This is a genomic window from Conexibacter sp. DBS9H8 (assembly GCF_023330685.1).
Taxonomy (GTDB): domain Bacteria; phylum Actinomycetota; class Thermoleophilia; order Solirubrobacterales; family Solirubrobacteraceae; genus Palsa-465.
Genome location: NZ_CP097128.1, coordinates 3,556,163 through 3,613,833, shown reverse-complemented (window position 1 = coordinate 3,613,833; position 57,671 = coordinate 3,556,163). Strand labels below are relative to the sequence as shown.

Below are 57,671 nucleotides of genomic sequence, written 5' to 3'. Positions count from 1 at the left end.
CTCTGAGCACGGCGATCGTCGCCGCCGCACCCTGACGTGCGGGGCCGATCATCAGAGAACAGGTCCTTCCTGGAGAGGAGTCGATCCGTACCGGTAGGTCGGCGGCGGGCTTGAGCCGCCGGAGACCAGCGGGGTGCGTGCCGGCCCGGTGGCCGGCACGCACCCCAGGCGAGCCTCAGGGCGTCGACAGCGTGTGGGCGTCCGCGTCGGCGGCGACGTGGGACTCGTAGGCGTCCCGGCGGCCTGGGTCGGTCTCGGTGAGGACCTTGTCGGCGCCGAGCAGCTTGATCACGCGGTCGTTGACCGCCCGGGGGAGGACATGCTGGACGCGCAGGACCAGCCCGATCCAGCTGGGGACGTAGACGTCGACGCGGTTGTGTTCGATCGCCTCGACGATCGCCGTCGCGACATCTGACGGTTCGAGGACCTTCAGCGGTCCGTGACCGGACAGCCCAGACCCGAGGTCGGTGTTGACGACGAGGGGCATCACGATGCTCACGCCGATCCCGGTGCCGGCCACCTCCTGGCGGATCGCCTCCGACAGGCCGACGACGGCGTGCTTGGTCGCCGCATAGGTTGCCCCGCCCGGCGCGCCGTACTTGCCCGCCGTCGAGGCGATGTTGACGAGGTGGCCCTCGCCACGGGCCTGGAACCGGCGCAGGGCGAGCTTGGAGCCGAGGATCACCCCGTTGAGGTTGATGTCGATCATCCGCTCGGCGGTCGCCTCGGTCTCCTCGACAAAGGCGCCGAGGGGCATGATCCCGGCGTTGTTGATCAGCACGTCGAGGGGACCGAGCTCCCGTTCGGTCTGCTCGAGGAACACCTCGAAGGAGGCGACGTCGGTGACGTCGAGAAAGCAGCCGATGCTGCCGTGTCCGAGCTCTTCGGCGACCGTCTGGGCGAGCGCCCCGTCGATGTCCCCGATGGCGACCCGTGCGCCCCGGGTGATGAGGGTCTCCGCCGTCGCGCGGCCGATTCCCCGTGCGCCGCCCGTGACGGCGACGACCTTACCTGCCAGAGACTTCGTCATCCGCTGAAGCCTACATCGCTGTGACCAAGGCGGTCGGCCGCCGGGGCGCGCGGGCGGTCAGAGGGCCGTGGGCGGGCGGTCGGAGGGCCGTGAGCGGGCGGGTCCCGGGCGCGAGCGTGTACTAGCGTCAGAGGAATGCGACGCTGGGGACCGGTGATGGAGGTACAGGCGTTCCGGCGCTGGTTCGCCGCCACCCTCGCGATGAGCGTCGCCCTGCAGATGCTCGAGGTGATCATCGGCTGGTCGGTCTACTCCCATCAGCGCAGCGCACTCGATCTCGGCTGGATCGGGCTCGCCGAGTTCCTGCCCCTGTTCGTGCTCGCCCTGCCCGCCGGCCACCTCGCCGACCGGTTCCCGCGCCGTTACGTGCTCGCGGCCGCCAACCTGCTCGGGGTCGTGATCGGGGTCACGCTCGCGCTGATCACCGCCGCCGGCGTGCACGCCGCCGCGCCGTACCTCGCCTGCGCCGTCGGCGCCGGGGTGACGATGGCGATCGGACAGCCCGCCGCGCGGGCGATGCCGCCGACGCTCGTCGGTCGGGCGCTGATTCCGAGCGCGATGACCCTGCGCGCGTTCGCCGCCCAGGGGGCCGGCATCATCGGTCCCGCCCTCGGCGGGCTCGTCTACGGGTTCTCGCCCGCCGCCGTCTACCTGCTCGCGGCCGGCTCCTGCCTGCTGGCCAGCCTCGCCGCTCTCCGCATCGGCCCGGGCCAGGCGCCCGTCGGCGCGGACGCGCGAGCCGGGGGCGGCGATCGTGACTCGGCTCCCGCCGGTGCCACGGCCACCCCGACGGCCGCGGCGGACCTCGGTTCGGTGCTGGAGGGGCTGCGGTTCGTCCGGGCGACCCCGATGATCCTCGGGGCGATCCTGCTCGATCTCCTGGCCGTGCTGTTCGGCGGCGCCGTCGCGCTGCTGCCGATCTTCGCGGCCCACATCCTCCATGTCGGTGTGGTCGGACTCGGGGTCCTTCGCGCCGGACCGGCGATCGGGGCCGTGATCGCCGCCGTCTGGCTCACCCGTCGCCCGATCCTGCGCCGGGCGGGACGGCGGCTGCTCGTCGTCGTCGCCGCCTTCGGCGCCTGCATGGTCGTCTTCGGTCTCTCCCGCAACGTCGAGCTCTCCTTCCTCGCCCTCGCCGTCAGCGGGTTCGTCGACTTCTTCTCGATGAACATCCGTGGCACGACCGTCGCCCTCGCCACGCCCGATCTGCTCCGAGGCCGCGTCGGGGCGGTCGAGACGGTGTTCGTCTCGGCTTCCAACCAGCTCGGCGCCTTCGAGTCCGGCCTGTCGGCGTCGCTGGTCGGAACGGTGCCCGCGGTCGTCGGTGGCGGCTGCGTGACAGTGCTGATCGCCCTCGGATGGATCCGCCTGTTTCCCGCGCTGCACCGGGTCGACGCGATGAATGAGATCGAACCGGTCCCGGTACGTGGCCTTCCGACGGCGGACGACGTCGTCCCGGCGGCGGGGGAGCGGGTCCCTGCGGGCGGCGGCGTGATCACGTCGCCCGGGCCGACCGTGCCCTGAGACAGGGCTCGGGCTGATCCCGTCACGGCCAGTGGCGTGAGCGCACCCCTCGGGGTGGCGCCGCCGCGGACGGAGAGAGGGGGATTCGAACCCCCGAACGAGTTTCCCCGTTACACGATTTCCAGTCGTGCCCGTTCAGCCGCTCCGGCACCTCTCCAGCTGTTGTCCGGCCGCTCGCGGCGGCCGCCCGGGGAAGGGTAGCGGCCCGCTGACCCAACCTCGCCCGGTGGGACCCGACCCCGTAGCATCCGCCCGTGCCCAACTTCGGTGACTTCCAACTTGAGATCTATCTGGCCGGGCTGAGCGGCATCCGGCCGTCGCTGCCGATGAGCTACTCCGAGCTCGCCGCCCGGGCGGAGGCGGCGCTGGCCCCGGACATCTACTCCTACGTCGCCGGCGGGGCCGGGAACGAGTTCACCCAGGACGAGAACGTCCGGGCCTTTGACCGGTACGGTCTGATGCCGCGGATGCTCGCCGGGGCGGCCGAGCGTGACCTCGGAATCGACCTCCTCGGCCACCGGCTCCCCAGCCCACTGCTGCTCGCTCCCGTCGGCGTGATCGGCCTGTGTGCCCGGGACGGCCACGGCGACATCGCCACCGCTCAGGCGGCGGCCCGCACCGGCGTCCCGATGATCGCCTCAACCCTGTCGGCAGATCCGCTCGAGGAGGTCGCCCAGCACCTCGGTGACACCCCCGGGTTCTTTCAGCTCTACACCCCGGCGGACCGGGAACTCGCGGCGAGCTTCGTCGCGCGAGCGGAGGCGGCGGGGTTCTCCGCGCTCATCGTCACCCTCGACACTCAGATCCTCGGCTGGCGTCCCCGCGACCTCGGCCTCGCCTCGTTCCCCCAGCTCCAGGGCAAGTGTCTGGCCAACTACTTCAGTGATCCGGTGTTCTGCGCCAAGCTCGCCGCACCGCCGGAGGAGGACCCGCGGGCCGCGGCGCTCGCGTGGGCGCTCGGGTTCTCGGACCCGGCGCTCAGCTGGGACGACCTCGCCTGGCTGCGTTCGCTCACGACGCTGCCGCTGTTGCTCAAGGGCCTCTGCCATCCCGAGGACGTGCGCCGGGCGATCGACAGCGGCGTCGACGGGATCTACTGCTCCAACCACGGCGGCCGCCAGGCCAACGGGGGACTGGCGGCGATCGACCTGCTCGAGCCCGTCGTCGAGGCGGCCGACGGGCGGGTCCCCGTCATCTTCGACTCAGGGGTTCGCGGGGGTGAACACGTCGTCAAGGCGGTCGCCCTCGGGGCGACCGCTGTCGGGGTCGGCCGCCCCTACGCGTGGGGGCTCGCCCTCGGTGGCGTCGACGGCATCGTCCACGTCCTCCGCAGCCTGCTCGCCGAAGCCGACCTGCTGATGGCCGTCGACGGCTACCCGACGCTCGCCCACCTCGCCGCGCCGGGCAGCCTGCTCCGCCGCTGAGCTCGCGGCTGCGCGCGGACCTGCGACGGCGACGCCTCAACCACCGCGCGCCCCTCAGACGACGGCGCGTCGGTCCCGTCCGACCGTGTCCGGGGCGGCTCAGCCGCGACCGGCGGTGTGGCCGACGGTGGTGGTCGCCGACGCCGTCGTCGACGTCGAGCCGGTCGGGAATCCTGAGCGCGTGTTCGCCTTCAGATAGACGGCGAAGAAGTCGCGGTCGTCGGGGGTGAGGTACCGGTTGGCCGGCCGGACCATGTCCGGCAACAGCTTGATCGGGTTGGCGGCGTTCGGACCGGTGTAGTAGTTGAAGCTCGGCCAGTAGGCGTTGATGTCGAGCTGCATCGCCCGGACCGCGCCGGCGTGGATCAGGATCGCCGCCAGCGACTGGGCGGTCTGGTTGTTCGCCGCCGCGTAGATGAGGTCGCCGCGGGCGGTGATTCCCAAGCCCGAGCGCCAGACGCGGATCGAGTTGCCGAGCGTCGCTCCCCACAGGGCGCCGTTGGCGAGCTGCGGGTTGGGGGCGCCGTTGCTGACGATGAGCGGCAGGTTCTGGCGGGCGAAGTCGATGTTCGGGCCGATTTTCGGCCCGCCGGTCCAGTCGACGATGTTGTAGGTCCCGTTCGTGTAGCCGACGAAGGTCGCCTGCCCCTTGACGAGCGGGGCATACGTCTGGCCGTTGTCAGCCCAGCCGCCGTGGGCATCCTCGAGCTTGAAGCCGCTGTTGAAGGTCGCCAGCAGCTTCGCGCGCTGGTTGACCGGAACCATCTCCGGTCCGCGGTTGGCCATCGGCACGTCCGGCTCGAGGTTGCCCGCATACAGCTGGATCGAGGTGCGGCGCGGATCGATCCAGGCGACGCCGGCGACCATCTGCGGATAGAGCGGGTCAGAGCGGAACTGGGTGATCTGCACCGGCGAACTCTGCAGGGTCCACGATTCGGTCGGCTGCCAGACCCCCTCACCGGGAAGGGCGGGGTGGAGGATCGGCGTGATGTTGGGCGGGTGGCGGATCGACTGCTGGTGGAGCTTGAGTGCGAGGCGCTTGAGCCCCGGGCCTCCGGTCGCCGGGGCGTTGAGCGAGTAGTAGATGCGCTCGATGAAGGACGCGATCCCGGCTCCTCCGTTGGACCGCAGCCACTCGATCGTGTTGATCGTCAGCGCCGTGTTGGCCGACGCCGTCATCGCCGACAGCCACGAGACGCCGATCGGAAGCGCGCAGACCGCGAGCGCGATCAGCGCAACCCGCCGCAGGCGCTGGCGCGGCGAGAGCCGGGGCGGAAGGGGGCGGGCGGGACGAGGAGGGAGCGTGGAGGTGGTCATCGACGCCGGAAAGCTCATGCGCACGGATTCAACACCGCCTGAGAAGATCCTCTCGGCCCGGGTGCGGGCCGACGACGGAGTTGCTCAGGCGCCGCACCTCACTCTACCCTGCAGGAGGATGAGAGGCTTCTCAAGCAGTTCTGGGCCGGGCCTTAGGTCGTGGCGGCAGGTTCTTCGACGTGTCCTGGAGTGAACGACCGCGGTCCGACCGTGCCGCCGCACGCTCGGACCGTCACAATCCACCGCCGCGCCCGGTCCGCCCGCGGGCGGTGACGCGTCCGCCGGGGCTCCTCGAAGATTCCGGCAGCGAGCGTCGCCGCCGGGCCGAGCGGTTCCGTGCTCGCCGGCGCGACCTCAGCGCCGACGTCGCCGGAGGATTCGTGCTCGCCCTGTTCGCCCTCCTGCTGGGACCCGGCCTGGGGATGCTCACCCTGCTCGGGGTCCCGCTGCTGCTCATCCTCGTGTTCGGGCCGCCGATCGTCCGCGTCGTCCGCCGGCGCCGAGCCGGCAGGGCCGGTGCCGGCTCGGGACGTCGCTGGGCGGAGGCGCCACGCGCCACCGCCGGGCGGGCCGGAGCGGGCAGGGCACTGATGGACGGCGTCAGCAGCTCGGGCGCACGGCTTCGGCGCGCGCTCGGTGATGACCGCGGCGTTCAGCCGCGACGTCGCCCGCGGCTCTGAGCCCCGGGGGAGAGCGCCGACCGCGTCGGCGCGACCCGGCGGCGGCGCCGCCGCCGCGCGATCCGCCCCGGAACGAGTGTCACCAGCGCGATCAGCGCGAGGAGGATCCCGACGACTCCGGCGGTCGCGGTTCCGCTGACGAGGATGAGGACGAAGACGGCGATGAGGACGCCCGTCAGTGCGTCGATGAGCAACGGCACACCCGGGCGTGAGCGGGGACGGCGCACGGGGGGCTTCAGATCCCCATCCGCCGCCACAGCGGGCGGGGAAGGCAGCGGAGGACGAGGAGGACCCAGCGCAGGGCGGGCGGTGCCCAGACCGTGTGGGCGCCTCGCTCGATCGCGCGAACGGCGACCTCGGCGACCGCCTCCGGTGTCGTCGCAAGCGGGGCGGGACGAAGACCGGCGGTCATCCGCGTGTGCACGAAGCCGGGCCGGACGACGAGGGTCCGCACGCCGTCGGCCCGGGCGGCGTCCCCGAGTGCCTGGGCGAGTGCGTCGAGGCCGGCCTTCGCAGCGCCGTAATAGGCGAGGCTCGCCCGCGGGCGCTCGGCCGCGGCGCTCGACAGCACGACCATCGTCCCGCCGCCCCGGGAACGGAGCTGCTGCAGGGATGCCTCCAGCAGCGAGCCGCAGCCGAGGACGTTCGTGCGCAGCAGCGCGAGCGCCTCCTCCCGTGGGGTCGCCAGGGCGGCCTGGCCGCCGAGGGTCCCGACGGCGAGGACGACGGTGTCGAACCCTCCCGAGCCGAACAGCTCGCCGAGCAGCGCGGGGTGGGTGTCGAGCGCGTCGGCGTCGCCGACGGCGACAGAAACCGAGACACAACCGGCGTTCACCAGCGCGGCCGCGGCTTTCTCGAGGGCGTCGGCGTCCCGACCGACGATCACCGCGGTGCTGCCGGGGTGGCGGCGGGCGAGGGCAGCGACGATGGCACCGCCGATCTCTGAGGTGCCGCCGAGGAGGAGCACGCGCCGGCTCACCGGTCGCTCACCAGCCCCGTGCGGATCGCGAGGTCCGAGCGCCAGAGGCCGGCGGGGTCGGCGTCGTCGCGGATCGTCTGCCACTCGCTGAGGCGTGGATACATCGCCGACAGGGTGGCAGGTCTGACGTGACTGTCCTTGCTGAGGTAGATCCGGCCCCCGGCCTCGACGACGAGCTCGTCACAGCGATCGAGCGCGGCAGGAAGGGCGGGGCAGCGGCGGGGCAGGTCGAGCGCAAGGGTCCACCCCTCGATCGGGAAGGAGAGCGGGGCGGCGTTGGCGGGACCGAAGTCCTTGAGGACGGCGAGGTAGACGGGGGCGTCCGCGGCGGCCAGTACCTCGAGGATCGCTTCGAGGACACGCTCGGCGCCGGGCGGCACGGCGACCTGGTACTGGAGAAACCCGCTGGGCCCGTACATCCGCGGCCAGGCGGCGAGGCCGTCGAGCGGGAACATGTGGGGTCCGAAGCCGATCAGCGCGTCGCGTTCGTGCCGGGGCGAGCGCCAGAAGCGAGCCGCGTTGGCGGCTCGGATCACCGCCGGGGTGAGCGCGCCCGATGGGATGACGGGGGGAACGGCAAGCCGGACCGGGGTTGTCGCCGCTGCGGCCGGCATCGGGCCGCCGCCGTCGGCGGCGGAGCTGACCATGCGGGCCCGGGTGACGACCCCGCGCGGGCCGCGGCGCGACAGGAGATCGAGCCAGGCGACCCGGTGCGGGCCACCGTCGGCCCGGAGGGCGCTGAACGCGTCATCGAGGCTGTCGACCCGGTCGGTGTCGACGGCGAGCAGCGGCGCGGGCGCGGGGGCGAGCGCGATCTGCGCCGACACGATCACACCGGTGAGGCCCATGCCGCCGATCGTGGCGGAAAACAGCGGGTCTGCCGGGGTGAGGTCGCGGAGTTCGCCGTCGGCGGTGAGCAGGCCGAGAGTGCGGACGTGGGCGCCGAAGGTGCCGGCGCTGCCGTGGTTCTTGCCGTGGATGTCGGAGGCGATCGCCCCTCCGACGGTGATGAACTGGGTGCCGGGGACGACGGGGACGATCCAGCCCTGCGCGGCGGCGGCCCGGAGGAGTTCGGTGAGGAGGACGCCGGCACCGACGCGCGCGATGCCGGCGACCGGGTCGAGGGTCAGTTCTCGCAACCCCGCGCTGCTGACGGCGAGGCCACCCCACCGTTGCGCAGCGTCTCCGTAGCTGCGCCCCATCCCGCGCGCGATGACGCCGCGCGCCAGCCGTCGGTCACGGCTGGCGAGGCCGGCCGCGAGGGCCGCCGGATCCGGGGGACGCCACACCCATGAGCGGACACGGTCACCTCCGCCCCACCCGTGCAGGGTTCGCACCCGCACCGGCCCGCGCAGCGCGCGGGCCGGTGCCCGGTCTGCGTCAGGCACCGGCGTTGACCCCGAGCCCGAAGGAGATCAGCCACAGGCCGGCGGCGCACAGCATCGGCCAGTCGCGCAGGAGCAGCTCGTCCGGGGCCTCGGTCTGGCCGCGGCGGACGAGCTGCAGGTAGCGCAGGAGCGCGACGCTGAAGGGGACGGCGGTAATCAGACGCCAGGGGAACGTCACGCCGGCACGCTGCTCGAGGGCCCACGCGACGTAGGCGAGGATCGCGCCGCAGAGGGCGGCGATCAGCACCCATCCGAGCGTGCGGTGGGTATAGAGGCGCAGGACGAGCCGGCGGTTGCCGAGATCGCCACGGGCGCGGGAGAGCTCGGAGTCGCGCTTGCCGGCGGCGATCATGATCGCCGCGAAGGTCACCACGAGCAGAAAGGACGTGGAGAGGGGAACGCCGATCGCCGCGCCTCCGGCGACGGCGCGGAGCACGAACCCGGCGGCGATCGCGAGGATGTCCATCACGACGACGTGGCGCCAGATGAGCGTGTAGCTGAGCGTGACGATCACGTACCCCTCTGCGGTGAGCGTGAGCACCGGCGAGTCGAGGCTGCTGAGCAGCAGGCCCGCGACGATCCAGGCGGCGCCGGCGAGCCCGGCCAGTCGCGGCGACACCGCGCCGGAGGCAACGGGCCGGCGGCATTTGGTCGGGTGCTCCCGATCCTCGTGCCGGTCCCGGACGTCGTTGAGCGCGTAGATCCCCGAGGCGAGCAGGCAGAAGCTGAGGAACGCGACCCCCACCTTGACCCAGGCGTCGTTATGCCCGAGGGCGCCGGCGGCGAACGCCGCGCCGACGACGAGCAGATTCTTGATCCACTGCTTGGGCCGGGCGAGGCGAATGAGCGCCGGGAGGGGGGTGGCGGCCTTCACCATCGGTTGAGAACCTAGTTTCGCCGCTTCAAGTGAGTCTCCGTGTTTCATGAGCGGACTCTCAGGTTCGGTTGAGGTGGCCCTGTCGTGGGCCTGGGAAGCTATGTCTCGACATGTCGGTTCAGCGCACCTCATTCCACCCCGCGCCGCTCGTGATCGAGCGTCCCAGCCCGGCCGCCCGTCTGCGACGCGTCATCGGTGTCGCGGCGATGGTACTCGTCGGGGTGGCCGCCATCTCCTGGGGCGTGGCGATGGCCGGGCCCTCCAACTCCGCGCTGACCATTCGTTCCGTCGAGTGGCTCCGCGACAACGGTCTGCGCAGCCTCGTCACGACGGTGGAGAACATCTACTACACCTGGCAGGCCCCGGCCAAGGGGGGACCCGGTCTCAAGCGGCTTCCCGGCCAGTCCGGCCACGAGCTGGCCGCCGGAAACGCGACGACGAACCGGCTCGCGACGGCCGGAGGCGTGCACGCCGCGGCCCCCTACCGACCCCCGAACATCACTCCGGTGATCTCTCCCGCCCTCCCCGGGGAGGGCGTGTGGCGGTCCACGTTCCCGGTCCCGCGCGGGACGCCGCCCCCGGTGCTCATCACCAGCTACCGGCCCCAGCCTGCCTACCCGCAGATCGTCGTCGGCGTCGCTTGGATCAACCACCTCGACACCTCGCTGATGCTCTATCCGGGGCTTCAGGAACCGAGCGTGGCGATGCCCAACCGTGGGCCCGAGGAGGTGCCACCCGCGCTCCGTGACAAGCTCGTGGCGACGTTCAACAGCGCCTTCAAGCTCGTCGATTCGGGCGGCGGTTTCGTCTATGGCGGCCACACCTACGCGCCGATGCGACACGGCTTCGCCAGCGTCGTCCAGTACACGAACGGTCAGATGAACGTGATCAGCTGGCCCTACGGTCCGACCGCCCCGGCCAACATCCGCTTCGCCCGTCAGAACCTACCGCTGATCGTCGATCACGGTCAGCTCAACCCGAACCTCTCCAACGGCCCCGAGTGGGGGGCCACCCTCGGCAACACCGTCCAGGTGTGGCGGTCGGCGCTCGGAATCGACGCGCACGGCAACCTCATCTACGCCGCCGGCAACTACCAGACGGTCGGCTCGCTCGCGGCGGTGATGCGCCACGTCGGCGCGGTCCGCGCGATGCAGCTCGACATCAACTCGTACTGGCCGAGCTTCATCACCTACGCGGGGCCGGGCGCCAAGGACCCGGCGAACCTGCTCTCGAGCATGGTCCGCTCACCCTACCGTTACCTCACCCCCGACGACCGCGACTTCTTCGCCGTCTATCTCCGCTGACCCCGGGCCTAGACCGCGAACTGCCAGCGTCCGTCGCGCAGCAGCGGAAGCTGACCTCCGTCGGCGGTGAGGCCGGTGACGGAAATCTCGGGGGAGCCGATCATGAAGTCGATATGGATCGAGCTCTCGTTGATCTGCGCACGGCTCCCCGCGTCGGAGACCGTGTCCGGGTAGGCGGCCCCGAGGGCGATGTGGCTGGCGGCGTTCTCGTCGAGGAGCGTCTCGGAGAACACGGTCCCGAGGCGTCCGATCCGGCTCTCGGCGTCGACGAGGGCGACCTCCCCGAGCCGCGCGGCACCCGGGTCGGTGGCGATCATCGCCTCGACGAGCCCCGCCCCCTGCCGCGCACTGACCTCGACCGCCCGTCCCTCGAGGAAGTGGACCTCGAGGTCGACGACGGTGCCGCCGCCGACCGTGAGTGGGCGCGTCGCCCGCACGTGCCCGTCGACCCGGACCGGGTCGGGCGCGGTGAACACCTCCTCGGTCGGGAGATTCGCGGTGAACGGAATGCCCCCCGCTGTCTCATCCCCGGCGGACTGCCACAGCGATCCGGGCAGCAGGCCGACGCGCAGGTCCGTCCCGGGGCCCTGGAAGTGGAGGGCGTCGAGCTTCAGGGCGGTGAGCCGCCGGGCGACCGCGTCAAGCTGGGCAAAGCGCTCCCGCCACGCTGCGGCGGGGTCGGGCTCGCCCAGCCGCATGATGTCGGCGATCTCCTCCCACAGGCGATCGAGGGCCGCCGCCTCTGTGAGATCGGGGTAGAGGCGGGCCGCCCAGCCCGCGCACGGGCCGGGTGTGACGATCCAGTTCCACTGGCGCGCGTGGGTCACCTCGAGGGTCTCGGGGAGGCGCGGCATCATGTCGATCCCGAGCCGCTCGGGAGCGATGTCCTCCATCAACCCGAGGGCGGGCTCCCCGGCGAGGCGGATCTGGGCCCCGGCGAGCGCGCCGAGGGAGCGGTAGCGCTCACCCCACCACGGCGGACGGTAGGCGAGGGAGTGAAGCGGCGCGTGGGTGAGGCGGGAGTGTTTGACGTGGCCGTCGAACACCCACAGGTCGACGTAGCTCGCGCCGCGGCGGTAGGCTGCCTCGGCAACCGCGCGCCAGACCGCCTCCATCCCCGGCGCGGCGGTGATCCCGACGATCTGCCCAGCCTGGACGTTGACTCCGACGTCGGAGACGATCAGGTCCGAGAGGCTGGAAACGAGCTCGACCCGTCCGCCGCCGTTCCTGCTCTCGCTCACGGCTCGCTGTGCCAGTGCGGGACCCCGAGGATGACGAGCCGCAGCTGCTTGTCGGCCACCTCGGCGACCCGGACCTGGGCGACGTGGTTGTCCGGCGGTGTCTCGAGGATGGCTTCGACGGTCGAGATCATGGCGTTGACGATCAGGGTGGCGACCATGTTGAGGTCGTCGGTGCTCCAGTCTCGCAGGTAGGGAAACCGGGCGAGGTCGGTCGCCAACTCGCTCGCGATCAGGCGGATCTCCGCGAGCACGGCCAACCGCAGCCGGCTCGAGGCGCTCCCGCGAGCCCTCGCGATGAAGGCGAAGTGGTCGCGATGGTCGTTGACGTAGCCGGTGAGGACCTGCACGGAGGTTGGAATCGCCTCCGTCCATTCACCGCGCCGGGCCTCGCGCAACATCGCCCGCAGGGTGCCGAAGGACTCGTCCATCAACGCGAGCCCGAGGTCGTCCAGGCTGTCGAAGTGCCGGTAGAAGGCGGCCGGCACGACCCCGGCCGCCTTGGTGATGCTGCGCAGGGACAGCGAGTCGAAGTTCTCTCCCGCCTGGATCCGCAGCAGCGCGGCCTCCATCAGCGCCTGACGGGTCGCCTGGCGCCGCTCCGCCTGAGTCCTGGGTGTACGAGTGTTCACGATTGTGTGGTTTGGCTCACATGTCCTGCGATTAGGACTTGACGGTAGCGGGAAGCTGAGCGATCATGGCCTTAGTGAACATGCGTACACTAAATCTCATGCGTTCAACCCTCGTCGGCGACTCCGCCGAGGCCGCCGGGGGGCTCTCCGCTCCCCGCCGCGGCGCCGTCCGCCGTCTTCTCGCCGGCCCGATCGTCGATCTGATGGTCGGGCCCCACGGTATCGATCGCTACCTCGAGCTGATCTCACCGACCCTCACCCTGCACGAGCCGCGGGCGCAGGTGCTCGCCGTCACGCGTCAGACCGCGCGCACGGTCACCCTCACCGTCGATCCCAACCGTGCCTTCACCGGTTTTCGAGCCGGACAGTTCGTTCGGGTCGGCGTCGAGATCGACGGGCGACGCTACACCCGCACGTACTCACCGACGATCTCCGAACATGACCTCAGATCGTGGAGGCGCCCGCCCGTTTGGCCACGTCGGCCCGAGGACCACCCTCCCCTCCTCGAGTTCACCGTCACCGTCCGTGAGGGCGGCGTCGTCGGCGCCTACCTTCGCGAGCACGCGGCGCCGGGCATGCTGCTGCACCTCTCCGACGCCGCCGGGGCGTTCATCCTCCCTGAGTGTCGGCCCGATCACGTCGCGCTGATCAGCGGCGGCAGCGGGATCACCCCGACGATCGCGATGCTGCGCACCCTGATCGCCGAGGGCCACCGCGGCCAGATCGACTTCCTCCACTACGGCCGCGGCGCGGCCGACTGGCTCTACCGCCCTCAGGTCGAGGCGATCGCCGCCGCGCACCCGAACGTGGACGCGCGGTTCATCGCCACCCGTGAGGGCGGCGAGCGGTTCTGCGCCGGGACCGTCGCCGCCGACGCTCACGTGCTCGTCTGCGGTCCACCGAGCCTGATCGACGCCGTCCGGGCCGCCCACCCCGAGGCGAGCGCGGAGACCTTCACCCCCCCGACGCTCGCCCTCGGCGCGGGTGCCGGCGCCGCGACGGGCACGGTTTCCTTTCTCGCCTCTGGTCACAGCGCGCCGATCAGCCCCGGCACGCTGCTTGAGCAGGCCGAGGCGGCAGGGCTGACCCCGCAGTACGGCTGCCGCATGGGCATCTGCCACGGCTGCAGCTGCACCAAGGTGGCCGGCACCGTCCAGAACATCCTCACCGGCGAACTCTCGACCGAGGAGGACCAGGAGATCCAGATCTGCATCTCCGTCCCGGTCTCCGATGTCGCCCTCGCCCTCTAGCCGCGGCGACGACGCCGCCCGTTCCCCAACCCAGGAGGAGAATTCCGATGCCCATCACCTACGGTGACCTCACCCCCGAGCAGGTGCAGACCCTCGGTCACGAACTCGATGCGATCCGCAACCGCGTCCGGGCCGAGCTTGGACAGGCCGACCTCGACTACATCCGCACCGTCATCAAGGCCCAGCGCGGCCTCGAGGTGTCCGGCCGGGCGATGCTCGAGCTCGGCTGGTTGGCGCCGCTGTGGCTCGGTGGCACCGCCGCCCTCGCCCTCTCCAAGATCCTCGACAACATGGAGATCGGGCACAACGTGATGCACGGCCAGTACGACTGGACCAACGACCCGGCGCTCAACTCCCAGACCTTTGAGTGGGACACCGCCTGTCCGGCGGAGCAGTGGCGCCACAGCCACAACTACATGCACCACACCTTCACGAACATCCTCGACATGGACCGGGACATCGGCTACGGGATCCTGCGGATGTCCGAGGAGCAGCGCTGGAGCCCGTACTTCGTCGGCAACCTGCTGTATGCGACGCTGCTGATGCTCCTGTTCGAGTGGGGAGTGGCCGTCCACGACCTCGAGGTCGAGGAGCTCTTCTCCGGGTCCAAGTCGATCGCCGACAAGCGCGACATGCTCAAGGCGATCTGGCGCAAGGGCGGCCGCCAGGCGCTCAAGGACTACGTCATCTTCCCGGCCCTCGCCGGCCCCGGCGCCCCGCTCACCCTCGCCGGTAACGCGACGGCGAACATCATCCGCAACATCTGGGCCTTCAGCATCATCTTCTGCGGCCACTTCCCCGACGGGGTGCAGGAGTTCTCCAAGGCGGAGGCCGCGAATGAGACCAAGGGCGAGTGGTACCTGCGCCAGATGCTCGGCTCGGCCAACATCACCGGCGGCCGGCTCTTCCACATCCTCTCGGGCAACCTCTCCTTCCAGATCGAGCATCACCTCTTCCCCGACATCCCGGCCCGACGCTACGCGGCGATCTCCACCGAGGTCCGCGAGATCTGCGAGCGCTACGGGCTCCCCTACAACGCCGGTCCGCTGCACCGCCAGCTCGGTTCGGTGTTCCTCAAGCTCGCGCGGCTGTCGCTGCCGTGGATCGGCAACTCGCCGTTCAACCGCAGCTACCGGCGCCCGACCCGGCGCCCGGCCGACGTCGCCGTGACCGTCCCGGCGGCAGCGACCCGGGAGCCGGTCGCGGTCTGAACCCGACGATCGGCCCGGCGCGGCCCCCGGCTGTGGGCTCGGGGGCCGCGTGCGGCGCCGGTGGCTCCCGCCTCGACTCAGGCGGCCGTGGGTACCGGGAACAGCGGGGCGAGGGCGCGGCCGGTCAGTTCGATCGCCTCGAGGTCGTGGGCCATCCCCCCACCGGAGATCGTCAGACCCTCGATGCCGGCCTCCACGTAGCGCTGGGCCTGTTCGGCGACCGTGTCCGGATCTCCCACGAGCGCGGAGGCGGCCCGCTCCGCCGGCATCCCGGCGGCGATCGCGGTCGCCACCTTCGCCTGGGCCTGCTCGTGGGTCGGGGCGATGAACACGGTCGCCATCGCCGTCTTGGTGATCTCCGCCGGGTCCCGTCCGACCGCCTCACAGTGGCGCTCGAGCACGCCGATCAGCCGCGCGCAGTTGTCCGGATCCCCGAACAGGTTGCAGCCGTCGCCGTAGGTGGCGACCATCCGCAGGGTCTTCTTCTCGCCGCTGCCGCCGATCAGGATCGGAATGTCCCCGCGCAGGGGCCGCGGGTTGTTGTGCGGCGCCTCGATGCGGAAGTGCTCGCCCTGGAAGGAGGGCGCATCGCCGGCGAACATCGCCCGGAGGATCTGGAGGGCCTCCTCCTCCATCGCCATCCGCACCTTCAGCTCGGGAAAGTCAAAGCCGTAGGCGCGGTGCTCCTCCTCGAACCAGCCGGCCCCGATCCCGTGCCAGACCCGACCCTTGGAGATGATGTCGATCGTTGTGGTGATCTTCGCGGCGAGCGCAGGGTTGCGGTAGGTGACGCTGCCGACGAGCAGGCCCATGCTGAGCCGCTCGGTCCGGGCGGCGATCGCCGCCAGCAGTGTCGACCCCTCGAGCATGTGGTTGGCCGGCGGGCCGACCATCGCGATCTGGTGGAGGTGGTCCATCACCGAGATCGAGCTCCATCCGCTTGACTCGAGCGTGGCGGCGATCTCCACGATCGTGTCGAAGATGCGGTCGTCGCTGACGCCGGGATAGTTGAAGTTGGGAACGTGAAGGTCGAGGGAGATTGGTACGCGCATCCCTCCACGCTACCGCGCGGGCGCGGTGGGCCCGGCGGCCGAGCCCGGCTAGCGGCGGGAGGCGACGGTGACGCTGGTAGGCTCACGCCGCCGTGTCCTCCACGCTGCCCACCGGCCCGCTCGCCGCGTTCCCTGAGCTCACGGACCGCTTCTGGTCGGCAGTCGCGGTGGTCGGCCCGGTCGCCGCGGCCGCCGCTGATGAGGTCGATCGGGCCGCACGGTTCCCGGAGGAGACGCTCGCGGTCTTCCGCGAGCAGCGGCTGCTGTCGGCGCTGATCCCCGAATCGCTCGGCGGCATGGGCATCGGCGTTCCCGAGCTCGCCGGTGCCGTCCGCACGATCGCCTCCCACTGTGCGGCGAGCGCGCTGATGCTGGCGATGCACAGCATCGACGTGGCCAACCTCGTCCGCCTCGGAGCCGGCGACGAGCTGCGTGCGCTGCAGCGGGAGATCGCCGCCGACCAGCTGCTGTGCGCGAACGCCAACTCGGAGGTCGGCAGTGGGGCCGATCTCAGCGCGAGCGTCGCGACGGTCACCCCCGACGACGACGGCTGCCTGCGCCTGCGCAAGGACGCGTTGGCGATCTCCTTCGGGGAGCGGGCCGACCTCATCTTCACCTGCGCCCGGCGCGCCCCCGATGCCGAGCCGACCGATCAGGTGCAGGTGATCTGTCGCCGGCCCCGGCTCGAGCCGCTCAGCGAGTGGGACTCCCTCGGTCTGCGCGGGACCTGTAGTCGCGGCTACCGGATCGTCGCCGAGCTTCAGGCCCCCCACATCTATCCGATCCCCTTCGCCGAGGTGGCCAACTCCGGCGGGATGCAGACGACCCTGCTGCTGCTCAGCTCGGTGTGGGTCGGCATCGCCGACGCCGCGGCCGCCAAGGCACACGCCTACGTGCGGGCGGTGGCCCGGCGCCGCATCGGTCAGGTGCCCCCGTCGGCGCTGCGCCTGTCCGAGCTGAGCGTCCGCCTCGCCCAGGTCCGGGCCCTCCACGACAGCACCCGGCGGGGCTTCGCCGCGGCCGCGGCGGCGGGGACGCTCGAGAGCCCCGACCTGATTGCCGAGCTGCGCAACCTCAAGGTCGCCGCCTCTGAGGGGGCGGTGGCGGTCGCGAGTGCCGCGCTGGAGATCTGCGGGATCGCCGGCTATCGCCGTGACACTCCCTTCAGCCTCGACCGTCACCTCCGTGACGCCTACGGGGGTGTCGTGATGGTCTCCAACGACCGGGTGCTCCACGCCGGCGCGGAGACGCTTCTCGTCCGCAAGCGCCTATGACCCGGGCGGACACGTGGTGAGGGTGCGGTCCGGGCGGCGGGTGCGGTCCGGGCGGCGGGTGCGGTCCGGGTGGCGGCGCCGGTGAAGTACGGGGTCTACCTCCCGAACTTCGGCCCGTACGCGGATGCGGCGGCCGCCGCCGAGCTGGCCGCGCTCGCCGAGCAGGCCGGCTGGGACGGCGTGTTCGTCTGTGACCACATCGCCCGGCCGGAGGGAGTGCTGCCGACCGCCGACCCGTGGATCATGCTCGCCGCGATCGCCGCCGCGACCACATCGGTCCGGCTCGGGGCGCTCGTCACCCCGCTCGCCCGCCGCCGGCCCTGGAACGTCGCCCGGGAGGTGACGAGTCTCGACCATCTCAGTGCCGGGCGGATGGTCGCCGGGGTCGGGCTCGGGATCTCGCTCGGGCCGGAGTTCTCTGACTTCGGTGAGGAGTCCGACCCGCGCGTTCGCGGCGACCTCCTCGATGAGGGGCTCGAGATCATGCGCGCGGCCTGGACGGGCGATCCCGTCCACCACGACGGTTCCCATTACCGGCTGAACGGCGTCACCTTCCTGCCGACCCCCGTGCAGGCGGACGTTCCGGTGTGGGTGGCGACCGAGCGGGTCCGCGGTCGCCCGGTCCGCCGTGCCGCCGCCTGTGACGGGGTCTTCCCGGTCGGCCTCTCCCCGGACCAGGGGGCCCAGCTGCTCGCTGAGGTCGCCTCCCTCCGCGGCGGAAGCACCGACGGTTACGACCTCGTCGCCCTCGGCTACGACGACGCCGCCGCATGGGAACAGGTCGGCGGGACGTGGTGGCTGCGGCTGCTCAACTGGTACCGGCCGCTCACGCACGGGCGCCGGGCGATCGTGGCCGGCCCGCCCGCCCGATGAGCGGGACCGGTGTCGGGCCGGCGCGAGGTGCGCACCCGGACCCAACCGGCTTGCCGGTGTCCCGTCGGCTCGGCGTCGTCTACGTCCCCGGGTCGATTCCCCTCCTCACCCTGCTCGGCGCGGTCGAGGGGCGCTGGGAGATCGTCTGGATTCTCACCGACGCACTCGCGCCGGAGGTGCGGCGCCCGCTCGAGCGCTTCGGTGCCTGCGTCGATGCTGCCGATCGTCCGGTGGCCGCGGTCGCCGCAGACCTCCGCGTCCACGGGGTCGCCGGAATCACAACCTTCGCGGACGCGGGGATCGGGAGCGCCGCGGCGCTCGCGGCTGCCCTCGGCGTGGCCGGCCACTCCGAGCCGGTCGCCGTCGCCCTCACCGACAAGGTCGCCCAGCGGACGGCGCTCGCCCGAGCAGGGCTGCCGACCCCGGCGTTCCGCCGGATCGTCGCGGACACGCCGGAGCCGGCGATCCGGGCCGCCGCTGCAGAGCTGGGCTTCCCGGCGGTTGTCAAACCGGTCGTCGGCACCGGCGGCCGTGACACCCTCGCCGTCGCGGATGCGGCGGCGCTCATGGACGAGCTCACCCGTCGCTGGGCCGGGGGCGACCGCCGTCCGGTGATCGTCGAGGAGTGTCTCGGGCCCTACCCGCCCGAGCCGATCGACGGGTACGGGGACTACGTGTCGGTCGAGCTCGTCGCCGCCGGCGGCGCGGTGGACGTTGTCGCCGTCAGCGGGCGGATGCCGTTGACGGCGCCGTTTCGGGAGACCGGGTCGTTCCTGCCCAGCCAGCTCGCGGTCGGCGAACTTGCCGACGTCGAGGCCGTCGCGGTCGCCGCGGCTGCCGCGATCGGCGTGTCGGTCGGCTGCCTGCACGTCGAGATCAAGCTGACCCCGGACGGTCCCCGGGTGATCGAGGTCAACGGCCGCGTCGCCGGGGGTGGCATCCCCGAGCTCATCCTTGCCGCCGGTGGAGTCGACCTGTACGCCGCTGCCGCGGCGGCCGCGATGGGGGAGCGCGTCTCCCCCCTGCCGTTGGGCCGCGAGGCCGTCCACTATGCCTTCGTGCTTCAGCCCCCGGTCGGGGTGCCCTCGCGGCTGAGTGACGACTGGCGGCAGCACCTCGGGGCCCTTCCGGGGGTCCACCGGATCGAGGTGCGGGCCGAGGCCGTGACCGTTCTGCCCGCCCACGGCTCCTACGGTTATCTGCTGATGGTCGTCGGTGAGGTGCCCGAGCACGCCGCCCTCCATGATGTCCAGGCGCTCCTGGGCACCCTCGCCGTTCCGGCCCGATCGGGCCGCGGTGGCACGGGCGCGTAAACGGAGTGTTGGCCGGCTCAGCCGGTCGTCGACCCCTCGGAGCCTGGCGTCAGCCGGTGATGAGCAGGTGCACGCGCCAGCCGCCGTCGGCGGCCGGGCCGGCGATCAGCTCGCCGCCGTAGGCGGCCGCTCGCTCGCGCATCCCGGCCAGTCCCCGCCCGGTCGGGCGCTCGGGGGCGGGCGATCCCGCGGCGACGCCGGCGAGGACCCGACCGTCGTCGGCGACGGTCAGCTCGACCCGTCCCCCCGGGCCGGCCGTCAGGGTGAGGCTTGCCCGCGTCGGCGCGACGGCGTGCTTGAGCACGTTGGTGAGCGCCTCCTGGGCGACGCGAAACACCGTCAGGGACAGGCCCTGGGAGAGGGAGCCGGGATCACCGGTGAGGGTGAAGCTGACCGGGATGCCGGCCGCCTCGACCCGGGAGATCAGCTCATCGAGCCGGGCCAGCGAGGGCTGGGGCTCGAGTGAGCTCGCCTGCGGGTCGTCGCGGAGCACCCCGAGCAGGCGCCGCATCTCGACGAGTGCCTGGCGCCCGGTCGCCGAGATCCGCTCGACCGCCGGCCGGGCCGCCTCCGGGGAGCTGTCGAGGGTGAATCGCGCACCGTCGGCGAGGGCGATCATCACCGTCAGGTTGTGGGAGACGATGTCATGCATCTCCCGGGCGATCCGGGCGCGCTCGGCGGCGGCGGCGAGCCGGCCCTGCTGGTCGCGCTCGAACTCGAGCCGGTCCGCCCGCTCCCGCAGCGATTCGAGCAGCTCACGCCGCTGGCGGATGACGATCCCCGCACCGGCGGCGGCGACCGCGAGCGCCGACAGGCCGACCCACACCTTCAGCGGGTCGACGACGACCCAGCGCAGCGTCGCGCCGATCGCACCGGCCTCGAGGCTGCTCAGCGCGGCGACGACGATCACCGGGCGCGACCGCGCGGCGACCGTGTAAAGGCCGATCAGCAGGGCGGCGTCGGCGAGCTGGGGCACGCTGATCAGCCATTGGAGGAACCCGACGAGCAACACGAGCCCGAAGGCGACCTCGGGCCGGCGGCGGTGGAGGGCGAGGGGGAGACAGAGCGCGACCCCGGCGACGATCGCCGTCACGGTCAGCCGTTCCTGGGTGGCCAGGCCGATGAAGCTGGCCGCCAGCAGCGCCACTCCGACGAGCAGATCGACGCTGACCGGATGGGCGGCGCTGAGGCGCCGCGCCCGTCCGGCCTGGTCAAAGAGCCAGTCGAGCATCGCCGCCTCCGCGACCCCGAGTCGGTCCGAGGGGCCGTCAGTCGGTTTGGAGGCCCAGCCCGCGCCGGCCGATGGCGCCGGCCCGGTGGCCGTGGGGGTGGGGGTGTGGGTGGGGTGGGTGGGCATGGGGAACGAGCTCGTGGAGGGGTTGGACGTCGATGCGCTTGACCGTCACCCAGGCGACGGCGAGGACAACACGGCGAGGGCACAGAGAGCGACGAGCGGGTCGCCGAGGTTGAGGCCGCCGTTCCCCGACGTGGAGAAACCGTCGGCAAACGACGCCCCGAGTGGCCGCGCGATCACGCCGGTGAACAGCAGCGCCGAGGACCAGAAGCCCCAGCCGAGCGCATCGGCGGTGAGGTCCCCGGCCGCGGTGCCGAGCGCGAAGGTGCACAGCACGGCCGCCCAGCAGGAGAGCTCTCGGCGCGGGGTGGTGATCGCGTGGAAGTCGTGGCCGCGATCCGGGCCGGTTGAGACGGTGGCGGGGGTCGTCATCGTCCTCCGGTTTGGGTCAGGCGTCGCGGCGTTTCAACAGCCAGGCGGCCGTGAGGATCGCGGCGATCACGTAACCGCAGAACAGGGCGAAGCCGCCCCACGGCGAGAAGCTGTGGGGCGACAGCAGCGCACTGCCGACGCTGCCGCCGGCGACGGAGGGGAGGTACGGGTTGATCGCGTCGGCGGTCCCGGTCGGCAGCAGCAGCAGGATCGGCGGGAGCACGAACAGGATCACCACGAAGGTCGAGATCCCCCCGGCGGTCGCGCGCAGCATCGTCCCGAAGGCGGTGCAGAGCATCCCGGTCCCGGTCACATACAGCGCCGTGCCGAGCACGGCTCGGAACGCGTGCGGGGCGCCGAGACCGACGTTGACGTGGTGCTCGGTGAAGATCGCGTTGGAGACGAAGAAGGCGATCAGGGCGCCGGTGAAGATGAGCAGGAAGGCGACGACCGAGAAGACGATCAGCTTGGCCCACAGGACGGGAAGGCGGCGTGGCACCGCCAGCAGCGTCGAACGGATCTGCCCGGTGCTGTACTCGCCGGTGATGATCAGTACCCCGAGCACCCCGATCGCGAGCTGGGAGAAGTGAAAGCCCACGAGCGAATGGTCGATCGGGCTGAAGAACAGGCGCTGGCCGAGCGACAGCTGGTTCCAGCGGCCCATCTCCAGCAGCGCGAACAGTGGCCCCAGCCCCGCCTGGGTGAGGAAGGCGACCGCGAGCGACCACCGCGTCGAGCGCAGCGACCACAGCTTGGTCCACTCCGAGCGCAGCACCCGGCCGAGGGTGACGGGGCTCGCGGCGGGAATGCCGTCGGTGGCGCCGGCCGAGCCGGTCAGCCGGCCGGCGCCGGGAGCGGTCGGCAGCGCGCTCATACCGGCACGCCCGTCGGCTGGTACTCGATCGCCTCGTGGGTGCGGCTCATGAACGCCTCCTCGAGCGTCACCCGCAGCGGGGTCAGTTCGTGTAGCACGAGCCCGTCGGCGGCGGCGAGCTCGCCGATCTGTTCGGCCGCGAGGCCGGTGACCGTCAGCGCGCCGTCCGCCTCGAGGCTGACCGCGGCGCCGGCGGCGGTCAGCGCGTGGGCGAGCGCCGCCGGGTCGGCGCCGCGGACGCGGACGGGTGCGTCGGCGGAGGCACGGGCGACGAAGTCGGCGACGGTCGTGTCCTCGATCAGGCGGCCCTTGCCGATCACGATCAGATGCTCGGCGCTCTGCTGGATCTCCGACATCAGGTGGCTGGAGAGAAAGACCGTGCGGCCCTCCCGGGCGAGGTCGATCAGCAGCGTGCGGATCCAGCGGATCCCCTCGGGGTCGAGGCCGTTGGCGGGCTCATCGAGAATGACGGTGTGCGGGTCGCCGAGCAGGGCGGCGGCGATCCCGAGCCGCTGGCCCATGCCGAGGCTGAAGGAACCGACCCGTTTGCGGGCGACGTGAGTGAGGCCGACGAGGTCGAGCACCTCGTCGACGCGCCGGTCGGGAATCCCGTGGGTCTGGGCGAGGGCGAGGAGGTGGTTGCGGGCGGAGCGGCCGGTGTGGATCGCGCGAGCCTCGAGCATCGCCCCGACTTCATGCAGCGGGGCGGGGAGGTCGGCGTAGCTGCGGCCGGCAACCGTCGCGGTCCCCTCCGTCGGCCGGTCGAGGCCGAGGATGAGCCGCATCGTCGTGGACTTGCCCGCCCCGTTCGGGCCCAGGAACCCGGTGACGACGCCCGGCTGGACGGTGAAGGTCAGATCTTCCACGGCGACCTTCTCCCCGTAGCGCTTGCTGACGCCGCGGACTTCGATCATCTGCGCGGGAGCGTAGGTGGCCGACGAACGTCCCACAAGGCCCGTGAGAGCGAACTTCGCTGAGACTTAGGTCGGAGTCCGGGGCCTTATGTCGGAGTCCGGGGCCCTGAAGGACCACGCCGGAGGTCGCGCGCCGCGGGGCCGGGCAGGCCCGCGACCGGCTCAGACCCCGGCGAGCTCAGACCCCGGCGAGCTCAGCGTCGGGCTCCCCCGTCTGGGCGCGTTTCCAGTCGATATAACGCCGCACACCCTCCCCAAAAGACGTCTGCGCCGTCCACCCCAACTCCGCCTCAGCCCGCGCCCCCAACACCACCTTGGACCCCAAATCCCCCGGACGCGCCGGACCGACCACCACCTCCACATCCCCCACATACTCCCCCACCAACTCAGCGATCTGCCGAATCGTCACATCCTCATCCGACACCAAGTTATAGACCCGATTGACCGCCACATCCGCCAACCCATCCACCACCCCCTGCGCCAAATCCTCCACATACACAAACCGCCGCGACTGACTCCCATCCCCCGACAACACCAACGCCTCACCCGCCAACGCCCGATTCACAAACGACGGCACCACCGCCGCCTCCCGCGCCCGCGGCCCATACGGAATCCCAAACCGCAACACCGTGTACTCAATCCCATACAACTCCTGATAGGACCGGCAATACAACTCCCCCGCCAACTTCGTCGACGTATACAAATGCGCCGGCGCCGGCAACAACGTCTCCTCATCCACCACCGCCGCCTCCGTATCCGAATACACCCAGATCGTCGACGCAAACACCACCCGCGACACCCCCACCCGACGCATCGCCTCCAACACCGCCGCCGTCCCACGCGAATTGACGATCTCCGCCGTCTCCGGGTCAGCGTGCACGTCATTGACGTCCGCGACCGCCGCAAGATGGGCGACGACGTCGATCCGCTGCTCAGACAGGGCGGCCTCGAGCGCGGCGCGGTCGGTGATCTCGCCGATGACCGTCGGGATCGCCGGGTCGGCATCAACGTGCCAGGGCGAGGGACGGAGGTCATAGATGACCGGTTCGTGTCCTGCCGCGAGCAGCCGGTCGACGACGTGAGAGCCGATGAAGCCTGAGCCGCCGGTGACAAGTACGCGCATAGGGGAAAACCGTCCGTTCTGACAGGGGGAAACCGGTGCTGAGGGTCCGCCCGGACCCGGCCACGGCCGCGGCGACGCGCAGAGAGCGCGACCGGCCGCCACCGAGGACAGACCCAGGGTAGAGGACTGTGGGGCGGAGCGTTGCTCGCGCGCACAAGGTGGTGACGCCCGCCGGTCGCGGCGCTGTGGCTCGGGGACGGGGGTCGGGTGCGCCCCCCGTCCCCGGTCGGTATCTCGCTCATCCCCAGGTCGGGGGCGGTCCTGAGACGCCGGAGTGATCTGGTCGGCGAGCCATTGCCAGCCGTGGGGCCGGCGGTTAGCGTGGGCGACGATGCTCACGTTTGCGACCTCGCTCATCACCACCGCCCAAGCGCTCATCCTCGGTCTGCTCCAGGGGGTCAGCGAGCTGTTCCCGATCTCCAGCCTCGGCCACACGATCCTCTTCCCGACCCTGTTTCGCTGGCACAACATCGTCGTCTGGCAGTCCCAGCCCAGCTCACCGTGGCTCGCCTTCGTCGTGATGCTCCACGTCGGCTCGGCGATCGGGTTGTTGATCTACTTCTGGCGTGACTGGATCGCCCTGATCCGAGCGTTCTTCACGACCCTGCGCACCCGCCGGATCGAGACCCCGACCGAGCGTCTGATCTGGCTGATCATCGTCGCGACGATCCCGGTCGGGCTCCTCGGGCTGCTGCTGGAGAAGCCGCTGCGGACCCTGTTCGCCACCCCGATCGCCGCGGCGATCTTCCTGATGGTCAATGGCGCGGTGCTCCTATTTGCGGAACGGTTCCGCCGCCGCGCGGACGTGCGGGCGCTCGCCCGCCGGGAGGGACTCAACGCCGAGGGGGCCCGGGAGCTCGAGACGATGAGCTACCGGGAGGCGGGAGTCATCGGCGCTGCCCAGACGACGGCGCTGATCGCCGGGATGAGCCGGGACGGGGTGGTGATGACCGCCGGACTCGCACGCGGGCTCGACAATGCGGACGCCGCCCGCTTTGCCTTCCTCCTCGCGACCCCGCCGATCCTCGCCGCCGGGGTGCTGAAGGTGAGCGACCTGATCCATCCGCCGACGGTGAGCTCGCCCCACCTCATCCATCAGCTGCAGCTCGCGGCGATCCTCGCTGCCGTCGTCGCGGCGGTCGTCTCCGTGTTCACCGTCCACTTCCTCACCCGCTACTTCCAGCGCCGCAACCTCGTTCCCTTCGGGCTCTACTGCCTCGGGTTTGGTGCGTTCATGGCCGCTTTCATCGCGATCGCCGGTGCGCCCGCCTAGGCGGGGGTGACGTCCGAGCCGGGGGCGGGCCGGGGGGTCGGCTGGCGAGTGAGCCGGGGGCGGGCCGGGAGGTCGGCTGGCGAGTGAGCCGGGGGCGGGCCGGGAGCGAGTGCACAGATTCGTCGTATCGACGAATCTGTGCACTCGCCAGCGGCTGACAGGCTCGGCCCACGGGCCGACCGAGGGCCGAACCGCGGTCGCGACGCTAAGACGCCGCTGCCGACTCCGGGCTGAGGCGGAGGCTGAGGCGCTCGACCGAGACCCGGCGCATCTCGAACTTCTGCACCTTGCCGGTGACCGTCATCGGGAACTCCTCGACGAACAGCACGTAGCGCGGCACCTTCTGGTGGGCCAGGCGGCCACGGCAGAAGGCCTGCACACCATCGGCGTCGAGGACGGTGTCGGGCTGGCGGCGCACCCAGGCGCACAGCTCCTCGCCGTAGAGGGGGTCGGGCACCCCGACGACCTGCACGTCCGCGATCGCGGGGTGGGTGTAGAGGAACTCCTCGATCTCCCGCGGGTAGAGGTTCTCGCCGCCGCGGATGACCATGTCCTTGATCCGTCCGACGATCGCGCAGTAGCCCTCGTCATCCATCGTGGCGAGATCACCGGTGTGCATCCAGCCGGCGGCGTCGATCACCTCGGCGGTCTTGGCGGGCTCCTCCCAGTAGCCCGTCATCACGCTGTAGCCCCGGGTGCAGAACTCCCCAGTCTCGCCGCGGGGCAGGATCCGGCCCGTCTGCGGGTCGACGATCTTGACCTCGATGTGCGGCCCTGGCCGTCCGACGGTGGCGACGCGCCGCTCGAGCGGATCCTCGACCCGCGTCTGGGTCGACACTGGTGAGGTCTCCGTCATCCCGTAACAGATCGACACCTCGTCCATGTGCATCTCGGTGACGACCCGGCGCATCACCTCGATCGGGCAGTTGGAACCGGCCATGATCCCGGTCCGCAGGCTCGTCAGGTCATAGTCGGAGAAGCCGGGGAGGCCGAGCTCGGCGATGAACATCGTCGGGACGCCGTAGAGGGAGCTGCAGCGCTCCGTCGCGACGGCGGCGAGGGTGGCGGCGGGGTCGAAGGTGGGGGCGGGGATGACCATCGTCGCGGCGTGGCTGACCGCGGCGAGGTTGCCCATCACCATCCCGAAGCAGTGGTAGAAGGGAACCGGGATGCAGATCCGGTCCGCCGCGGAGTAGCCGACGAGTTCCCCGACCATGTAGCCGTTGTTGAGGATGTTGTGGTGGGTGAGCGTCGCCCCCTTGGGCGATCCCGTCGTCCCTGACGTGTACTGGATGTTGATCGGATCGTCGAAGGAGAGGGCGCGCGTGGCCTCGGTGAGGTCTGCGGGACTCACTCGGTCGGCGCCCGCGAGCAGCTCCGCCCAGCGGCGGTCGCCGAGCAGCACGACGTCCTCGAGGGCCGGGCACTGCTCCCGCACCGACTCGATCATTCCGGCGTAGTCGCTGCTGCGGTAGCGGGCCGCGGAGATGAGCGTGCGGATTCCCGACTGGTTGAGGACAAAGGCGAGCTCGTGAGTGCGGTAGGCCGGGTTGACGTTGACGAGGATCGCTCCGATCCGAGCGGTGGCGAACTGCACGAGGACCCATTCGGCGCAGTTCGGGGCCCAGATCCCGACCCGGTCGCCCGCGGTGATGCCGGCGGCGAGCAGGCCCCGGGCGAGGGTGTCGACCTCACGTTCGAGCGCACGGTAGGAGTAGCGTCGTCCCGTCGCGCACTCGACGAGCGCCTCCCCGTCGGGGTGGGTCTCCGCGGCGCGGGTGAGGGTGGCGCCGATCGTCTCACCCAGCAGGGGAATGTCGCAGGCGCCGTGGGCATAGGACAAAGACATCTCGCGCTCCTCTCACTCTGTGCGGGAGCCTACCTCCGGTGCGGTTCGGCGGCGCCGGTGGGGCTCAACCGGGGCGCGCGCCGTCGATCGGCTCGATGTGGGTGCGCGCCGCCGTTGGACGTGACGGTGGGGGAGAAATGCGTCGTGGGAACGCATAAGTCCCCCGTCGTCGGGCCGGTCCGGGAAATCGCGGGCCCGGGGGACGGGTTCGGCCGATCAGGCGCGGTCCCGGCGGCGGGCCGGCCGGTGGGCGCGGCTCGTGCCGGTCGTGCCCCGCCGGCCCGAATACGGGGCGCCGCCGACGTCGACGTAGACGACCTCGGTCCCGGCGAGTCGGTCATGCCAGCCGCGGCGATCGCGGTCACGGGCGATCCACAGCACCCCGAGGCCCGCGGGCGCCAAGGCGAGAAGGATGGCGAGCATCCGCCGGTTCGCGCGGGCGAGCCCCAGTTCGTGGGAACCCTCATGAATGACGCGGATGGCGAGGAACCGCATCCCCGGCGTCTGACCGACGAGCGCCCAGAAGATGACGATGATCGCAGCGCCGGCGAGTGCCGCCAGGCCGGTGAGGACCGCTGCGAGCCACACCGGGAAGCTGCCCCCGGCGGTCGCATTGAAGATCGAGGAGACGATCGCCGAGCCGAGCGTGTAGAGGACGAACAGCAGCCCGAGGTCGATGGCGGCGGCGAGGGCCCGGGTCGCGAGGCCGGCCTGGTCGCGTTCACTGTCGGGTTCGGCCCGGCGGACGATCCGTTCGAGGGCGTCGTCGAGTGCCTCGGTGAGCCGGGTCAACCGGACGCCGACGTCCCCGAGCAGGCCGGCCCCCTGGGCGGTGATCGCGGCGCGCACCTCCGGGGCGTCGGCGATCCGCTCGACGAGCATCTGCACCGGCTCGGACTCAAGTACCTCGGCCCACACCGCCGTCGCTGTCCGGGAGGCGAGGAAGGACCGCACGAGCCAGGCGAGCTCCTCCGGGTCGATGTCCTCGTGAGGGTCGCGGTCATTCAGCGCCCGCTCGAGCGCGTGCCGAAGTGCCGGGCTGCGGAACGCGCGGACGATTGCCTCCTCCACCGCCTGGTCGATCGCGGCCGACACTCCGGTCGCGTGGGCGAGGTGGTCGCCCGCACGGGCGCTCGCGCCCAGAAACCGGGCGACCGGTGGTGTCCGCGACGCGCGAGCGGGTCGAGGCGGTCGGTCTGAGGGCCCGGGGGCCGGGTGGGGCGGTCGGTCCGACGGCCCGGGGGCCGGATGGGGCGGTCGGTCCGACGGCCCGGGGTCCGGGTGGGGCGCTCGGCCCGACAGCCCGGGGTCCGGGTGGGGCGGTCGGCGCGACGGCTCGGGCATCGCCGGCCAGCCTACCGGCGCGTCAGCCAGGCGAGCGCGGAGATCGCGGCGTTGTAGCCGCACATGCCGTGCGCACCCGCCCCCGGAGGAGTCGCCGCCGAGCACAGGTACACCCCGGGGATCCCGAGGCTGTAGGGGTCGAGGGCGGGGCGGGGGCGCAGCAGCAGCTGGCGCGGATCGTTCGCGCCGGTCGCGATGTCACCCCCCACATAGTTGGCGTTCATCGCCTCCGATTGGGCGACAGTCCGCACGTGGCGGGCGACGATTCGCTCCCGAAAGCCCGGGGCGAACCGTTCGATCTGGGCCTCGATCAGCCCGGTCGCGTCTCCGGTGAAGCCGGCCGGGACGTGGGCGTAGCTGTAGATCGGCACGAGCGTTTCACGCGCCCGCGTCGGGTCGGCGAGCGACTGCTGGCAGACGAGGACGAACGGTCGCTCGGGCATTCGGCCGGCGTTGATCGCCGCCTCCGCGGCGGCGATCTCCTCGAGGCTGCCGCCGACGTGCACGGTCCCGGCCCGCCGCGAGGGGAGATGGCGCCACGGGACGCCTCCGTCGACGGCGAAGTCGACCTTGAACGCCGCCGGCCCGTACCGGAAGCGGCGCAGGGCGGCGGCGATCCGGCCAGGCATCGCCGACCCGGCGATCGTGACCGCCGCCCGGGCGGACGTGTCGAGCAGGATGAGATCGGCCTGGAGTTCGGCGAGCGAGCCGATTCGCACCCCGGTCTCGAAGGTCGCCCCGTAACCGGCCGCGGCGGCGGCCATCGCGTGCGTGATCGCCGCTGACCCGCCGCGGGCGACGGGCCAGCCGAACTGGTGGGCGGCGGCACCGAGCACGAGCCCGATGGCCGAGGAGAACGGCGCCGACAGCGGCCGGAAGGAGTGCGCGGCCACCCCGGCCCAGAGCGCCCGCAGTTCGCGGCTGGGCAGGGCGCGGGCGAGCGTCGTCGCCGGCAGCGCCGACAGCGCCCCGAGCCGGACGAGGCCGACCGGCCGCCGGGGGAGATGGAGAACCGGCTGGAGCATGTCATCCCACGGGTAGCGGGCTCCGAACAGTCGCGGCAGTGCGCCGCTGCTGCTCGCCCCGGCTCCCCCGCCCGGCCCGTCCGTCGCGTCTCCGTCGAGGGGGTGGCTGTACTGCACCTCGGGCCAGCACCATTGGATCGGCAGTCGAAAGCGGCGCATGAACTCGTTGTCGACGGCGAGCGGGTGGGCGGCCGCGCACTCGTCGTGAATGAGTCCCGGCACGGTCAGCTCGGCGCTGCGCGTGCCGCCTCCGAGGCGCGTCTCGGCCTCATACACGGTCACCGACACCCCGGCGGCGGCGAGCGTGAGCGCGGCCGCCAGGCCGTTGGGGCCGCTGCCTACGATCGCGGCGGAAGTCATCGGCGTAGTGAACCAGCCGGCCCCCCGGGTCGTCGCCCCAGGAGCGTGGTCAGCCCCGCGCCGGGCGGGCGCAGGCGCCCCAGCGCCGGACGGACGCCGGCGTATAAGTGATCCGCCGGGATTTAACCTGCGTAGAGTGGGGTGGTGAGCGGCTTGGAGATTTTTCCTGCCGATCCCAAGTCCGTCACAAAAACCTGAAGGAGCATGTATGTCCGATGAGCAGAACGGCCTGAACCGCGGCCAGTTCATCCGCAACGCCGCGAAGGGGAGCCTCGTTCTCGTCGGCTCCGGCGGCATCCTGGCGTCGATGGACGGTATCGCGTACGCCAAGACGACCTCGACCGACCTGACGATCCTGCAGACGGCGTTCATCGCTGAGACGCTGGCCGTGGAGATCTACTCCGCGATCGTCCACACGTACTTCAACAAGCTGAAGCTCGATCCGGGCAACCTCGGCTACTTCAAGGCCGCCCTCACCGACGAGAAGGAGCACCTGCACCTGCTCAAGGGCGCGCTCGGCAAGTCGGCTCCCAAGGGCTTCAAGCTCACGGTGCCGGCCAAGTACGTCAGGACCAAGAATGACCTCGCCGGCGTCGGCAAGGTCCTGGAGGAGGCGTTCGTCTCCACCTACCTCGGCGCGGTCAAGTCCTTCAACTCCCAGGAGCTGAAGTCCCTGGCGGCCGGTATCGCCACGAACGAGGCGACGCACTACTCGTTCTTCGACGCGATCCTCCCGGGCGCCACTGCGGTCCTTCCCGCCTTCGGCCCGAAGACCCTCACCGCCGGTGAGGCCGCTGCCGCCCTCAAGGCGTACGGCTTCCTCGCCTAGTCAGCCTCGACGACACGTCGGGCGCGACCAGCGCCCACCGCGTGATCCGGCGGGTCGGGCTTTGGCCCGGCCCGCCGGTCGTCGTTTCGGGCTGCCGCTCCCAGCGCTGCGGCTGTGACCGCCGTTCTCCGCGGGCATGAGGGGGTGCTGAAGGGGCCGTACGGCCCCGACCCCACCGCGTTGCCGGCGCTGGGCCGAGTCAGGTGCGACCGGCTCGGTCGACTCCCGACTCGGTGAAGGTCCCCATCTCCGCATGCAGCGCGCCGGCGAGCCCGATGAGCGGAAGGGCGAGCGCGGCGCCCGAGGCCTCACCGAGGCGGAGACGCTGGTCCAGCAGCGGCTCGAGCCCGAGCTGGCGCAGGACGATCGCGTGGGCGGGCTCGGCGGATCGGTGCCCGGCGAACAGGTAGTCGCGCAGCGTCGGGTCGGCTCGCACCGCCGCGAGGGCGGCGACGCCGACAGCGAATCCGTCGAGCAGGATCGGTGTCCCGGCCACCGCCGCGCCACGGATTGCGCCGGCGAGGGCAGCGAACTCGAGTCCCCCAAGCTCGCGCAGCACCTCCAGTGGGGCGCGAGGATCGGGCGCGTTGGCGGCGACGGCGGCGGCGACGACCGTCGCCTTATGGGCGACTCCCTGGGCATCGAGGCCGGCGCCACGGCCACAGACCGCCTCGGCCGGAAGTCCGAGCAGGCCTGCGAGGACGGCGCTCGCCGCCGTCGTGTTGGCGATCCCGATCTCCCCGAGCACGAGCACGTCGGCCTCCACACAGAGGTCGGCGGCGAGCCGTTCCCCCTCCGAGTGCGCGCGTGCGAACTCCGGTGCGGTCATCGCCGGACCGGTGCAGATGTCTGCGGTGCCCTCCCGGACCCGCAGATCACGGAGACCCGGTTGACGGGGGCCACGGAGCCCGATGTCAGCGACGACGAGCCGGGCGCCGAGCGTGCGGGCAAGCACGCCGATCGCCGACTCGCCGCGGGCGGCGGCGGCGGCGACCTGCCCGCTCACCCGGCTCGGATACAGGCTCGTGCCGTGGGCGGCGACCCCGTGGTCGGCGGCGAGTACGAGGATCGCCGCCCGCGGGGCGGCGGGTGGCGGCCCGCCGGTGACGGCGGCCCAGCGTTCGAGCAGGGACTCGAGCGCGCCAAGGCTGCCGGGCGGCTTGATCAGCTCATCCGAGCGGTCACGGATCGCCAGCGTGGCCCGGTGCTCGCCGGGGCGCACCGGACCGGAGAGGTCGGCCGCGGAGACGCCGCAGTCGCGGGGGGCGGCGCCCTCAGCGGGGGGCGCCGGGGCCGGCCACCGCTCGGAGAAGATGTGGTCGGCCAGTGGTGAGCGCCGGCCCCATCCAGCCGCCTCCAGCCCCGGTCGCGTCGGCCGCTCGTCCGGGTAGCCGAGGCAGAGCCAAGCGACTGGGATGACGTGGGCGGGCATCCCCAGCAGGGTGCGGACATCGCCCTCGTCATAGAAGGAGACCCAGCCGACCCCGACCCCCTCCGCCCGGGCGGCGAGCCACAGGTTTTCGATCGCCAGACAGGTCGAGTACAGGTCGGTGTCGGGGATCGTGTGGCGGCCGAGGATCTCCTCCCCCGGCCGGCGGTCACAGCAGACACACAGGTTGAGCGGCGCCTCCCGGATCCCCTCGAGCTTGAGATCGAGGTAGGCGCCGGCCCGCTCGTCGAGGAACGGTGCCTGGGTGAGCCGCTCGCGCTGGGCGATCGCCTGCATCGCCGCGAGTGTCCCCGGGTCCGTGACGGTGATGAACCGCCACGGCTGCATCAGCCCGACCGACGGGGCGGCGTGGGCGGCGGCGAGGATCCGCTCGAGCGCCGCCGGGTCGAGTGGATCGGGCCGAAACCGGCGGATGTCCCGGCGCGCCTCGATCGCGTGGTAGAGGCCGCGGCGCTCCGGCTCCTCAAACCGCCAGCCCGTCGGGTCCGCGGCACGCTCCCGCGCCCGGGATTGATCGAAGTCCGGCGGCAGCGCCGGTCGGTCGAGGCTCACCGCGATTCCTCCGGCCCGCCGCTCCAGGAGCGGATCACCGCCGGTCCCGTCCGTGTGGAGGCGAGGACGAGCAGGAGCGTGCTGCCAAGCTCGATGCTCGCGCCGAGCACGTCCCCCGTGACCCCACCGATCCGGTCTCTCCAGAAGCCCGCGGAGGCGGCGGTGAACAGCGCGGCGGCGCCGATCGCCGCCGGATCGCCGCTCAGGCCGGCCGCAAGCCCCGCGCCAAGCACGGCCCGAGCCGGGGTCGTCGTCTCCAGCGCCGCACCGGTGCCCTCCGCCCGCACGTACGGGAGGGTGACGGCGAGCACCACGGGAACCGCACGGGCGAGGGCACCGGCACTGCGGGCTGCTCGCACCGGGTCGGCGCAGCGCTGCAGCGCCGCGCCTCGCAGCGTCAGATCGAGGATGAGCGCGACCGCGCCGAAGCTGCCCAGCCGGGAGTCACGCATGATCTCCAGCGCGTGGGCCCGGTCGCGTCCCCCGAGCCCGTCAGCGCTGTCAGCGAGCGCGTCCAGGTGCAGCGCGCCGGTGAGCAGCGCCTCGACGGTGAGCGCGACCGGCGGCCCCCAGGCACGGGCGAGCCGGCCACACAGCGACCCGATCCCCGCGCCGACGAGGGGAAAGTAGACGCTTGCCCGCCGCAGATCGGCGGCGTCGAAGACGCCGGGAACCGGGATGCGGGTGAGGAAGCTGACCGCCGCCCCGAGGGCGCGCAGCTCCTGGCGTGGGCGGCTGATCGGTCGCGCGAGGGGCACTCCGGCGACACTGTGCCATGACCCGCGGAGAGAGGCCCGTCTCGGGCATGGCGGCGTGGGCCACCAAGTCGGTTACGATCACAGGCCAGCGTGGCGGCGTGAGGAACCCGGTGGGAATCCGGGACGGTCGCGCCACTGTGACCGGAGGCGAGCTTTCCGGACAGTCAGGAACTCGGTCGCCACGACCATGACCGACCGGCGGGACGCACGATCCCGAGGAGGCGACTGACAGTGGGCGCAACTGCGCTCGTGGCGGGATACACCGCCGACATCATCTTCGGAGACCCCCGCCGCGGGCACCCCGTGGCCGGTTTCGGCACCGTCGCCGGGCACCTGGAACGGGCGTTCTACGCCCCGACCCGCGCCCGCGGCGCGCTGCTCACCGGGACGCTGATCGGCGCCGCGGCAGGCGTCGGCGCGCTCGTGGCCGACCTCCTGCCCGGGGCAGGCGGTGCGGCCGTCGTGTTGTGGGCCACCCTCGGCGGGCGGACGCTGTGCCGTGAGGCGGCGGCCGTGGAGGCCCGCCTCGCCGCCGGGGACCTGCCCGGCGCCCGGACGCGGCTGCGCTCTCTCTGTGGCCGTGACACCGGCGACCTTGACGCGACGGCGATCCGGGCGGCGGTGATCGAGTCGCTGGCCGAGAACACCTCCGACGCGGTCGTCGGTGCGCTCGTCTGGGCCGCCCTCACCGGACCGGCCGGGGCCGGCGCCTACCGGGCCGCCAACACCCTCGACGCGATGTGGGGCCACCACAGCGACCGCTACGAGCAGTTCGGGTGGGCGCCCGCCCGGCTCGACGACCTGCTCAACTGGGTGCCTGCCCGGGTGACCGCAGCGCTCGTCTGCCGGTTCTCCGCCTTCCCCGCCCTCCCCGGAGTCCCCGCGCTCCCCGGGGGGCGGGCGAGCTGCCGCGCGGCGGTCCGACGGGACGCCGCCGCGCACCCCTCCCCCAACGCGGGGGTCGTCGAGGCCGCCTTCGCCGGGGCGCTCGGGGTCACCCTCGGGGGTCCGCTGTCCTACGCCGGAGTGCTCGAGGCGCGACCGCGACTCGGGGACGGGCGGGCACCGGAGGCGGCCGACGTCACCCGGGCACTCCGGCTGTCGGCCCGGGTCGGCGCCGCCGCCACCGTGGTCTGCGCCGGTGTCGCGACCCTGTTCAGTGCCCTCATCGCCACCGTGCCCACCAGCGGCATCACCGTGCGCAGGAGGCGGCGATGAAGGGCGCCCTGCTCGTCGCGGGAGCGACCTCGGACGCGGGCAAGTCCTTCCTCGTCACCGGGCTGTGCCGCTGGCTCGCCCGGGAGGGCGTCTCCGTCGCCCCGTTCAAGGGGCAGAACATGGCGCTCAACTCGGTCGTCACCCGGAGTGGTGCGGAGGTCGGCCGGGCCCAGGCCGTCCAGGCCGCCGCCGCCGGGGCCGAGCTCGAGGCGGCGATGAACCCGGTTCTGATCAAACCGACCGGGGACCGCCACAGCCAGGTGATCGTGATGGGCACCCCCTACGCCGAGGTCGACGCCCGCAGCTACCGAGACCTCACCGGTGAGCTGCGACCGATCGTCGCGGACGCGCTCGCCGATCTGCGCCGCCGCTACGACGTCGTCATCTGCGAGGGGGCGGGCAGCCCGGCGGAGATCAACCTGCGGGCGAGCGACATCACGAACATGTGGCTGGCGCGGACGGCGAACCTCGCCACGGTCGTGGTCGCCGACATCGACCGCGGCGGCTCGCTCGCCGCCCTGTTCGGGACCCTCGCGCTGCTCGACCCCGCCGACCAGGCCCACGTCAGCGGGTTCATCATCAACAAGTTCCGCGGCGATGCCGGGCTGCTCGCTCCCGGGCTGGAGACCCTTCGGGTCCGGACGGGCCGGCCGACGCTGGGGGTCCTCCCGTTCCTGGAGGGCCCGGCGATCGACGCCGAGGATTCCCTCGCCCTGCACCAGACCCGGCCCGAAGCGCCGCCCCGGCCCGGCGGAGAGACCCTTGACGTCGTCGTCCTCGCGCTGGCGCGGATCTCCAACTTCACCGACGTCGACGCCCTCGCCACCGAGCCGGGGGTCCGCGTCCGCTTCTCCTCATCGCCCGCCGACGTCGAGCGGGCCGACCTCGTCATCCTCCCGGGCACGAAGGCGACGGTCGCCGACCTCGGCCGGCTGCGGGCCGGCGGCCTCGACGCCGCGCTGTCCGCCCGCGCCGCCGCCGACCGTCCGATCCTCGGTATCTGCGGCGGCTACCAGATGCTCGGCGAGCTGATCGACGATCCCGTCGAGTCGCGTGCGGGCGCCGTCCCCGGCCTCGGCCTGCTCCCGGTCCGCACGCTCTTTGTCCCTGACAAGCTGCTGGAGAACCGGACCGGTCACTGCCCGTCCCTCGATGCGCCGGTGAGCGGCTATGAGATCCGCCACGGCCGCCTGGACCGGCACGGCGGGGAGCCGTTCATCACCCCGGACGAGGGCTGTGTCGCCGGTGCGGTCCTTGGCACCTCCTGGCACGGCGCGCTCGAGGGCGACGCCTTCCGGGCGGCCCTGCTGGGATGGGTGGCCGACCGGGTCGGGCGGCGCTTCGTTCCCGGGTCTGAACCCTTCAGTACCGTCCGGGCACAGCGTCTCGACGCCCTCGCCGACCATGTCGGCGCCCACCTCGACCTCACCGCGTTGGCGGCCCTCATCCAACACGGTCCCACCCGCCACCCGGAGGTGCGCGTTGCTGCGCTTCATCACGACCGCTGACACCGAGATCCTCGCGACCGCCGCGGCGGTCCGCCGGCTTCCCGCCGGCTTCCCGGAGGTGCGCTGCGCGAGCCCGGCGGCCGGCGTCGACTTCGACGACCTCCTCACCGGCGCTCGCGTCGTCCTCGTCCGCGTCCTCGGCGGGCGTCGCGGCTGGCCCGAGCAGATCGACGAGCTCGCCCGCCGCTGTCAGGCGGCGTCGATCACCCTGCTCGCCCTCGGTGGGGAGGCCGAGCCGGACGCGGAGATGACCGCGCTCTCCACCGCCCCCGCCGGCGCGGTCGCCCAGGCCGGCGAGTACCTCCGCCACGGGGACGTCGACAACGTCGAGCAGCTGCTGCGCTTCCTCGCCGACACGTTCCTCCTGGAGGGGTTCGGGTTCGCCCCGCCGCGGGAGATCCCCGCCCTCGGTCTCTACCGGGAGATCCCCGCGCCGGCGGGCGGCCCGACCGTCGGTATCTGCTTCTACCGCTCCCACTACCTCACCCAGAACACCGACTGGGTCGACACGCTCACCGACGCGCTCGCCCAGGCCGGCGCGGGCGTGCTGGCGGTGTGGAGCTACTCGCTGCGCCCCGATGGCGACGGGCACGTCCCCGCCCTGGAGCGACTCGCCGGGCGGGTCGATGCGCTCATCGTGACGATGCTCGCGACCGGCGGCTCCGGCGCCGCCGACGCCGAGGACTGGAACGCCGCCGCCCTTGCCGCCCTCGACGTCCCCGTCTTCCAGGCCGTCTGTGCCACCCAGTCACGGGCGGCCTGGGAGGCCTCCGACACCGGCCTGAGCCCGCTGGACGCCGCCACCCAGGTGGCGATCCCCGAGTTCGACGGCCGTCTCCTCGCCGGGGTCGTCTCCTTCAAGGAGCGGGAGGAGGACTCGCCCGTCGGGGTGCCCGTCCCCCGTTACGTCGGCGATCCCGAGCGCTGTGCCCGGGTCGCCGGCCTCGTCGTCCGCCACGCCCGCCTCACCCGGCTTCCCGCCGCCCAGCGGCGCGTCGCCGTGCTGTTGACCGCCTTCCCGACCAAACACGCCCGGATCGGGATGGCCGTCGGGCTCGACACCCCGGCCTCCGCGCTCGCGCTGTTTGACGCGCTCGCCGCCGACGGCATGGTCGTCGACTGCGACTTCAGCCACGGCGATCAGCTGATGCACGCGCTCATCGCCGCCGGTGGGCATGATCCCGAGTTCCTCTCCGACGCCCAGCTGGCCGCCTCCCCGCTGCGCCTTCCCGTTGGCGACTACCTCGACTTCTACGCCACCCTGCCCGAGTCGCTGCGGGCCGCCGTCGAGTCCCGCTGGGGGCCGCCCCCGGGCGATCAGTTCGTCGCCGACGATCACTTCATCGTCGCCGGGCTCGAGCTCGGCAACGTGCTCGTCGCGATCCAGCCACCGCGCGGCTACGGGGAGGATCCCGTCGCCATCTACCACGACCCCGAGCTCCCGCCCACCCACCACTACCTCGCCTGCTACCGGTTCATCGACGCCGTCTGGGGGGCCGACGCGATCGTCCACCTCGGCAAGCACGGAACGCTCGAGTGGCTGCCGGGCAAGATGCTCGCCCTGTCGGCCGCCTGTGCCCCGGACGCCGCCCTCGGCGACATTCCGCTGATCTACCCGTTCGTCGTCAACGACCCGGGGGAGGGGGTGCAGGCCAAGCGCCGCGCCCACGCGCTGATCGTCGACCACCTCGTCCCGCCGATGATGCGGGTCGAGACCTACGACGAGCTTGCCGAACTGGAGGCGCTGCTGGACGAGTACGCCCGCCTCGAGGTGCTCGACCCGGCCAAGCTCCCCGCTCTCGCCGCGCGGATCTGGACGGCGATCGAGGCGGCGAACCTGCAGGCCGACCTCGACGTGCACGAACGGCCCGAGGACCTCGGCGCCCTCGTCGAGCACATCGACGGCTACCTGTGCGAGGTCAAGGACATCCAGATCAAGGACGGTCTGCACATCCTCGGCCGCCCACCGGAGGGCGAGCAGCTGCACGGCCTGCTCTCCGCGATGCTCGACACCCCCCGTGGAGAGGACCCGATGGGCGACCCGCGCGCCGCCGGACTGGCGCAGCGGATCGGTGAGAGCACCCGGGAGCTGACGGCGATCGTCGCCGCGCTCAACGGGCGCTTCGTCGAGGCGGGACCGTCGGGCGCCCCGACCCGGGGTCGCCACGACGTGCTCCCGACCGGACGCAACTTCTACTCGATCGACCCGCGGGCGATGCCGTCCGAGCTCGCCTGGGAGGTCGGTCAGCGCCTCGCGGAGGCGCTGCTGGTGACCCACCGCGAGCGGACCGGGACGCTGCCGAAGATGGTCGGACTCGTCGCCTGGGGCACCGCGGCGATGCGCACCGGCGGGGATGACGTCGCCGAGATCCTCGCCCTTCTCGGCGTCCGGCCGGTGTGGAACCGGGCGACGCGCCGGGTGACCGGGGTCGAGGTGATCGGACTGGAGGAGCTCGGCCGCCCCCGGATCGACGTCACCGTGCGGATCAGCGGCTTCTTCCGTGACGCCTTCCCGCACGCGATCGCCCTGATCGACGACGCCGTCGGGCTCGTCGCCGCCCTCGAGGAGTCCGACGAGGACAACTTCATCGCCGCCCACGTCCGCGCCGACGCCGCCGCCCTCACCGGCGGCCTCGCGCCGGACCGGACCGCCGGCCCGCCGGCCCGGATCTTCGGATCCAAGCCGGGCACCTACGGCGCCGGGCTGCTGCAGCTGCTCGAGACCCAGGACTGGCGCGACGATCAGGACATCGCCCGGGTCTACGAGGCCTGGGGCGGATATGCCTACGGCCGCCACCGCCACGGGGAGGCGGCCGGTCCGCTGATGCGCGACGCCTTTGCCCGGATCGAGCTCGCGGTCAAGAACGTCGACTCGAGCGAGCACGACATCCTCGACTCCGACGACTACTACCAGTACCACGGCGGCATGGTCGCGACGGTCCGGGCGCTCACCGGACGCGAGCCGGCCGCCTATCTCGGCAACAGCTCCCGACCCGACGCAGTCGTCACCCGCACCCTCGCGGAGGAGACCCGGCGCGTGTTCCGGGCCCGGGTCGCGAACCCGCGCTGGATCGCCTCGATGATCCGCCACGGCTACAAGGGTGCCGCCGAGTTGTCGGCGACCGTCGACTACCTGTTCGGCTACGACGCGATGGCGGGGGTCGTCGACGACTGGATGTATGAGCAGGTCGCCGAGCGCTACCTGCTGGAGGAGTCGATCGCCGCGTTCATGTCCGCCTCGAACCCGTGGGCGGCCCGGGCGATCGCCGAGAAGCTGCTGGAGGGCGTGCAGCGCGGCCTGTGGGCGGCCCCGGAGGAGGCGACCCTGGCGGCGATCCGCGAGCGCTACCTCGCTCTCGAGGGCGAACTCGAGGGGGCGACCGCGTGAGCGCGACCTTTCCCCTCAGCGCCGTCGTCGGACAGGCCGACCTCGTGGAGGCACTGCTCATCTGCGCGGTCGCCCCGGACGTCGGCGGTGTTCTCATCCGGGGCGAGCGGGGCAACGCGAAGTCGACGGCGGTCCGCGGGCTCGCCGAGCTGCTGCACCCCGCCCCGCTCGTCGAGGTTCCGCTCGGGGCGACCCTTGACCGGCTCGTCGGCTCCCTCGACGTCGGCCACGCCCTCGCCGGCGAGTTTGCGGTTTCGCGCGGCCTGTTGGGCCGCGCCCACCAGGGCCTGCTCTACGTCGATGAGGTCAACCTGCTCGCCGACCATCTCGTCGACGTGATGCTCGACGCCGCCGCGTCCGGGGTCGTGCGGGTCGAACGCGACGGGGTCTCGGTCACTGAGGAGGCCCGCTTCACCCTGATCGGCACGATGAACGTGGAGGAGGGGGAGCTGCGCCCCCAGCTGCTCGACCGCTTCGGGCTCGGGGTCGAGGTGCGCACCCCCGCCGACCCCTCCGAGCGGGCGGAGATCGTCCGCCGCCGGCTGCGCTTCGAGGCCGACCCGAACCGCTTCTGCGCCGAGTGGGCTGAGGCCGACCGCGCGCTCGGACAGCGGGTTGCTGCCGCCCGCGACCACTACCCCAGCGTCGTCCTCGGGGAGCGCGAGCTCCTGTCGATCACGACCGCGTGCGCTGCGCTCGGGGCGGACGGGGTCCGCGGAGACCTCGTCACCGCCCGGGCCGCCCGGGCCCTCGCCGCCCTCGATGGAGCCGATACGGTGGGTGCCGACCACGTTCGCCGGGCCGGCCGGCTCGCGCTTGCCCACCGTCTGCGCCGTGACCCGCTCGACCCGCGCGGCAGCGACCCCGAGCAGCTCGAGCGGGCTTTCGCCGGCGCCGGGGACGAACCCGACCCGGACCCCGAGAACGGACGCGCGCCCGAGGTCGACGGGAGTCCCGGCGCGGCCGAGACGGCCGCGGGCCCCCCATCTGGACCCCGACCTGACGGTCCGACGCCGGGGGCGGACGCGACCCCGGAGGGTGAGGGCGGGCCCGCCGCGTCCCCGGCCGGTGACGAGCCCACGGGGGCCCCGACGGGCGAGTCGTTCACGCCGGGGGCTGAGGGACCGGCGTCTGAGGCACCGCCGAGCCCGGCGCCGGAGCGCCGGGCGACGCCCGTCCCTGCGCGCTTCCCGGCCGCCGCCACCGCCCGCGCGCGGCGCCGGCCCGGTCCGAGCGCCGGCAGCGTCGACACGCGGGCGGCCGACGGCGGCGACGATGACCTCGCCGTCGTCGCCTCGCTCCTGCACCGGCGGCTGCGCCGCCATGTCCGCTCCGGGCCGGATCTGCGCCTGCTCTGTCTCGTGCTCGACGCGAGCGGGTCGATGGGTGCCCGTCGCCGCGCCGCCCGGGTCAAGGGGGCGCTGATGCACCTGCTCGCCGACGCGTACGCCCGCCGGGATCGGGTCGCGGTGATCGCCTTCCGGGACGCCTCCGCGCAGCTGCTCGTCCCGCCCGGGGCGCCGTTGGAGGCGGCCGCGGAGGCGCTGCGGGGACTGCCGACCGGGGGCCGGACCCCGCTTGGCGCCGGTCTGCAGGCCGCCGCTGACGTCATCCGCCGTGAGGCGATGCGCGAACCGGAGCGGGCGAGCCTCGCCCTTGTCATCACGGACGGCCGGGTTCCCGATCCCGACGGGACGATCGCCGCTGCCGCCGCCGGCCTCGGTCGGGTCGCCGACTCGGTGTCGGTGATCGACACCGAGGACGGCGTCGTCCGGCTCGGGCTGGCCGAGCGGATCGCCCGTGCCGCGGGCGGTCAGCGCTACGGGTTCGCGGCATGAGCGGTTTGTCTGATCCAGTCGACGATCTCGCCGGGCGGGAGCTGAGCGCCGACACGGCCGGGTCGGCGGCGCCCCGGCGGCGCAAACCCCGGGACCGGCCGCTCGTGATCGTCATCACCGGCACCGGCAAGGGCAAGTCGACATCGGCCTTCGGGATGCTCCTGCGCGCCTGGGCGCGCGGCTACCGCTGCGGGGTGTTCCAGTTCGTCAAATCCGGGAAGTGGAAGGTCGGGGAGGCGAAGGCGGCCGCCGCGCTGGGCGGGATCGACTGGGAGAAGATGGGCGACGGGTGGTCCTGGCTCTCGCGTGACCTGGAGGAGTCCGCCGACCTCGCCCGCGAGGGCTGGCGCCACGTCAAGGAGCAGATCGCCGCCGGCACGTACGAGTTCCTCGTCCTCGACGAGATCACCTATCCGATCACCTGGGGCTGGATCGACGTCGATGACGTCGTCGCCACCCTCAAGGCCAGGCCAGGCTTCCAGCACATCATCATCACCGGCCGCAACGCCGCCCCCGAGCTGATCGCCCTCGCCGACCTCGTCTCCGAGGTGACCAAGGTCAAGCATCCGATGGACGCGGGGATCCGCGCCCAGCAGGGGATCGAATGGTGAGCGCCGCCATCCCGGCCGTCACCGCCCCCGGGAGCGGGATCATCTCGTGACCGTGATGGTGCAGGTCATTCTCGACGGGGCCACCGACCGGCGTGGCGGACCGCTTCCCCTCGCGCTGATGCCGGCGCTCGCCGATTTGGCCCGGACGGGGACGGTTGCCGAGCGTGACTGGCTCGACGCCGGCGTTCCGGTCGGTTCGGAGACGGCGATCGCCTCCATCCTCGGCTGGCGGCCGTCCGGAGCCGTCGACCGCGGGGCCGTGGAGGCGGCCGCCCGCGGGCTCACCGGCCCGATGCGCCGGATCGATCTCCCCGACGGGCACCGGCTGCTCGTCGGGACCGAGCACCGGCTCGAGGCAACCGGTCCGCTGCGGATCTGGCCCTCCGGCGCGGTCCCCCCGCGCATCCTCGACGCAGACACGGTGGTCGTCGGCGCCCCGGGGGCGGCGACCGGGCTCGGGACGCTGATGGGCGCCCGCACGGTCATCCCCGAGGGGGTCACCGGCCGGCCCGGATCGCCGCTGGCCGCCAAGACCGCCGCCGCAATCGCGGCCGTGCACGACGGGGCCCGCCGCGTCGTCGTCCACGTCGGCGGGGCTGACAGCGCCGCCCACGACCGTGACCGGGCCGGAAAACGGTCGGTGCTCGCCACCGCGGACACGGATGTGATCGCGCCGCTCGCGGCGCTGCTGGCGGGCCGGCCGGGGGCACGGCTCGAGGTCGGGGCCGACCACGGGACCGACCCCGGCAGTGGCGAGCACGTCGGCGGGCCTCAACCGTGGGTGCTCTGGAGCGCCCGGTGACCGCGCGGATCGTCATCGCCGGGACGAACTCCGGGGCGGGCAAGACGACGGTCGCCACCGGTCTGATCGGCGCCCTCGCAGCCGCCGGCCACACCGTCCAGGGGTTCAAGGTCGGACCCGACTTCATCGACCCCTCCTACCACGCGCTCGCCTCCGGCCGGCCCGGTCGCAACCTCGACGCGTTCCTCGCCGGACCCGAGCTGATCGCCCCGCTGTTCGCCCACGGCGCCGCCGGGGCGGACGTGAGCGTGATTGAGGGCGTGATGGGCCTCTTCGACGGCGCCTCAGGGCGGGGGGAGCTTGCCTCCACCGCCCACGTCGCCAAGCTGCTTGGGGCGCCGGTCGTCCTCGTCGTCAACGGCGCGGCGATGGCCCGCTCGGCCGCCGCAGTCATCCACGGCTTTGCCACCTTTGACCCCGACCTGTCCGTCGGCGGGGTGATCTTCAACCAGGTCGGGTCGGCGATCCATGCCGAGCTGCTCGCCGAGGCAGCCGCCACGGTCGGGATCCCCGTGCTCGGCTCCCTGCACCGGGATGACCGGCTCGCGGTCCCCGAGCGCCACCTCGGCCTCATCCCCGCCGGGGAACGGGAGGGCCACAACCGTGAGCTGCTGGGCCGCCTCGCCGCGAGCGTCGCCGCCGCGGTCGACCTCGACGCGATCGTCGCCCTCGCCCGCTCCGCCCCACCCCTCCGCGTCCCCCCGTGGTCGGCGGCGGGCGCGACGGGGTCCGAGCCGGACCGGGCCCGCGCGGAACGGGCCGGAGCGGACCGGGCCGGAGCGGACCGGGCGCCGGTGCGGATCGCGGTCGCCCGCGGGCCCGCCTTCTCCTTCCACTACCAGGAGAACCTCGAACTGCTGACCGCCGCGGGCGCAGAGCTGTGTGACGTCGATCCGACCGTCGACCCGACGCTGCCCGCCGGCAGCGATGCGCTGCTCCTCGCCGGGGGGTTCCCCGAGGTGTACGGCGGCGCCCTGGCGGCGAACACGACCCTGCGGGCGGAGATCCGCGCCTTTCCCGGCCCGATCCTCGCCGAGTGCGGCGGGTTGCTCTACCTCGGCGAGCGTCTCGACGGGGCCGAGATGTGCGGCCGCCTTCCCTTGAGTGCGGAGATGGCCGGCCGGCTGACGCTCGGCTATCGGGAGGCCGTCGCCGCCAGCTCGACCCCGTGGCTGGCCGCCGGTACGGCGGTCCGCGGCCACGAGTTCCACTACTCGAGCGCCCGCTACCGCGACGATCCGGCGCCGGCCTGGGAGCTGGCCGGACGCGGCCGCGACGGGATCGTCGACGGTGCCGTCCAAGCCGGCTACCTGCACGTCCACTGGGCCGCCTATCCCGAGATCCCCGGACGCTTCGTCGCGGCCGCCCGCTCCCGGCTGACGGCGCCGTGATCGCGATGACCCCGGAGACGCTCCCATGGCTCTGACCCTGATCCTCGGTGGCGTGCGCTCGGGCAAGAGCGCCCGGGCCGAGGCGCTCGCCGCCGCGAGCGGCTGTCGGGTCCGTTACGTCGGCACAGCGGCCGTCGAGGATACGTCGATGGCGGCCCGCGTCGCCACCCACCAGGCCCGCCGTCCCCCGGCGTGGGAGACGGTGGCCGCCGGGGATGACCTCGCCGCCGCCCTACGCCCGGATGCCGTCACCCTCATCGACGGACTCGGCGGCTGGATCGCCGGCCGGGACACCGACACCGTGCGCGCCGCCCTCGCCCGGCTCGTCGACCGCGTCGACGGGGCCGAGGTGATCGTCGTGGCCGAACAGGCGGGCAGCGGACTGCTGCCGCTGGACCCGATCGCCCGTGACTGGCTCGACCTGCTCGGGGAGGCGACGCAGACGCTCGCTGCGGCCGCCACGCGCGTCGAACTCGTCATCGCCGGGCGCGTCCTGGAGCTGCCGGCCCGATGAGCGGATCCGACGATCTCCGCGCTCGGGTCCGGGCAACCCGCTCCGCCGGCGATTCCGACGACCTGCGCACCCTCCGGGTGCACGGTGACGCCCACGTCCGGCCGGGGGACGCCGACCACGCCGTCACCGTCCTCGCCGGTGGTCCCCCCACCTGGTTGGGCGCCGCGCTCGCCGAGGTCGACCTCACCCGGTACCCGAACCCGTCGGCGGCGGTGGCCGCGGTCGCCGCATGGCATGGACGGGACCCGGCGGAGGTCGTGATCACCAACGGGGCGGCGGAGGCGCTGTGGCTGCTCGGCCCCGCCCTCGCCCCCCACCACGCGGTGCTCCTCCAACCCGGGTTCACGGAGACGGAGGTCGCCCTCCGGACCCACGGGATCCCCGTTCAACGCTGCTACGAGTCCCAGGAGATTCCCGACCGGGCCGACCTCGTCGTGGTGACGAACCCGAGCTCACCGGACGGCGGCCTACGGGACCCGACCGTGATCGAGCGGCTGCGCGCGCCGGGTCGAACCGTCGTCGTCGATGAGGCGTTCATGTCGATGATCCCAGACGAACCGGGATCCCTCGCCGCGGCCTCCCGGAAGGACGTCATCGTCATTCGCAGCCTCACCAAGATCCTCTCGGTCCCCGGCCTCCGGGTCGGCTACGCGCTCGCACCGCCGCCCCTCGCGACGGCGCTGACCGCCGTTCAGCCACCGTGGTCGGCCAACGCCTTCGCCCTCGCCGCCCTGATCGCCGCCGCCGCCCACCGCGAGGATCTCGCCGCCCGGGCACAGCGGGCGGCCACCGAGCGGGCAGATCTCGTACGCGCACTCGCCGCCGTCGATCAGGTGACGGTCTCGCCCTCGGCCACGAACTTCGTCCTGATCGAGGTGCCCGACGGGCCGCGGCTCCTCGCCGGCCTGGCCGCCCGCCGGATCGCCGTGCGGCCGGCGGGGAGCTTCCCCGGCTACGGTCCCCACCACCTCCGGCTCACCGCGCGTGACCCGGCCGCCAACGCCCGCCTCGTGGCGGCGATCCGGGAGACGCTGTGACCGGGTTTGCGGGGCCGGCGATCACCGTCGTCGGGATCGGCGCCGACGGCTGGGCTGGACTGGGCGAACCGGCGCGCGCGGCGATCCACGCCGCCGACGAGCTCGTCGGGTCCGAACGGCAGCTCGCGACCCTCCCCGAGCAGCCCGGCCAGCGCCGCAGGGCCTGGCCCTCCCCGCTTGAACCTCTGCTCGACGAGGTCGCCGGTGCCGGGTCCGGGTCCATCGTCGTCCTCGCCAGCGGCGATCCGCTGCTCTACGGGATCGGTGGCACCCTCCTGCGCCGGCTCGGCCCTGACGCGGTCACTGACGGCCGGCTGCGGTTCCTCCCCGCGCCTTCGGCGCTCACCCTCGCCTGTGGCCGCCTCGGCTGGCCGGTGGAGGAGGTGCAGCTGCTCTCCACGGTCGGCCGTCCGCCGGCGGCGCTTGCGCGCTGGTGCCAGCCCGGGCGCCGTCTCATCGTCTATGTGAGCGGCGTCGACGGCGCCGCCCGGGTCGCCGAGCTCCTCACCGACATGGGCTTCGGTGCCTCGCCCTTCAGCGTCCTCGAACGGCTCGGCGCCGAAGACGAGCAGATCACCACCACGACCGCCGCCGGCTGGGGAAGCCGCCACCACGACCGGCTCAGCACCGCCGCGGTGCACCTCAGCCGGCCCACCGACGCCCCGGTCTGGCCGACGACGCCCGGCCTCCCCGACGCCGCCTATGACCATGACGGGGCGCTCACCAAACGCCACATCCGGGCGGTCACCCTCGCCGCGCTCGCCCCGATACCCGGGGAGCGGCTCTGGGACATCGGCGCCGGCAGCGGGTCGATCGCGATCGAGTGGCTGCGGGCGGAACCGACCGCGGAGGCGGTCGCCATCGAACCGCGCGCCGACCGTGCGGCGCGCATCACCGCCAACGCGGCGCGGCTCGGGGTCCCCCGGCTCGAGGTGGTCTGCGCCGCCGCCCCCGCGGCCCTCGGGCACCTCGACGGAGCACCGGAGGCGATCTTCATCGGCGGTGGCCTCGCCACCGGGCTGCTCGGCGCGGCCTGGGACCGTCTCGCGCCGTGCGGACGGATCGTCGCCAACGCCGTCACGATCGAGGGCGAGCACACCCTCATCGACGCTCAACGCCGCTACGGCGGCGAACTCGTCCGCCTCAGCGTCGCCCACGCCGAGCCGCTCGGGCGCTACCACGCCTGGCGTCCGGCACTGGAGATCGTGCAGTGGGCGGCGCAGAAGGCGACCAACGGACCGGAGCGCGAGCGATGACCGTCCACTTCATCGGCGCCGGCCCGGGAGCGCCCGACCTCATCACCCTCCGCGCCCAGGCGCTCATCGCCCGCTGCCCGATCTGTCTGTACGCCGGTGCGCTCGTGCCCGCGGCGGTGCTTGAGCACTGCCCGTCCGGTGCGGAGCTGATCGACAGCCAGCACCTCGACCTCGACGCGATCGTCGCCGTCTGCGCCGAGGCGCACGCCGACGGACGGGACGTCGCCCGGCTGCAGTCGGGCGACCTGTCGATCTACAGCGCCGTCGCCGAACAGGCGCGGCGCCTGGACGCGCTCGGGATCCCCTGGGACATGACCCCGGGGGTGAGCGCCTATGCGGCAAGCGCCGCCGCGCTGGGCCGGGAGCTCACCGTCCCCGAGGTCGCCCAGACGGTCATCCTCACCCGCCACAGCGCCCGCGCGTCGAAGCTGCCCGCGGGGGAGCAGCTCGCTGGGCTGGCCGCCCACGGCGCGACGCTCGTCATCCACCTCGGCGCCCAGGCGATCGCCGAGATCTGCGCCACCCTCACCGCCCACTACGGGCCCGACTGCCCGGCGGCGGTCGTCGCCCACGCCTCCCGCCCTGAGCAGCAGATCATCCGCGGCAGCCTCGCGACCCTCGCCGCGGCCACCACGGCCGCCGGCATCCGCCGGTCGGCGACGATCATCGTCGGGCCGGCCCTCGGCGCCGAGGGGTTCGCCGACAGCCACCTCTACTCCGCCGCCCGCCAGAGCGCACCCGGTGGCGTGGCGGGGCCGGAGTGATGTTGTTGATCCTGGGGGGGACCGCCGAGGCGCGGGCCTTCGCGGAGGCGGTCAGTTCCGCGGAGCTGTGGCACCCCCGTCCGGTCCCGCGGGTGATCAGCTCCCTCGCCGGCCGGGTTGCCGCCCCGCGCCTCCCCGTCGGTGAGGTGCGCATCGGCGGGTTCGGCGGGATCGACGGACTCGCCGCCTGGTTGGCGGATCACCGCGTCGGTGCCGTCGTCGACGCGACACACCCGTTCGCCCAACAGATCTCCGCGCACGCGGCCGTGGCGTGCGCGCGAACCGCGACGCCGCTGCTGCGCCTCGAACGGCCCGGGTGGAGCGATCGGCCCCCCAGCACCGGCAGCGCCGCCGCGGCGGAGTGGACCTGGGTCGACTCCCTGACTGAGGCGGCCGCCGCGATCCCCCCGGGCGCGAGGGTCTTTCTCACCACCGGCCGCCAGGGGCTGGAGGCCTTCGCTTCCGTCGAGCGCGCCTGGTTCCTCATCCGCTGCGTCGACCCGCCCGAGACTCCGCTGCCGCCCCACCATCAACTCCTGCTCGCCCGCGGTCCCTACACGCTGGAGGGGGAGAGGGCCCTGATCGACACCCACCGGCTGTCGGTGCTCATCACCAAGGACTCCGGCGGCTCGCTGACGGCCGCGAAACTCGAGGCGGCCGCCGGGCGCGGGGTGCCCGTGGTCATCGTCCGCCGTCCCGCCCGGCCAGAGGTGCCGACCGTGACGACGGTCGCGGCGGCGCTCCGGTGGGTGAGCCGTCAGCCTCATATGCACACCTGCTTATAGAATTGATCGGCGATGAGTCATGGACATCAGATCGACCTCGCCGAGATCGACGCGGACACCGCCCGCGCCGTGGCGGAGACGATGCAGGCGCTCGCCACGCCGAGCCGGGTGCGGATCCTCGGGCGTCTTGGGGACGGACCCTGTTCGGTGACCGAACTGGCGGCCGCGGTGGGGATGAGCCAGCCGGCCGTCTCCCAGCAGTTGCGGGTGCTGCGTCACCTCGGGCTCGTCGTCGGCGTCCGGGACGGCCGCCACGTCCTCTATCGCCTCCATGACGATCACGTGCGGTCCCTGCTCGCCGAGGCGGTCTCCCACACCGAGCACATCCGGCTCGGGGCCCTCACAGCCGCTCCCGCCCTCGGTACCGTGGGGACCGGTTCTGAGCGGGTGCTGTCGGCGTGAGCGGACTCGCTCCCGCCCTGCTCGCCGCCGCCGCCGGGGTGGGGTTCGGCCATGCGGTCCTCCCTGACCACTGGGTCCCGCTCGCGGTGCTGGGACGGACCCGGAGCTACCCGATCCGTCGGGTGGGTGCTCTCGCCGTCGGCGCCGGACTCGCCCACGTGGCGGTCTCGGTCATCCTCGGTGGTGTCGTGCTCGTGATCGGGCTCTCCTTCCGGTCGCTCATCCTCGGCGTCGAGGGGACCGTCGTCGGCGGCCTGCTGATCCTCACCGGGCTCGTCTTCCTCGTCCTCGAGTTCACGGGCCACGGCCACGGGCACGGCCACGGCCACGACCACGGCCACGACCACGACCACGACGATGACCACGACCACGGGCACGGGCGCGACCACGACCACGACCACGACGATGACCACGACCACGGGCACGGGTGCGACCACGTCGGCGCGCGTCGGGGCGGGGCACTCGCGGTGGTGGTGCCCTTCGGCGCGGCCGCGTCCCCTGACCTGACGATTCTGCCGGTCTTTCTCGCTGCCACCGCCGCCGGAACCGTGACGGCGGTGGGGACACTCGTCGTGTTCAGCGCCGTCACGGTCACCACGATCGTCGCGCTCACCGTCCTCGCCTTCCTCACCGGCCACCGGCTCTCGGGGGGCTGGCTGGATCGCTGGGGCAACGCGCTCAGCGCCGCCGTCCTCATCACCATCGGCACCCTGATCGCCGGCGGCGTGATCTGAGTCCGCTCACCGGCTCGGCGGTCAGTGGGCTCACGCGGCGACCTGGTCGTGGCGGGGGTTCGACCGTCCCAGTGCCGTGGTTCAGAATGTCCGAGCCGGTGAGCGAGACCTGGAGGAGCGGAGGGCGTGCCAGTCAGCTTCGGAATCAAGACAAGTCAGATCAGCACCTCCTACGTGGAGGTGCTGCGCATCTGGCGGGAGGCGGAGGAGATCGACGCCTTTGACAGCGCCTGGCTGTGGGACCACCTCGTCCCGATGCGCGGAGATGTCACCGCGCCGGCCCTTGAGGCGTGGACCCTCCTCGCCGCCCTCGCCGCAATGACACGGCGGCTGAGGCTTGGGGTGATCGTCACCTCAAACCGGATCCGGCCCCCGGCCCTGCTCGCGAAGATGGCCGCGACCGTCGACCAGATCGCCGGCGGGCGGCTCGTTCTCGGGATCGGCGCCGGTTACGCGCGATCCGCCGATCCGACGATCACGGCGATCGCCGAGCGGGAGTACGGCGCCCACGGGATCGACGTCGTCCCAGTCCGGGAGGCGATCGACGCGCTCGCTGAGGCCCTCACGATCATCCGGCGGCTGTGGACCGAGGCGGCCCCGTTCGACTTCGCCGGCGCCCACTACCAGCTGGCCGGCGCGATCTGCGAACCCAAGCCGACCGGTCCGCTGCCGATCCTGATCGGCGCCGGCGGGGAGAGGCGCTCGCTGCGTCTCGTCGCCGAACACGCCGACATCTGGAACTGCCCGACGCGCGGGGACATCGACGCCTACCTCACCAAGAGCCGGATCCTCGACGAGCACTGCGCGGTGCTCGGCCGGGACCCGGCCGCGATCGCCCGCCAGGTCCAGATCCTCGTCGGGAGCGATCCGGCCGATGCCGCGGAGACGAGGGAGCACATTCGGGCGCTCATCAACGCCGGCGCGACGGAGATCGTCCTCACCCCGCTGCCGCCCTGGCCCGACCGGCTCCCCGCCCGCCTCGCCGAGGAGATCATCGCCCCGCTCCTCTGACGTCCACCCGCCGCCTGGCGACATCCCAGCGCCAGACGTGATGTTCTAGGAACATGCCCCCACGCTCGGGACACGCCGCGCCCCCCACGTCGACGCCCCGCGAACCGCTCGCCGCCGACTTCGAGGCCCCCACCCGGGAGGCCTGGGAACGCCTCGCCCGGGCCAAGGACAGCGATCCGGACCGTCCGCTGCGCACCGAGCTGGAGGAGCAGATCGCCGCCCAGTGGCTCTACACCGCCGAGGATCAGCCCGTCCCCGACCCCGGCGGCCTCCCCGGGGCTGCCCCGTACACCCGGGGAGTGCGGGTCGCCACGCCGTGGGGGATCCGTCAGCGGACCGCCGTCGCCGACCGTGCCCGCGCGAACGCCGACATCCTCGCCGACCTCGAGGGTGGCGCGAGTGAGGTCCTCCTCAGCGTCGACCCGTCCGGGGTGGCCGGGGTCGCCGTGCACACCGCCGACGAGCTCGAGCAGGTCCTCGCCGGCGTCCACCTCGATCTCGCCCCGCTCGCCCTCGAGGGTGACCCGTCCGCCGCCGGCTGGCTGCTCGACCTTCTCAGCGAACGCGGCCACGAGCCCGACTCGCTCACCGCCAGCCTCGGCCTCGACCCGATCGGCGACGCGGCTGCCCGTGGCGAGGCCGTCACCGAGGAGGCGCTCACCGCCGCGATCGGCCAGCTCCGCACCGCCACCGACCGGTTCCCCCACCTCCAGGTCCTCGCCGTCGACACGGCCCGCCACGTCGACGCCGGGGCCGGGGGAGTGCTCGAGCTCGCCCTCGCGCTGGCGACCGGGGTCGCCTACCTGCGGGCCGGGGACGCCGCCGGGGTCGACCCGTCCGCCGTGGCCGCCGCAACCGAGTTCCGGGTCGCCGTTGGCCCCGACCAGTTCCTCGAGATCGCCCGCCTGCGGGCGCTGCGGCGCCTGTGGGCGGGCGTGCTCGAACACTGTGGGGTGCCCGGTCGCGAGCGCCGTTCCCCGCTCGCCGCCCGCACGAGCCGGCGGATGTACTCGAGCCTCGACCCGTGGGTCAACCTGCTGCGGGCGACGACAGCCACCTTCGCCGCCGCCGTCGGCGGTGCCGACTCGGTGTGCGTGCTCCCCTTCGACGAGCCCTCCGGAACCGGGATCGCCGACCCGGGCCCGCTCGGACGCCGGACCGCGCGCAACACCCAGCTGCTGCTGTCCGAGGAGGCGTCCCTGCACCGGGTCGCCGACCCCGCCGGCGGCTCCTACTACGTCGAGTCGCTCACCGACCAGCTCAGCCAGGCCGCGTGGGCGCGGTTTGTCGCCATCGAACAGGAGGGTGGGATCGACGCGTTCGCTGCCGGCGGGGGGCTCGCCGACGAGCTTGCCGCCGCGGTGGCCCAACGCCGGCATGAGATCGCCACCCGCCGACGCTCGCTGACGGGGGTCAACGAGTTTCCCCTGCTCGGAGACGACGGCCTCGCCCGCCCCGCGACGACGACGGCTCCGGACCCCGACGCCGGCCCGGCCCCCACCGCGACCGCGGCGCCGGACACCGGCGCAACCGCACCGGTCCGGCAGACCGGTGCGGGGCCAGGCGCTGGGGGTCTGCTCCGTGACGGCGCCGACTTCGAGGCGCTGCGGGCACGGGCGGCGACCGTCCCGGACGCCCGGATCCTGCTCGCCTGCACCGGGCCGCTGTCCGCCCACGTCGGAGTCGCCCAGTGGGCCAAGAGCTTCTTCGAGGCCGGCGGCATCGAGACGATCGCCTCCGGCGTCGATCCCGACATCCCCGCGCTGCTCGCCGCCGACCCGGTCGCCGCCGCGGCGATCTGCGTCGGCCGGGACTCCGACCCCGCCCCGACGCTCGCCGCGCTCCGCCAGGCCGGGGTGAAGACCCTGTACGCCGTGGGGGCCGACATCGACGGGATCGAACGGGTCCGGGACGGCGTCGACATGATCGCCGTGTTGGGCGGACTGCTTGACCGCCTCGAGGAGGCCTGACGATGACCCGGCGGATCCCCGACTTCAGCACGATCGCGCTCGGCGCGCCCTCCGGCGAGCCCGCCCACGCGCCGGAGAGCCGCGCGGAGGAGCGCTGGCTCACCCCCGAGGGGATCGAGGTCGCCCCCGTCTACGTCGCCGCGGACCGGGACGGGCTCGACTTCATCGGCGGGCTGCCGGGCATCCCCCCGTACCTGCGCGGCCCCTACCCGACGATGTACGTGCAGAAGCCCTGGACGATCCGCCAGTACGCGGGCTTCTCCACCGCCACGGAGTCGAACGCGTTCTACCGACGCAACCTCGCCGCCGGCCAGAAGGGGCTGTCGATCGCCTTCGATCTCGCCACCCACCGCGGCTATGACTCCGACAACCCGCGGGTCGCCGGGGATGTCGGCATGGCCGGGGTGGCGATCGACTCGATCCTCGACATGCGCCAGCTGTTTGACGGGATCCCGCTCGAGCAGATGAGCGTGTCGATGACGATGAACGGCGCGGTGCTGCCGGTGCTCGCCCTCTACATCGTCGCCGGGGAGGAGCAGGGGGTCGAGCACGCCCGGCTGTCGGGGACGATCCAGAACGACATCCTCAAAGAGTTCATGGTGCGCAACACCTACATCTACCCGCCGGCGCCGAGCATGCGGATCGTCTCGGACATCTTCGCCTACACGTCGACGGAGATGCCGCGGTTCAACTCGATCTCGATCTCGGGCTACCACATGCAGGAGGCGGGGGCATCGGCGGACCTCGAGCTCGGCTACACGCTCGCGGACGGGATCGAGTACGCCCGGGCCGGGGTCGCGGCCGGGCTCGACATCGACCGGTTCGCCCCGCGGCTGTCGTTCTTCTGGGCGATCGGGATGAACCCGTTCATGGAGATCGCCAAGCTCCGTGCCGGCCGGCTGCTGTGGGCGAAGCTGATGCGCCGGTTCAACCCCGCCGACGAGCGGTCACTGTCACTGCGCACCCACTGCCAGACGAGCGGCTGGTCACTGACGGCCCAGGACGTCTACAACAACGTGATCCGCACCTGTCTGGAGGCGATGGCCGCCACTCAGGGCCACACCCAGAGCCTGCACACGAACGCCCTGGACGAGGCGCTCGGCCTGCCGACCGACTTCTCCGCCCGGATCGCCCGCAACACCCAGCTGTTCCTCCAGCAGGAGTCGGGCACGACCCGGACGATCGACCCGTGGGGCGGGTCCTACTACGTCGAGGCGCTGACGGACGCGCTCGCCCGCCGCGCGCTCGCCCACATCGAGGAGATCGAGGGCCTCGGCGGGATGACGGCGGCGATCGAGGCGGGGACCCCGAAGCTGCGGATCGAGGAGTCCGCCGCCCGCACCCAGGCGCGGATCGACTCGGGCCGCCAGACCGTCGTCGGGGTCAACCGGTTCCGCCCGGCCGAGGACACGCCGGTCAACGTGTTGAAGATCGACAACGCCGACGTCCGCCGCCAGCAGATCGAGAAGCTCGAACGCCTGCGGTCCGAGCGCGACGGGTCCGCGGTGTCTGCGGCGCTGGAGGCGCTGACCGCGGCGGCCGGGTCGGGGCAGGGCAACCTGCTCGAGCTTGCCGTCAACGCCGCCCGTGCGCACGCGACGGTCGGGGAGATCTCCGACGCGCTCGAGCGTGTGTATGGCCGCCACGCCGCCGAGATCCGTTCGATCGCGGGCGTCTACCAACGAGAGGTCGGTGATCAGTCGATGGCCTTCACGAACACCGTTGAGCTTGTGCACCGGTTCGAGAGTCTCGAGGGGCGCCGGCCGCGGATCCTCGTCGCGAAGATGGGCCAGGACGGCCACGACCGCGGCCAGAAGGTGATCGCGACCGCGTTCGCCGACCTCGGCTTCGACGTCGACATCGGTCCGCTGTTCCAGACCCCGGAGGAGGTCGCCCGCCAGGCGGTTGAGGCCGACGTCCACATCGTCGGCGCCTCGAGCCTCGCCGCCGGGCACCTCACCCTCGTCCCGCAGCTGCGCGAGGCGCTCAACGACCTCGGTCGCGACGACATCGTCGTCGTCGTCGGCGGCGTGATCCCCCCGGCCGACTACGACGAGCTGCGGGCCGCCGGGGCGGACGCGATCTTCGGGCCCGGGACGGTGATCGGTGAGGCGGCGGGCGGCCTGGTCGAGCTGCTGCTCGAGCGTCTCGGCCACTCCGAGGCCGAGATCGCGCCCGCGTCGTGAGGGGGGGCTGTGAGGGCGGCCCTGTGGGGGCCGCCGCGGGGCCGGGCCGGTGACCCCACGCCGGCCGAGTCTGGCTGAGCTTGTCGACGGGGTCCGCACGGGTGAGCGGGCCGCGCTGTCGCGGGCGATCACCCTCGCCGAGTCGAGGCTCGCCTCCGATCAGGCGCTCGCCCAGGAGCTGATGGTGGCGCTGTCTGACCGGATCGGCGGGGCGGTCCGGATCGGGTTGACCGGGGTTCCGGGGGCGGGTAAGTCGACGACGATCGAGGCGCTCGGGCTGTGGCTGATCGAGCGGGGCCACCGGGTCGCCGTGCTCGTCATCGACCCCTCGAGCGCCCGCACGGGCGGGTCGATCCTCGGGGACAAGACCCGGATGCCGCGCCTGGCGGTCGCCGACGCGGCCTACATCCGGCCGTCCCCGTCCGCGGGGGTGCTCGGCGGGGTCGCCTGGCGGACCCGGGAGGCGATGCTGCTGTGTGAGGCCGCCGGGTTTGACGTGGTCATCGTCGAGTCCGTCGGGGTCGGCCAGTCCGAGTCCGAGCTGGCCGAGATCGTCGACACGTTCTGTCTCCTGCTCGTCCCCGCCGGCGGGGACGAGCTGCAGGGGATCAAGCGCGGCGTCGTCGAGCTGGCCGACGTGATCGCCGTCAACAAGGCCGACGGGGAGTTGGCCAAGGCGGCCCGCCGGGCGGCGGGCGACTACCGCCACGCCCTCCACATGCTGCCGCCCGCCACCCCCGGCTGGAGCACGCCGGTGCTCACCTACTCGGCCCGGGAGGGGACCGGGCTGGAGGAGCTGTGGGCGGCGATCGGCGCCCACCGCGCCCACCTCGAGGCCTCCGGGCAGTTGCGCGCCCGCCGGGCCGAGCAGCAGCGCCACTGGCTCGGCCGGCTGCTCGCGGAGACCGTGCTCGCCCGCTTCCGGGCCCGGCCCGGGTTTGGTGACGCCTACGCGGCGGCGGAGCGGGCCGTCGCGGACGGCACGATGACCGTCCCCCAGGCGGTCGCCGCGCTCACCGGCGACGCCGGCGGGTCCGCGGGAGCCTGAAGGGGTCGGTCCCGCAGGAGAAGAAGTACGGCAGGGCGGTGAGGGGGGCGGTGACCGTGCGGGTGAGCGGGCCGCGGACCCGCCGGTGGCTGACCGGGTCCTCCCAGCAGCCGGGGGGGAACACGACCGACCGCGCGGTCGCCCCTTCGCTCACCACGGGCGCGACGAGCACGTGCGGCCCGAGCATCCACTCCTGCTCCTGCGCGGCGGCGGCCGCATCCCCGGGGAACTGGAGCCAGAGCGGCCGGGTCGGCGGGATGCCGGTGCGATCGCCCTCCCGCCAGAGGGCGAGGATGAGCGGGACGGCACGCTCATGGAGACGGGAGAGCGCGTCATAGACGCGGACGGTCTGGGCGTCGAAGGACCACGGGGTGTGCGTGCCGGTCAACCCGGCGCCGTGCAGCCGGAAGATCGGTGACAGGGCGGCCCACTCGGCCCAGCGCAGGAACAGCGCCTTGGTCGTCGGTGGCGTCGTGATGTCGTAGTAGCCACCGATGTCGGTCCCGTAGCCGAAGGCACCGTCCACGGCCCGGTTGAGCATGTCCGGGGTGAGTGAGGCCAGTCCCGAGGCCTGACCCCAGTTCGTCGTCTCATCGCCCGGGAAGTTGCCGCCCTCATAGGCGGCCGATCCTGGGGTGCCCGAGTAGCCCGCCCGGTTGAAGAACCAGATGCGACGGCCTGGATGGGCGCGCATGTAGGCGTTCACCGCCTGGCGGTTTGCCTCCTGATAGAGGACCGGGTAGCGGTTGTGCATGCTCAGGCCTGTCTCCCCGTCATGGAAGTGCATGTCGGCGAGGATCTCCTCACCGAAGTCGGACATGAATCCGTCAAAGCCGAGGTTGAGGACCTTGTCGATCTGCCCCTTCCACCAGCGGACCGCCGCCGGGTTGGTGAAGTCCAGCAGCGCGATCGGGGTGCCGGCGGTGCTCGTCGTCACGTAGGTGCGACCTTGGGCGTTCTTGACCGTGTACCCGGCCCGGTCGGGGGCCGAGCCCGGCGTGATCCAGGGCCGCAGGTAGGCGAGGGGATGGATGTGCAGCGCGCGGAGACGGGCGATGATCCTGGCCTGCACGGGCGCGCTGACGAACGTCGGGAGCGAGAGGCCGTCATTGCCGCTTCCGGGGAAGCCCCAGCCCTCGATCCGGTAGGCGGTCAGCGGCAGCCGGTAGCGGACGATGTTGGTCATGTCCTGCTCAAGTTCGGACTGATAGTTGCTTCGGGACTCGCCGACGTTCTTGACGAGCCGGTCGAGCATCGGTCCCAGCGCCCAGCGCGGCGGTACCGGCTGGCGGCCGCTGCGCCGGGTGAGGTCGGCGATCGCGGTGGGAGCGCGACCGGGCGCGACGACGTAGCGCAGCGACGGTGCCTCGGTCGCGACACTCCAGGCGTTTGGCGTGTCGGAGTCCATGCGGAAGAAGGCGAGTTCAGGCTGGGCGAGGAGGAAGCCGTACCCGGCTGAGGAGAAGAACTCGGCCTGGGGGTAGTACGCGGCGCTGGGGCCGTTGGGAAACAGGACCGTCGCCGGGGAGCCGAGTGGGGCGCTGCTGATCCCGGCGACGTTCTCCTCCTCCACGAAGCTCTGCAGCGCCTGGCCGCGCTGGTTGAGCGCGTTGTGTCGCCCACCGAAGCCGTAGAAGGCCTCCCCGGGCGGGGAGCTGAAGGCATCACTCATCATCGCCACCCCCGTCGCCGGATCGGGGGTCACCGCCACCTGCAGCAGGCCGCTGCCGTCCGGGGCGATCGAGAGGTGCAGGGTCCGGCCCGT

49 protein-coding genes, 1 tRNA gene and 1 riboswitch (1 of these 51 cut by a window edge) are annotated in these 57,671 nt (G+C 72.7%); of the genes, 29 read left to right on the top strand and 21 right to left on the bottom strand.

The window, feature by feature from the left end:
- Positions 1–175: 175 nt before the first annotated feature.
- The gene (locus tag M3M55_RS17255) at positions 176–1,030 is read right to left on the bottom strand and encodes an SDR family oxidoreductase (protein ID WP_249010744.1); all 855 of its coding nucleotides are present in this window, start codon (positions 1,028–1,030) and stop codon (positions 176–178) included.
- Positions 1,031–1,165: 135 nt separating this feature from the next.
- On the opposite strand from M3M55_RS17255, the gene M3M55_RS17250 reads away from it, so the two are divergent.
- A complete protein-coding gene (locus M3M55_RS17250; protein WP_249010743.1) occupies positions 1,166–2,554 on the top strand; it encodes an MFS transporter in 1,389 nt (462 codons plus the stop codon).
- 70 nt (positions 2,555–2,624) lie between these two features.
- On the opposite strand, the gene M3M55_RS17245 is transcribed toward M3M55_RS17250, so the two are convergent.
- Positions 2,625–2,711, bottom strand: a tRNA-Ser gene (locus M3M55_RS17245).
- 97 nt (positions 2,712–2,808) lie between these two features.
- Between M3M55_RS17245 and M3M55_RS17240 the strand changes: the two genes are divergently transcribed.
- Complete coding sequence (locus M3M55_RS17240; protein WP_249010742.1) at positions 2,809–3,978, top strand: alpha-hydroxy-acid oxidizing protein; 1,170 nt, start codon at positions 2,809–2,811, stop codon at positions 3,976–3,978.
- A 99-nt stretch (positions 3,979–4,077) separates the two neighbouring features.
- On the opposite strand, the gene M3M55_RS17235 is transcribed toward M3M55_RS17240, so the two are convergent.
- Positions 4,078–5,313 carry a hypothetical protein gene (locus tag M3M55_RS17235; RefSeq protein ID WP_249010741.1) on the bottom strand — a complete coding sequence of 412 codons (1,236 nt, stop codon included), beginning with the start codon at positions 5,311–5,313 and terminating at the stop codon, positions 4,078–4,080.
- A 251-nt stretch (positions 5,314–5,564) separates the two neighbouring features.
- On the opposite strand from M3M55_RS17235, the gene M3M55_RS17230 reads away from it, so the two are divergent.
- Entirely contained in the window at positions 5,565–5,975 is a 411-nt protein-coding gene (locus M3M55_RS17230; protein WP_249010740.1) for a hypothetical protein, read from the top strand.
- On the opposite strand, the gene M3M55_RS17225 is transcribed toward M3M55_RS17230, so the two are convergent.
- Genes M3M55_RS17225 through M3M55_RS17210 form a run of 4 tightly spaced genes read right to left on the bottom strand, consistent with a single transcriptional unit; the run spans position 5,948 to position 9,219 of the window.
- Positions 5,948–6,175, bottom strand: a complete 228-nt coding sequence (locus M3M55_RS17225) for a hypothetical protein (RefSeq protein WP_249010739.1) — start codon at positions 6,173–6,175, stop codon at positions 5,948–5,950. The two genes, M3M55_RS17230 and M3M55_RS17225, sit on opposite strands and share 28 nt — an antisense overlap.
- A 35-nt stretch (positions 6,176–6,210) precedes the next feature.
- Complete coding sequence (locus M3M55_RS17220) at positions 6,211–6,954, bottom strand: SDR family NAD(P)-dependent oxidoreductase (RefSeq protein WP_249010738.1); 744 nt, start codon at positions 6,952–6,954, stop codon at positions 6,211–6,213.
- The gene (locus tag M3M55_RS17215; protein WP_249010737.1) at positions 6,951–8,342 is read right to left on the bottom strand and encodes an FAD-binding oxidoreductase; all 1,392 of its coding nucleotides are present in this window, start codon (positions 8,340–8,342) and stop codon (positions 6,951–6,953) included. Before M3M55_RS17215 ends, M3M55_RS17220 begins: the two co-directional genes overlap by 4 nt.
- On the bottom strand, positions 8,335–9,219 hold the full coding sequence (locus M3M55_RS17210; protein WP_249010736.1) for a decaprenyl-phosphate phosphoribosyltransferase: 885 nt from the start codon (positions 9,217–9,219) through the stop codon (positions 8,335–8,337). The genes M3M55_RS17215 and M3M55_RS17210 overlap by 8 nt, the downstream gene beginning before the upstream one ends.
- Before the next feature lie 110 nt (positions 9,220–9,329).
- Here M3M55_RS17210 and M3M55_RS17205 point away from each other — a divergent pair, with 110 nt between their 5' ends.
- A complete protein-coding gene (locus tag M3M55_RS17205) occupies positions 9,330–10,523 on the top strand; it encodes a phosphodiester glycosidase family protein (protein WP_249010735.1) in 1,194 nt (397 codons plus the stop codon).
- Between the two features lie 8 nt (positions 10,524–10,531).
- Here the strand turns inward: M3M55_RS17205 and M3M55_RS17200 are convergent, their stop codons facing one another.
- Together M3M55_RS17200 and M3M55_RS17195 are read right to left on the bottom strand one after the other, a co-directional pair.
- The gene (locus tag M3M55_RS17200) at positions 10,532–11,764 is read right to left on the bottom strand and encodes an aminopeptidase (protein WP_249010734.1); all 1,233 of its coding nucleotides are present in this window, start codon (positions 11,762–11,764) and stop codon (positions 10,532–10,534) included.
- Positions 11,761–12,333 carry a TetR family transcriptional regulator gene (locus tag M3M55_RS17195; RefSeq protein WP_371878782.1) on the bottom strand — a complete coding sequence of 191 codons (573 nt, stop codon included), beginning with the start codon at positions 12,331–12,333 and terminating at the stop codon, positions 11,761–11,763. The genes M3M55_RS17200 and M3M55_RS17195 overlap by 4 nt, the downstream gene beginning before the upstream one ends.
- 158 nt (positions 12,334–12,491) lie before the next feature.
- Here M3M55_RS17195 and M3M55_RS17190 point away from each other — a divergent pair, with 158 nt between their 5' ends.
- Positions 12,492–13,643: a flavin reductase family protein gene (locus M3M55_RS17190; protein WP_249010732.1), complete on the top strand. Its 1,152-nt coding sequence runs from the start codon at positions 12,492–12,494 to the stop codon at positions 13,641–13,643.
- Between the two features lie 47 nt (positions 13,644–13,690).
- Positions 13,691–14,854 carry an acyl-CoA desaturase gene (locus M3M55_RS17185; protein ID WP_249010731.1) on the top strand — a complete coding sequence of 388 codons (1,164 nt, stop codon included), beginning with the start codon at positions 13,691–13,693 and terminating at the stop codon, positions 14,852–14,854.
- Between the two features lie 77 nt (positions 14,855–14,931).
- Here the strand turns inward: M3M55_RS17185 and M3M55_RS17180 are convergent, their stop codons facing one another.
- A complete protein-coding gene (locus M3M55_RS17180) occupies positions 14,932–15,906 on the bottom strand; it encodes an LLM class F420-dependent oxidoreductase (protein ID WP_249010730.1) in 975 nt (324 codons plus the stop codon).
- A 92-nt stretch (positions 15,907–15,998) separates the two neighbouring features.
- On the opposite strand from M3M55_RS17180, the gene M3M55_RS17175 reads away from it, so the two are divergent.
- The 3 genes from M3M55_RS17175 to M3M55_RS17165 all read left to right on the top strand — a co-directional run bounded on the left by M3M55_RS17175 (position 15,999) and on the right by M3M55_RS17165 (position 19,366).
- Positions 15,999–17,180 carry an acyl-CoA dehydrogenase family protein gene (locus M3M55_RS17175; protein ID WP_249010729.1) on the top strand — a complete coding sequence of 394 codons (1,182 nt, stop codon included), beginning with the start codon at positions 15,999–16,001 and terminating at the stop codon, positions 17,178–17,180.
- Between the two features lie 69 nt (positions 17,181–17,249).
- Positions 17,250–18,053: an LLM class flavin-dependent oxidoreductase gene (locus M3M55_RS17170; protein WP_249010728.1), complete on the top strand. Its 804-nt coding sequence runs from the start codon at positions 17,250–17,252 to the stop codon at positions 18,051–18,053.
- A gap of 56 nt (positions 18,054–18,109) precedes the next feature.
- Entirely contained in the window at positions 18,110–19,366 is a 1,257-nt protein-coding gene (locus M3M55_RS17165; RefSeq protein ID WP_249012432.1) for an acetyl-CoA carboxylase biotin carboxylase subunit family protein, read from the top strand.
- Between the two features lie 49 nt (positions 19,367–19,415).
- Here the strand turns inward: M3M55_RS17165 and M3M55_RS17160 are convergent, their stop codons facing one another.
- From M3M55_RS17160 to M3M55_RS17140, 5 genes are all read right to left on the bottom strand, one after another.
- Positions 19,416–20,723, bottom strand: a complete 1,308-nt coding sequence (locus M3M55_RS17160) for a sensor histidine kinase (protein ID WP_249010727.1) — start codon at positions 20,721–20,723, stop codon at positions 19,416–19,418.
- 45 nt (positions 20,724–20,768) lie between these two features.
- Positions 20,769–21,092 (bottom strand): hypothetical protein, encoded by a 324-nt coding sequence (locus M3M55_RS17155; protein WP_249010726.1) that lies wholly within the window; start codon positions 21,090–21,092, stop codon positions 20,769–20,771.
- A gap of 16 nt (positions 21,093–21,108) precedes the next feature.
- Entirely contained in the window at positions 21,109–21,966 is an 858-nt protein-coding gene (locus M3M55_RS17150; protein ID WP_249010725.1) for a hypothetical protein, read from the bottom strand.
- Entirely contained in the window at positions 21,963–22,880 is a 918-nt protein-coding gene (locus tag M3M55_RS17145; RefSeq protein WP_249010724.1) for an ABC transporter ATP-binding protein, read from the bottom strand. Before M3M55_RS17145 ends, M3M55_RS17150 begins: the two co-directional genes overlap by 4 nt.
- A gap of 178 nt (positions 22,881–23,058) precedes the next feature.
- Entirely contained in the window at positions 23,059–24,003 is a 945-nt protein-coding gene (locus M3M55_RS17140; RefSeq protein ID WP_249010723.1) for an NAD(P)-dependent oxidoreductase, read from the bottom strand.
- Between the two features lie 331 nt (positions 24,004–24,334).
- On the opposite strand from M3M55_RS17140, the gene M3M55_RS17135 reads away from it, so the two are divergent.
- Positions 24,335–25,276 carry an undecaprenyl-diphosphate phosphatase gene (locus tag M3M55_RS17135; RefSeq protein ID WP_249010722.1) on the top strand — a complete coding sequence of 314 codons (942 nt, stop codon included), beginning with the start codon at positions 24,335–24,337 and terminating at the stop codon, positions 25,274–25,276.
- 205 nt (positions 25,277–25,481) lie between these two features.
- On the opposite strand, the gene M3M55_RS17130 is transcribed toward M3M55_RS17135, so the two are convergent.
- From M3M55_RS17130 to M3M55_RS17115, 3 genes are all read right to left on the bottom strand, one after another.
- Entirely contained in the window at positions 25,482–27,125 is a 1,644-nt protein-coding gene (locus tag M3M55_RS17130; RefSeq protein ID WP_249010721.1) for an AMP-binding protein, read from the bottom strand.
- Positions 27,126–27,341: 216 nt separating this feature from the next.
- The gene (locus M3M55_RS17125; protein ID WP_249010720.1) at positions 27,342–28,220 is read right to left on the bottom strand and encodes an RDD family protein; all 879 of its coding nucleotides are present in this window, start codon (positions 28,218–28,220) and stop codon (positions 27,342–27,344) included.
- A 260-nt stretch (positions 28,221–28,480) separates the two neighbouring features.
- On the bottom strand, positions 28,481–29,854 hold the full coding sequence (locus M3M55_RS17115; RefSeq protein ID WP_249010719.1) for an NAD(P)/FAD-dependent oxidoreductase: 1,374 nt from the start codon (positions 29,852–29,854) through the stop codon (positions 28,481–28,483).
- Between the two features lie 208 nt (positions 29,855–30,062).
- Between M3M55_RS17115 and M3M55_RS17110 the strand changes: the two genes are divergently transcribed.
- Entirely contained in the window at positions 30,063–30,683 is a 621-nt protein-coding gene (locus M3M55_RS17110; RefSeq protein WP_249010718.1) for a ferritin-like domain-containing protein, read from the top strand.
- A 199-nt stretch (positions 30,684–30,882) separates the two neighbouring features.
- Here M3M55_RS17110 and cobT read toward each other — a convergent pair whose 3' ends face one another.
- Positions 30,883–32,685, bottom strand: coding sequence for a nicotinate-nucleotide--dimethylbenzimidazole phosphoribosyltransferase (cobT, locus tag M3M55_RS17105; RefSeq protein WP_249010717.1), 1,803 nt, complete (start codon positions 32,683–32,685; stop codon positions 30,883–30,885).
- Positions 32,682–33,443: an adenosylcobinamide-GDP ribazoletransferase gene (locus tag M3M55_RS17100; RefSeq protein WP_249010716.1), complete on the bottom strand. Its 762-nt coding sequence runs from the start codon at positions 33,441–33,443 to the stop codon at positions 32,682–32,684. The genes cobT and M3M55_RS17100 overlap by 4 nt, the downstream gene beginning before the upstream one ends.
- Positions 33,444–33,495: 52 nt before the next feature.
- Positions 33,496–33,639, top strand: a riboswitch (cobalamin riboswitch).
- Positions 33,640–33,668: 29 nt separating this feature from the next.
- Here M3M55_RS17100 and cbiB point away from each other — a divergent pair.
- From cbiB to meaB, 18 genes are all read left to right on the top strand, one after another.
- Positions 33,669–34,661: an adenosylcobinamide-phosphate synthase CbiB gene (gene cbiB, locus M3M55_RS17095; RefSeq protein WP_371878781.1), complete on the top strand. Its 993-nt coding sequence runs from the start codon at positions 33,669–33,671 to the stop codon at positions 34,659–34,661.
- Complete coding sequence (locus M3M55_RS17090) at positions 34,658–36,169, top strand: cobyric acid synthase (protein WP_249010714.1); 1,512 nt, start codon at positions 34,658–34,660, stop codon at positions 36,167–36,169. The genes cbiB and M3M55_RS17090 overlap by 4 nt, the downstream gene beginning before the upstream one ends.
- On the top strand, positions 36,144–39,557 hold the full coding sequence (locus M3M55_RS17085; RefSeq protein ID WP_249010713.1) for a cobaltochelatase subunit CobN: 3,414 nt from the start codon (positions 36,144–36,146) through the stop codon (positions 39,555–39,557). The genes M3M55_RS17090 and M3M55_RS17085 overlap by 26 nt, the downstream gene beginning before the upstream one ends.
- On the top strand, positions 39,554–41,395 hold the full coding sequence (locus M3M55_RS17080) for a VWA domain-containing protein (protein WP_249010712.1): 1,842 nt from the start codon (positions 39,554–39,556) through the stop codon (positions 41,393–41,395). Before M3M55_RS17085 ends, M3M55_RS17080 begins: the two co-directional genes overlap by 4 nt.
- Positions 41,392–42,006 (top strand): cob(I)yrinic acid a,c-diamide adenosyltransferase, encoded by a 615-nt coding sequence (gene cobO, locus M3M55_RS17075; protein ID WP_249010711.1) that lies wholly within the window; start codon positions 41,392–41,394, stop codon positions 42,004–42,006. Before M3M55_RS17080 ends, cobO begins: the two co-directional genes overlap by 4 nt.
- Before the next feature lie 55 nt (positions 42,007–42,061).
- Positions 42,062–42,808, top strand: coding sequence for a hypothetical protein (locus tag M3M55_RS17070; RefSeq protein ID WP_249010710.1), 747 nt, complete (start codon positions 42,062–42,064; stop codon positions 42,806–42,808).
- The gene (locus M3M55_RS17065) at positions 42,805–44,199 is read left to right on the top strand and encodes a cobyrinate a,c-diamide synthase (protein WP_249010709.1); all 1,395 of its coding nucleotides are present in this window, start codon (positions 42,805–42,807) and stop codon (positions 44,197–44,199) included. Before M3M55_RS17070 ends, M3M55_RS17065 begins: the two co-directional genes overlap by 4 nt.
- A 25-nt stretch (positions 44,200–44,224) precedes the next feature.
- Positions 44,225–44,713: a bifunctional adenosylcobinamide kinase/adenosylcobinamide-phosphate guanylyltransferase gene (locus M3M55_RS17060; RefSeq protein WP_249010708.1), complete on the top strand. Its 489-nt coding sequence runs from the start codon at positions 44,225–44,227 to the stop codon at positions 44,711–44,713.
- Positions 44,710–45,750, top strand: a complete 1,041-nt coding sequence (locus M3M55_RS17055; protein ID WP_249010707.1) for an aminotransferase class I/II-fold pyridoxal phosphate-dependent enzyme — start codon at positions 44,710–44,712, stop codon at positions 45,748–45,750. Before M3M55_RS17060 ends, M3M55_RS17055 begins: the two co-directional genes overlap by 4 nt.
- Positions 45,747–47,006 (top strand): precorrin-6y C5,15-methyltransferase (decarboxylating) subunit CbiE, encoded by a 1,260-nt coding sequence (gene cbiE, locus M3M55_RS17050; protein WP_249010706.1) that lies wholly within the window; start codon positions 45,747–45,749, stop codon positions 47,004–47,006. Before M3M55_RS17055 ends, cbiE begins: the two co-directional genes overlap by 4 nt.
- On the top strand, positions 47,003–47,770 hold the full coding sequence (gene cobM, locus M3M55_RS17045; protein ID WP_249010705.1) for a precorrin-4 C(11)-methyltransferase: 768 nt from the start codon (positions 47,003–47,005) through the stop codon (positions 47,768–47,770). Before cbiE ends, cobM begins: the two co-directional genes overlap by 4 nt.
- Positions 47,770–48,555, top strand: a complete 786-nt coding sequence (locus M3M55_RS17040; protein WP_249010704.1) for a cobalt-precorrin-6A reductase — start codon at positions 47,770–47,772, stop codon at positions 48,553–48,555. The genes cobM and M3M55_RS17040 overlap by 1 nt, the downstream gene beginning before the upstream one ends.
- Before the next feature lie 12 nt (positions 48,556–48,567).
- Positions 48,568–48,957, top strand: a complete 390-nt coding sequence (locus M3M55_RS17035; protein ID WP_249010703.1) for a helix-turn-helix transcriptional regulator — start codon at positions 48,568–48,570, stop codon at positions 48,955–48,957.
- Entirely contained in the window at positions 48,954–49,691 is a 738-nt protein-coding gene (locus M3M55_RS17030; protein ID WP_249010702.1) for a hypothetical protein, read from the top strand. Before M3M55_RS17035 ends, M3M55_RS17030 begins: the two co-directional genes overlap by 4 nt.
- A gap of 126 nt (positions 49,692–49,817) precedes the next feature.
- Positions 49,818–50,702, top strand: coding sequence for an LLM class flavin-dependent oxidoreductase (locus M3M55_RS17025; protein WP_249010701.1), 885 nt, complete (start codon positions 49,818–49,820; stop codon positions 50,700–50,702).
- A gap of 53 nt (positions 50,703–50,755) precedes the next feature.
- Complete coding sequence (locus M3M55_RS17020; protein ID WP_249010700.1) at positions 50,756–52,672, top strand: methylmalonyl-CoA mutase family protein; 1,917 nt, start codon at positions 50,756–50,758, stop codon at positions 52,670–52,672.
- 2 nt (positions 52,673–52,674) lie between these two features.
- Complete coding sequence (gene scpA, locus M3M55_RS17015; protein WP_249010699.1) at positions 52,675–54,858, top strand: methylmalonyl-CoA mutase; 2,184 nt, start codon at positions 52,675–52,677, stop codon at positions 54,856–54,858.
- Between the two features lie 49 nt (positions 54,859–54,907).
- On the top strand, positions 54,908–55,906 hold the full coding sequence (meaB, locus tag M3M55_RS17010; RefSeq protein WP_249010698.1) for a methylmalonyl Co-A mutase-associated GTPase MeaB: 999 nt from the start codon (positions 54,908–54,910) through the stop codon (positions 55,904–55,906).
- Here the strand turns inward: meaB and M3M55_RS17005 are convergent.
- Positions 55,872–57,671: the 3' portion of a TIM-barrel domain-containing protein gene (locus tag M3M55_RS17005; protein ID WP_249010697.1), read on the bottom strand. The gene runs 498 nt beyond the window's last position; the window shows 1,800 of its 2,298 coding nt (coding positions 499–2,298); the start codon falls outside the window, past its right edge — the gene reads right to left on this strand; the stop codon is at positions 55,872–55,874. The genes meaB and M3M55_RS17005 overlap by 35 nt on opposite strands.

What these genes read in the sequence shown, in the direction of transcription:
- M3M55_RS17235 (WP_249010741.1), bottom strand. Translation starts at nt 5,313, where the DNA reads ATGAGCTTTCCGGCGTCGATGACCACCTCCACGCTCCCTCCTCGTCCC.
- M3M55_RS17110 (WP_249010718.1), top strand. Translation starts at nt 30,063, where the DNA reads ATGTCCGATGAGCAGAACGGCCTGAACCGCGGCCAGTTCATCCGCAAC.
- M3M55_RS17070 (WP_249010710.1), top strand. Translation starts at nt 42,062, where the DNA reads ATGGTGCAGGTCATTCTCGACGGGGCCACCGACCGGCGTGGCGGACCG.
- M3M55_RS17115 (WP_249010719.1), bottom strand. Translation starts at nt 29,854, where the DNA reads ATGACTTCCGCCGCGATCGTAGGCAGCGGCCCCAACGGCCTGGCGGCC.
- M3M55_RS17185 (WP_249010731.1), top strand. Translation starts at nt 13,691, where the DNA reads ATGCCCATCACCTACGGTGACCTCACCCCCGAGCAGGTGCAGACCCTC.
- M3M55_RS17135 (WP_249010722.1), top strand. Translation starts at nt 24,335, where the DNA reads ATGCTCACGTTTGCGACCTCGCTCATCACCACCGCCCAAGCGCTCATC.
- M3M55_RS17020 (WP_249010700.1), top strand. Translation starts at nt 50,756, where the DNA reads ATGCCCCCACGCTCGGGACACGCCGCGCCCCCCACGTCGACGCCCCGC.
- M3M55_RS17160 (WP_249010727.1), bottom strand. Translation starts at nt 20,723, where the DNA reads ATGCCCACCCACCCCACCCACACCCCCACCCCCACGGCCACCGGGCCG.
- cobM (WP_249010705.1), top strand. Translation starts at nt 47,003, where the DNA reads ATGACCGTCCACTTCATCGGCGCCGGCCCGGGAGCGCCCGACCTCATC.
- M3M55_RS17195 (WP_371878782.1), bottom strand. Translation starts at nt 12,333, where the DNA reads ATGGAGGCCGCGCTGCTGCGGATCCAGGCGGGAGAGAACTTCGACTCG.
- M3M55_RS17145 (WP_249010724.1), bottom strand. Translation starts at nt 22,880, where the DNA reads ATGATCGAAGTCCGCGGCGTCAGCAAGCGCTACGGGGAGAAGGTCGCC.
- cobO (WP_249010711.1), top strand. Translation starts at nt 41,392, where the DNA reads ATGAGCGGTTTGTCTGATCCAGTCGACGATCTCGCCGGGCGGGAGCTG.
- M3M55_RS17155 (WP_249010726.1), bottom strand. Translation starts at nt 21,092, where the DNA reads ATGACGACCCCCGCCACCGTCTCAACCGGCCCGGATCGCGGCCACGAC.
- M3M55_RS17205 (WP_249010735.1), top strand. Translation starts at nt 9,330, where the DNA reads ATGTCGGTTCAGCGCACCTCATTCCACCCCGCGCCGCTCGTGATCGAG.
- M3M55_RS17190 (WP_249010732.1), top strand. Translation starts at nt 12,492, where the DNA reads ATGCGTTCAACCCTCGTCGGCGACTCCGCCGAGGCCGCCGGGGGGCTC.
- M3M55_RS17035 (WP_249010703.1), top strand. Translation starts at nt 48,568, where the DNA reads ATGAGTCATGGACATCAGATCGACCTCGCCGAGATCGACGCGGACACC.
- M3M55_RS17055 (WP_249010707.1), top strand. Translation starts at nt 44,710, where the DNA reads ATGAGCGGATCCGACGATCTCCGCGCTCGGGTCCGGGCAACCCGCTCC.
- M3M55_RS17130 (WP_249010721.1), bottom strand. Translation starts at nt 27,125, where the DNA reads ATGTCTTTGTCCTATGCCCACGGCGCCTGCGACATTCCCCTGCTGGGT.
- M3M55_RS17060 (WP_249010708.1), top strand. Translation starts at nt 44,225, where the DNA reads ATGGCTCTGACCCTGATCCTCGGTGGCGTGCGCTCGGGCAAGAGCGCC.
- M3M55_RS17255 (WP_249010744.1), bottom strand. Translation starts at nt 1,030, where the DNA reads ATGACGAAGTCTCTGGCAGGTAAGGTCGTCGCCGTCACGGGCGGCGCA.
- M3M55_RS17250 (WP_249010743.1), top strand. Translation starts at nt 1,166, where the DNA reads ATGCGACGCTGGGGACCGGTGATGGAGGTACAGGCGTTCCGGCGCTGG.
- scpA (WP_249010699.1), top strand. Translation starts at nt 52,675, where the DNA reads ATGACCCGGCGGATCCCCGACTTCAGCACGATCGCGCTCGGCGCGCCC.
- M3M55_RS17150 (WP_249010725.1), bottom strand. Translation starts at nt 21,966, where the DNA reads ATGAGCGCGCTGCCGACCGCTCCCGGCGCCGGCCGGCTGACCGGCTCG.
- M3M55_RS17210 (WP_249010736.1), bottom strand. Translation starts at nt 9,219, where the DNA reads ATGGTGAAGGCCGCCACCCCCCTCCCGGCGCTCATTCGCCTCGCCCGG.
- M3M55_RS17180 (WP_249010730.1), bottom strand. Translation starts at nt 15,906, where the DNA reads ATGCGCGTACCAATCTCCCTCGACCTTCACGTTCCCAACTTCAACTAT.
- M3M55_RS17090 (WP_249010714.1), top strand. Translation starts at nt 34,658, where the DNA reads ATGAAGGGCGCCCTGCTCGTCGCGGGAGCGACCTCGGACGCGGGCAAG.
- M3M55_RS17140 (WP_249010723.1), bottom strand. Translation starts at nt 24,003, where the DNA reads ATGCGCGTACTTGTCACCGGCGGCTCAGGCTTCATCGGCTCTCACGTC.
- M3M55_RS17040 (WP_249010704.1), top strand. Translation starts at nt 47,770, where the DNA reads ATGTTGTTGATCCTGGGGGGGACCGCCGAGGCGCGGGCCTTCGCGGAG.